The sequence below is a fragment of the Streptomyces sp. NPDC001231 genome (assembly GCF_042896885.1).
Taxonomy (GTDB): domain Bacteria; phylum Actinomycetota; class Actinomycetes; order Streptomycetales; family Streptomycetaceae; genus Streptomyces.
In genome coordinates this window covers 1-57,671 of the sequence record NZ_JBIAXS010000037.1, presented here as the reverse complement: position 1 = coordinate 57,671, position 57,671 = coordinate 1, and the positions used below count along the sequence as shown (strand labels likewise).

The window sequence follows — 57,671 nt, the reverse complement described above, 5'->3', positions numbered from 1 at the left end:
GCGCCGGGAGTTCCGGGGTCTCGGCTTCGACTCGCTCACGGCGATCGAGCTGCGCAACCGGCTCGGCAAGGCCACCGGCCTCACTCTGCCCGCCACGCTGGTCTTCGACTACCCGACCCCCGAGCAGCTCGCCGACCATCTCCTGGACGAACTGCTGGGCGCCGATGCCGTCGAGGTCTTCGCCGCCCCGGAGAGCGCCGCCAAGGTGACCGACGATCCTGTCGTCATCGTCGGGATGGGCTGCCGCTTCCCTGGCGGTGTCGGGACGCCCGAGGAACTGTGGGACCTCCTGGCGTCCGGCACCGACGCCATCACCGGCTTCCCCGCCGACCGTGAGTGGGAGTCGTCGAGGCTCGTCGGCGGTGAGGCCGGCGGTGTGTCCGGGCAGGGTGGATTCCTGACTGACATCGCCGGCTTCGACGCCGGGTTCTTCGGGATCTCGCCGCGCGAGGCGCTGGCCATGGACCCGCAGCAGCGCATCCTGCTCGAAGTCACCTGGGAGGCCATCGAGCGCGCCGGTGTCGACCCGGCCACCCTGCGGGGAAGCCGTACGGGTGTCTTCATGGGCGTCAACGGTCAGGACTACTCCAGTCTGGTCATGGGGTCCCGTGACGACGTCGCGGGCCACGCCACCGCCGGCCTGGCGGTCAGTGTGGTCTCAGGCCGCCTCTCCTACGCGCTCGGCCTCGAAGGGCCTGCCCTGTCCGTCGACACGGCCTGCTCCTCGTCACTGGTGTCCCTGCATCTGGCCGCGCAGGCGCTGCGGTCGGGGGAGTGCAGCATGGCGCTGGTCGGTGGTGTCACCGTGATGACCACGCCCGCCAACTTCGCCGGGTTCTCGCGGATGGGCGGTCTTGCCCAGGACGGTCGCTGCAAGGCGTTCTCGGACTCCGCCGACGGCACGGGCTGGTCCGAGGGCGCGGCGGTGTTCGTGGTGGAGCGCCTGTCCGACGCCCGCCGCGCCGGACACCGCGTGCTCGCCGTGGTGCGTGGCTCCGCGGTCAACCAGGACGGCGCCTCCAACGGCCTCACGGCCCCCAACGGCCCTTCCCAGCAGCGGGTGATCCGGCAGGCGCTGGCCAACGCGGGCCTGAACACGAGTGATGTCGACGCGGTCGAGGCCCATGGCACCGGCACCCCGCTCGGCGACCCGATCGAGGCGCAGGCCCTGCTCGCCACCTATGGCTCCGACCGTGACCCGCAGCAGCCGCTGCTGCTCGGTTCGGTGAAGTCCAACATCGGCCACACCCAGGCCGCGGCCGGTGCCGCCGGACTCGTCAAGATGGTCATGGCGCTGCGCAAGGGCATGCTCCCGCGCACGCTGCACGTCACCGAGCCGTCCTCGCACGTCGACTGGTCTCTGGGTGCGGTGCGGCTGCTCACCGAGGAGACCGACTGGCCGGAGACGGGCCGGGCCCGCCGGGCCGGTGTGTCGTCGTTCGGCATCAGCGGCACCAACGCCCACGTCATTCTCGAGGGCGCTCCCGACGAGCCGGTGCCCGTGCCGGCTGCCGACCGTCCGGTGCCCGGCGCGCTCGCCTGGCCCGTCTCGGCGAAGTCCGAGGCCGCGCTCGACGCCCAGGTGGAGCTGCTGCGGGAGTCCGCCGACGCGCTGCCCGCCCTTGATACCGCCTACACCCTGGCCACCGGCCGCTCCAGCTTCGAGCACCGGGCCGTGCTGCTCGCCGCCGACGGCAGCCTCACCGAGATCGCCCGGGGTGCCGCCGAACCACGCCGTACGGCCTTCCTGTTCTCCGGGCAGGGCGCCCAGCGCCTCGGCATGGGCCGTGAACTCCACGCCCGCTTCCCGGTGTTCGCCGAAGCCCTCGACTCCGTCGCCGCCCTCCTGGAGACCGGGAAGGGGGCATCCGTCCGCGACGTGATGTGGGGCACCGACGAAACCGCCCTGAACGCCACCGCGTTCACCCAGCCCGCGCTGTTCGCGGTCGAGGTCGCCCTCTACCGTCTGGTGGAGTCCTGGGGCCTCGCCCCGGACTTCGTCGCCGGTCACTCGGTCGGTGAGATCGCGGCCGCGCATGTCGCCGGGGTGTTCTCGTTGGAGGACGCCTGCCGGTTGGTCGCCGCGCGTGCCGGTCTGATGCAGGCGCTGCCGCGTGGCGGTGCCATGGTGGCTGTGGAGGCGCCCGAGGACGAGGTGCTGCCGCTGCTCGGCGAGGGTGTCGCCGTGGCGGCGGTCAACGGTCCGACCTCCGTCGTGGTCTCCGGTGAGGAGCGGGCCACTCTCGCGGTCGCGGAGCAGCTTGCCGAGCGGGGTCGCCGTACGAGCCGTCTGCGGGTGAGCCACGCCTTCCACTCGCCGCTGATGGACCCGATGCTGGAGGAGTTCCGGGCGGTCGCGGAGACGCTCTCGTACGACGAGCCGCGGATCCCGGTCGTGTCCAACCTGACGGGCGAGGTCGCCGCCGCGGGCACGCACACCCACGCCGACTACTGGGTGCGTCATGTCCGTGAGGCCGTCCGGTTCGCCGACGGCGTCCGCGCGCTCGCCGAACGGGGCGTCACCGCCTTCCTGGAGATCGGCCCCGACGGAGTGCTCTCCGCACTCGCCGCCGCCTCCCTGCCCGACACCGACGCGGTCGTCGTGCCGGCGCTGCGCAAGGACCGCGACGAGACCGTGTCCGTCCTCAGCGGCGTCGCCCGACTGCATGTCGCCGGTGTCGACGTCGACTGGTCGGCGCCCCTGTCCGGCACCGGCGCCCGCATCGCCGAACTGCCCACCTATGCCTTCCAGCACGAGCGTTACTGGCCCAAGGCGGCCCCTGCCGCCCTGGACGCCTCCGGTCTCGGTCTGGCCTCGGCTGACCATCCGCTGCTCGGCGCGGCCATGTCGGTGGCCGGTTCCGACGAACTCCTGCTGACCGGCTCCCTGTCGGCTGCCACCCATCCGTGGCTCGCCGACCACGTCGTCGGCGGCATGATCTTCTTCCCCGGTACCGGCTTCCTGGAGCTGGCCGTCCGCGCCGCCGACCAGGCCGGCTGCGACCGGGTCGAAGAGTTGATGATCGCCGCGCCGCTGGTGCTCCCCGCCACGGGTGCCGTGCAGGTGCAGATCTCCGTCGGCGCCGCCGACGAGGACGGCTCGCGCGAACTGCGGTTCTTCACCCGGCCCGGTGAGGACTTCGACGCCGAGTGGACCCAGCACGCCACCGGCCGCATAGGGTCAGGTGAGCAGGTCATCGGCTTCGACACCACCGTGTGGCCGCCGCGTGACGCCGAGGCCGTCGACATCGACGGCATGTTCGAGCGCTATGCCTCCGACGGCTTGGAGTACGGTCCGGTCTTTCGTGGGCTGCGGGCCGTGTGGCGCCAGGACGACACGGTCTACGCCGAGGTCGCACTGCCCGAATCGGTCGAGGACGCCGGTGCCTTCGGTCTGCACCCGGCGCTCTTCGACGCCGCCCTGCACAGCACGGTCTTCCTGTCCGCCGAGGGCGACGACCGCGGACTGTTGCCGTTCGCCTGGGAGGGCGTGTCCCTGCACGCGGACGGGGCGAGCACCTTGCGGGTGCGGATCGCCTCCTGCGGCGAGGACGCGGTGCAGATCGCCGCGGTCGACCCGGCAGGTCAGCCCGTCGTCTCCGTGGAGTCGCTGACGCTGCGTGCCGCGGGCCCGGAAGCCGGCGCCGAGCCGCGCCGTGACGACGCCAACTCCCTGCTCCGCGTCGACTGGACCCCTCGTACGGTCGCCGCCCCGGCTGCTCCTGCCACCTGGGCCGTGCTGGGTGACGACCCCTTCGGCCTGACCGCCGTGCTCGCCGGGGACTCCGAGGCGGTCGCGGGCGTGCATGCCCCGGCTGCCACGCTCGGGGAACTGGCCGCCCGGAGCGGGGCCGTTCCGGACATGGTCGCGGTGACGGTTCGTGGCGACGTCGGTCAACGTCCCGAAGAAGCACATGAGTTGGCCCGGGACGTGCTTGCACTGGTGCAGGAGTGGCTGGCCGAGTCCGCTTTCGCCTCCTCCCGGCTCGTCGTGGTCACCAGGAACGCCGTCGCCGACGGCGGGCGCGGTCCGCTCGATCTGGCCGCTGCCCCCGTGTGGGGTCTGGTGCGTTCCGCCCAGTCCGAGAACCCGGGCCGGCTGCTGCTGGCCGATGTCGATGACACGGCCGAGTCCATGGCCCGACTGCCGCTGCTGGCAGGGCTGTTCGACGCGGAGGAGCCGCAGGCGCAGGTCCGTGAGGGCACGGTCCGTGTCGGTCGGCTCGCCCGGCTGGAGTCCGGTTCCTCTCTCGTTCCGCCGGCCGGGACGCCGTGGCGGTTGGGCAGCCGCGTCAAGGGCAGCCTCGACGGTCTCGCCCTGCTGCCGCATCCGGAGGCCCTGGAGCCGCTTGTCGGCCGCCAGGTGCGCATCGGGATCCGTGCCGCGGGCCTCAACTTCCGCGACGTGCTGAACGCTCTCGGCATGTACCCCGGCGAGGCGGGCCTGTTCGGCTCCGAAGCCGCCGGTGTCGTGACCGAGGTTGGTCCGGACGCCACCGAACTGGTCCCCGGGGACCGGGTCATGGGCATGGTGTTCGGTGGGTTCGGTCCGTCGGGTGCCGCCGATGAGCGTCTGCTGACCCGCGTCCCCGACGACTGGTCCTGGGAGACCGCGTCGTCCGTGCCGCTGGTGTTCCTCACCGCCTACTACGCGCTGAAGGATCTCGCCGGGCTGAAGGCGGGGGAGAAGGTCCTGATCCACGCCGGTGCCGGTGGTGTCGGTATGGCGGCGATCCAGATCGCCCGTCACCTCGGTGCGGAGGTCTTCGCCACGGCCAGTGAGGGCAAGTGGGATGTGCTGCGTTCCCTCGGGGTCGCCGACGACCACATCGCCTCCTCGCGCACCCTCGACTTCGAGGCGGCGTTCGCCGAGGCCGCGGGGGACAAGGGCCTCGATGTCGTCCTGAACGCTCTGGCCGGCGAGTTCGTCGACGCGTCGATGCGGCTGCTCGGCACGGGCGGCCGGTTCCTGGAGATGGGCAAGACCGACATCCGGCACACCGGTTCCGCCCCGGACGGCATCAGCTACCAGTCCTTCGACCTGGGCATGGTCGATCCCGACCGCATCCAGCAGATGCTGCTCGACCTCGTCGACCTCTTCGAGCAGGACGTCCTGTCCCCGCTGCCGGTCCGTGCCTGGGACGTCCGTCGCTCTCGTGAGGCCTTCCGCTTCATGAGCATGGCCAAGCACATCGGCAAGATCGTGCTGTCCATACCCCGGCCCATGGATCCCGAGGGCACCGTCCTGGTCACCGGTGGCACCGGCGGTCTCGCCTCCGAACTGGCCCGCCACCTGGTCACCGAGCACGGCGTCAAGCACCTGCTGCTGACCAGCCGCCGCGGGCCCGACGCCCCCGGTGCCGCCGATCTCGTCCAGGCGCTGGCCGACCTCGGTGCCGAGGCCAGGGTCGCCGCGTGCGACGTCGCCGACCGTGACGCCCTCGCCGCGCTGCTCGCCTCCGTGCCGACCGAGCATCCGCTGACCGCTGTGGTGCACACGGCGGGTGTCCTCGACGACGGCATCGTCGCTTCCCTCACCCCCGACCGCCTCGACTCCGTGCTGCGGCCGAAGGTCGACGCCGCCTGGCACCTGCACGAGCTCACCCGTGACCTCGACCTGGCCGCCTTCGTCCTGTACTCCTCGACCTCCGGCGTCTTCGGCAGCCCCGGGCAGGCCAACTACGCCGCGGGCAACACCTTCCTGGACGCCCTCGCCGCCCACCGCCAGGCCCTCGGCCTGCCCGCCACCTCGCTCGCCTGGAACGCCTGGGAGCAGGGCAGCGGCATGACGAGCGGACTGAGCGACGAGGACATGCGCCGCATCAACGACAACAGCGGCATGCCGCTGCTGTCCGTCGAGCGGGGCCTGGCCCTGTACGACGCCGCCACGCTCGCCGACGAACCGCTCGTCGTGCCCCTGGGCCTGGGCGGTGGCGGCTCGCTGCCCCCCGGCATGAGCGTCCCCGCGATCCTGCGCGGACTGGTCCGCACCGGCGGACGCCGGGCGCGGGCCGGCACCGCCGCGGTCGCCCGTGCCGGACTCGCCGAGCGTCTGGCGGTGCTGCCGGAGGAGCAGCGCCTGCCGTTCGTGGTCGACCTGGTGCGTGCCGAGGCCGCCACCGTCCTCGGGCACGGTTCCGCCGACGCCGTGGACGCCCGCCGCGAGTTCCGCGGCCTCGGCTTCGACTCGCTCACCGCGATCGAGCTGCGCAACCGGCTCGGCAAGGCATCCGGCCTCACCCTGACCGCCACGCTCGTCTTCGACTACCCGACGCCCCAGCAGCTTGCCGAGTACCTCCTGGACGAACTGCTCGGCGCCGACGCCGCGGAGGCCTTCACCGCCCATCAGACCGCTGCCACCGCGTCCGACGACGACCCCGTGGTCATCGTCGGGATGGGCTGCCGCTTCCCGGGCGGTGTCGGATCGCCCGAGGAACTGTGGGACCTCGTGGTGTCCGGTACCGACGCCATCACCGGTTTCCCCGCCGACCGTCAGTGGGAGTCGTCGACGATCGGCGGCGAGCCGGGCGACCTGTCCGGACAGGGCGGATTCCTGAGCGACATCGCCGACTTCGACGCCGACTTCTTCGGCATCGCGCCGCGTGAGGCCCTGGCCATGGACCCGCAGCAGCGCATCCTGCTCGAAGTGACCTGGGAGGCCGTGGAGCGTGCCGGCCTGGACCCGACCGCCCTGCGCGGATCCCGTACCGGTGTCTTCATGGGTGTCAGCGGCCAGGACTACTCCGGTCTGGTCATGCGCTCCCGCGACGACATCGCGAGCCACGCCACCACCGGCCTCGCCGTCAGCGTCGTCTCCGGCCGCCTCGCCTACACGCTCGGCCTGGAGGGTCCCGCCCTCTCGGTCGACACCGCCTGCTCCTCCTCGCTGGTCTCCCTGCACCTCGCCGCGCAGGCGCTGCGGGCGGGGGAGTGCACCATGGCGCTGGCCGGCGGTGTCACCGTCATGACCACCCCCGCCAACTTCGCCGGATTCTCCAAGATGGGCGGTCTCGCCCAGGACGGTCGCTGCAAGGCGTTCTCCGACTCCGCCGACGGCACCGGCTGGTCCGAGGGCGCGGCGGTACTCGTCCTGGAGCGTCTCTCCGACGCCCGTCGTGCGGGGCACCGGGTGCTCGCCGTGGTGCGTGGCTCCGCGGTCAACCAGGACGGCGCCTCCAACGGCCTGACCGCCCCCAACGGCCCTTCCCAGCAGCGGGTGATCCGGCAGGCGCTGGCCAACGCGGGCCTGCGGCCCGGCGACGTCGACGCCGTCGAGGCGCACGGCACCGGCACCCCCCTCGGCGACCCGATCGAGGCGCAGGCCCTGCTCGCCACCTACGGCAGCGACCGCGACCCGCAGCAGCCGCTGCTGCTCGGTTCGGTGAAGTCCAACATCGGCCACACCCAGGCCGCGGCCGGTGCCGCCGGACTCGTCAAGATGGTCATGGCGATGAGCAACGGCACGCTCCCGCGCACCCTGCACGTCACAGAGCCGTCCTCGCACGTCGACTGGTCCCTCGGCGCCGTCCGGCTGCTCACCGAGGAGACCGCGTGGCCGGAGACGCGCCGGGTCCGCCGGGCCGGTGTGTCGTCGTTCGGCATCAGCGGCACCAACGCCCACGTCATCCTCGAAGACGCCCCCGGGTCCGCCGCGGACGAGCGCCCCGGCGAGGACACCGTGGCCCCCGCCGTCACCCCGTGGGTCGTCTCGGCCCGCTCCGATCAGGCGCTCGACGCCCAGCTGGAGCGGCTGCGCGCCCATGCCGCCGCACACCCGGAGGCGTCCCGCGCCGACATCGGCCTGTCCCTCGTGACCAGCCGGTCCTCCTTCGAGCACCGGGCCGTCCTGCTGGCGGGCCCCGACGGCGTCACCGAGGCCGCGCGCGCCGAGGCCGGCGCCCGTACACCGGCGTTCCTGTTCTCCGGCCAGGGCGCTCAGCGCCTCGGCATGGGCCGTGAACTCCACGCCCGCTTCCCGGTGTTCGCCGAGGCCCTGGACACCGTGCTGGACCTGCTCCACGCCGAACTCGGCTTCTCCCTGCGGGAGATCATGTGGGGCGACGACCCGGAACAGCTCAACCGCACCCGCTGCACCCAGCCCGCGCTGTTCGCCGTCGAGGTCGCCCTCCACCGCCTCGTGGAGTCCTGGGGCCTCGCCCCGGACTTCGTCGCCGGTCACTCGGTCGGTGAGATCGCGGCCGCGCATGTCGCCGGGGTGTTCTCGCTGGAGGACGCCTGCCGGCTGGTCGCCGCACGCGCCCGTCTCATGGACGCGCTGCCCGAGGGCGGCGCCATGGCCGCCGTCGAGGCGACCGAGGACGAGGTACTGCCGCTGCTCGCCGACGGCGTCGCCGTCGCCGCCGTCAACGGCCCCACCTCCGTCGTCGTCTCCGGCCCCGAGGACGGTGTCGGCCAGGTCGTCGCCCGTCTGGAGCCGGCCGGCCGCCGGGTCTCCCGGCTGCGGGTGAGCCACGCCTTCCACTCGGCCCTGATGGAGCCGATGCTGGACGAGTTCCGCACCGTCGCCGAGAGCATCACCTACCACGAGCCGCGGATCCCGGTCGTGTCCAACCTGACGGGCGAGGTCGCCGCCGCGGGCACGCACACCCACGCCGACTACTGGGTGCGTCATGTCCGTGAGGCCGTGCGCTTCGCCGACGGCGTCCGCGCGCTCGCCGAACGGGGCGTCACCGCCTTCCTGGAGATCGGCCCCGACGGAGTGCTCTCCGCGCTCGCCGCCGCCTCCCTGCCCGACACCGGCACGGTCGTCGTGCCGGCGCTGCGCAAGGACCGCGACGAGACCGTGTCCGTCCTCACCGCCCTGGCCCGGCTGCACACCGCCGGCCTCGACGCCGACTGGAGCGCCGTCTTCGACGGCACCGGCGCCCGCCGGGTGCCGCTGCCCACGTACGCCTTCCAGGGCACCCGCTTCTGGCCCGACACCACCGCCGCCCCCGGCGACGCGGGCGGACTGGGCCTGGACGCCGGAGGGCACCCGCTGCTCACCGTCGCCACCGCGGTCGCGGGCTCGGACGAGACGCTGCTCGGCGGACGCCTGTCCGCCGCCGCACAGCCCTGGCTCACCGGCCGCGTGAGCGACGGCACCACCACCCTGCCCACCGCGGTCCTCGCCGAACTCGCGCTGCACGCCGCCGAGGCCTGCGACCGCACCACCGTGGAGAACCTCACCGTCAGCGCGCCCCTGGTGCTCACCGGGAAGCGCCCCCAGCGCCTCCAGGTACTGGTGGGCGCCCCCGACGGGACCGGCCGGCGCACCCTCACCGTGCACACCCGCGCGGACGGCGACGGCGCCCCGTGGATCGAACGGGCCACCGCGGCGCTCACCGACGCGCCCGCCGCCCCCGCCGCGGCCGACAGCGCATGGCCGCCCGCGGACGCCAACCCGGTCGACGACCTGCCCGAACCCACCGACGCGGCCGTGCTGCGCGCCGCCTGGCGGCGCGGCGGGGACGTCTTCGCCGAGGTCGAGATCACCGAACAGAGCCCGGCCGAGCAGGCGTTCGCCCTGCACCCGGCGCTCCTGGACACCGCGGTCCGCGCCGCCGCCCTCCTCGATGGAGACGGAGACGGCGACGACACCCTCGACGCCGTCGCCTGGGACGGGCTCGTCCTGCACGCCGCGCACCCCGCCCTCCTGCGGGTACGGCTCACCGCCACCGGCGACGACACCTGGGCGGTGGAGGCGACCGACCCGCAGGGCGGCCCCGTGCTGTCGGTGGCCTCGCTCACCCTGGGGGCCACCACCGCCGAACACGGCACCCACGCCGCCGCCGCGGACGACGCCGCGCTGCTCACCCTGGACTGGGTCGCGCCCGCCCCGGCCCCGCGCTCCGGCGACAGCGGCCCCTGGACCGTGCTCGGCGACGGGCTGCCCGGCCTGGACACCGCGCTCGCCGCGGTGGACGGGGTACTCGCCACCCGCGCGCACTCGCTCACCGAACTGCTGGACGGCGGGGCACCCCTGCCGTCGCTGGCGCTCCTGCCGGTCGAGGGCGACCCCGCCGCCGGGGACGACCTGCCCGCCGCGGTCCGCGCCGCCACCGTGCCGGTGCTCGACCTGCTGCGCCGCTGGACCTCCGACCCCCGCACCGCGGACTCCCGCCTCGCGATCGTCACCCGTGGCGCCGTCGCGGCCGGCCGGGAGGACGTGACCGACCTGGCGGCGGCAGCCGTCTGGGGCCTGGTCCGCTCCGCCCAGTCCGAGAACCCGGGCAGCTTCCTGCTCCTGGACCTGGACCCGGCCGACAGCGCCGACGCCACCGACGCCGCCGTCCTGGCGCCGCTGCCCGCCCTGTTCGACGCGGGCGAGACCCAGGCCGCCGTCCGCGGCGGCGCGCTCACCGTCGCCCGCCTCACCCGCACCGAGTCCACGGCCGTCCCGGCCGCCGACCAGGTCCGCGCCTGGGACCGCGACGGCACCGTACTGATCACCGGCGGCACCGGCGGCCTCGGCGCCGTGCTCGCCCGCCACCTCGTCACCGGCCACGGCATCAAGCACCTGCTGCTGGCCGGCCGCCGCGGACCCGACGCACCCGGCGCCACCGCACTGAGCGAGGAACTCTCCGCGCTCGGCGCCGAGGTCACCGTACGGGCCTGCGACGTCTCCGACAGGGCCGCCGTCGACGCGCTGCTCGCCTCACTGCCGCCCGAGCACCCGCTGACCGCGGTCGTGCACACGGCGGGCGTCCTCGACGACGCCACGATCGGCTCGCTCACCGCCGACCGGCTCGACACCGTGCTGCGGCCCAAGGCCGACGCCGCCTGGCACCTGCACGAGGCGACCCGGGCCCTGCCGCTCACCGGATTCGTCCTGTACTCCTCCGTGGCCGGCGTCACCGGCGGCCCCGGACAGGGCAACTACGCCGCCGCCAACACGTTCCTCGACGCGCTCGCCGCGCACCGCGCGGCCCAGGGCCTGCCCGCCCTGTCGCTCGCCTGGGGACCCTGGGGCCAGGGCGCCGGCATGACCGGCACGCTCAGCGACGCCGACATCGAGCGCATGGAACGCTCCGGGACGCCGCCGCTCACCGAACGTCAGGGCCTCGCCCTGTTCGACGCGGCGAACGGCCACGACGAGGCACTCGCCGTGGCGATCCGGGTCTCCCGGTCCGCCGCCACCCCCGACGCCGGCGACGTCCCCGCGGTGCTGCGCTCCCTGGTCCGCGCCCGGCGCCGCGCGGCGGCCACGGCCGGTGCCGACGGGCTCGCCCGCCGGCTGGCCGGCCTCGGCGCCGAGCAGCGGCACGAGACCCTCGTCGGCCTGGTCCGCCAGGAGACCGCCGGGGTGCTCGGTCACTCCGGTGCCGACGCGGTCCCCGCCGACCGGGACTTCAGCCGGCTGGGCTTCGACTCGCTGATGGCGGTCGAACTGCGCACCCGGCTCTCCGCGGCCACCGGCGTGCGGCTGCCGTCCACCCTCGTCTTCGACCACCCGACGCCCACCGCCGTCGCCCGGCACCTGGCCGGCTCCCTGGCGGGCGGGGACCGGAGCGGCACCGCCGCCTCCCCGCTGGCGACGCTCGACCGGCTGGAGGCGGAACTGTCCGCCGACGGCATGGACGAGGCCGTCCGCCGCGGGGTCGCGGGCCGGCTCCAGCGGCTGCTGGCCGCCTGGGACGGCAGCGGCCCGGACGGGCACGGACCGGCCGTCGGCGAACGGATCGAGGCGGCGAGCGCCGAGGAGATCTTCGCCTTCATCGACAACGAACTCGGCCGGTCGTCGAACTCCTGACCTGGGCCCACCCCACTACGCGCGAAACATTTTGAGGAAGGTTCACGGACGATGCCGGACGAAAGAAAGCTCGTCGATTACCTGAAGTGGGTCACGGCGGATCTCCACCAGACCCGCAGACGCCTCCAGGAAGCCGAGTCGGGCCGCCACGAGCCCGTGGCGATCGTCGGCATGGCCTGCCGCTTCCCGGGCGGTGTGCGATCCCCGGAGGACCTCTGGGAGATGCTGGCCGACGGCCGTGACGCCATCGGCGGGTTCCCGGCCGACCGCGGCTGGGACCTGGAGACGCTGGCCGGTGACGGAGAGGGCCGCAGCAGCACGCAGAAGGGAGGATTCCTGCACGACGTGGCCGACTTCGACCCGGGCTTCTTCGACATCTCGCCCCGCGAGGCGCTGGCCATGGACCCGCAGCAGCGGTTGCTGCTTGAAACCGCCTGGGAGGCCGTGGAACGTGCCGGGATCGCCCCCGGCAGCCTGCGCGGCAGCCGCACCGGTGTGTTCGTCGGCACCAACTCGCAGGACTACGCCCACCTCGTCCTCGCCTCCGACGACGACATGGGCGGCTACGCGGGCAACGGCCTGGCCGCCAGCGTGATGTCCGGCCGGCTGTCCTTCGCGCTCGGCTTCGAGGGACCCGCCGTCACGCTCGACACCGCGTGCTCCTCGGCCCTGGTCGCCCTGCACCTGGCCGCCCAGTCCGTACGCTCCGGCGAGGCCGACCTCGCGCTGGCCGCCGGTGTCACCGTCATGACCACGTCGTCCAGCTTCGTGGGCTTCAGCCTCCAGGGCGGCCTCGCCGCGGACGGCCGCTGCAAGGCGTTCGCCGACTCCGCCGACGGCACCGGCTGGTCCGAGGGCGTCGGCATGATCCTCGTCGAGAGGCTCTCCGAGGCGCGGCGCAAGGGCCACCCGGTGCTCGCCGTGCTGCGCGGCTCCGCCGTGAACCAGGACGGCGCCTCCAACGGCCTCAGCGCCCCCAACGGGCCCGCCCAGCAGCGCGTCATCCGCGACGCGCTGGCCTCCGCCGGGCTCTCGCCCGCCGACGTCGACGCCGTCGAGGCGCACGGCACCGGCACCACCCTCGGCGACCCCATCGAGGCACAGGCCCTGCTCGCCACCTACGGCCAGGACCGCGACGCGAGCCGCCCGCTGCGCCTGGGCACGGTGAAGTCCAACATCGGCCACACCCAGGCCGCCGCCGGCGCCGCGGGCGTCATCAAGATGGTCCTGGCCCTGCGCCACGGGCTGCTGCCCCGCACCCTGCACGTCGACGCGCCCTCCACGCACGTCGACTGGGACACCGGCCACGTCAGCCTGCTCACCGAGGCCACTCCCTGGCCCGAGGGCGAGCAGGTGCGCCGGGCCGGTGTGTCGTCCTTCGGCATCAGCGGCACCAACGCCCACGTCATCCTCGAAGAGGCCCCCGCGGCCGAGGAGGACACCGACGAGCCGCAGCCCGCACCGGTCGTCCCGCGCGCCGTGCCCTGGCCCGTGTCGGCCCGTACCGCCGCCGCCCTCGACGCCCAGCTGGAGCGGGTCCGGCCGCTCGCCGCGTCCGGCGCCGACCCCGTCGCCGTCGGACACGCGCTGGCCGGCACCCGCACCCCCTTCGAACACCGGGCGCTGCTCGTCGCCGCGGACGGCGGGCTCACCGAGGCCGCACGCGGCACCGTACCCTCCGGCGACCGTCCCGGCCTCGCCGTCCTGTTCTCCGGCCAGGGCGCCCAGCGCCTCGGCATGGGCCGTGAACTCCACGCCCGCTTCCCGGTGTTCGCCGCGGCCCTGGACGAGACCCTCGCCCTCCTTGACGAGCGCCTCGGCCACTCGCTGCGCGACGTCATGTGGGGCGAGGACCCCGCGGCCCTCGACGACACCGGCCACACCCAGCCCGCGCTGTTCGCCGTGGAGGTCGCCCTCTACCGCCTGTTCGCCTCCTGGGGGCTGCGCCCCGACCACCTCGCCGGACACTCCGTCGGAGAGATCGCCGCCGTGCACGTGGCCGGCGCGCTGTCCCTGGAGGACGCCTGCACGCTGGTCGCCGCCCGCGCCGGCCTCATGCGGGACCTGCCGGCCGGCGGAGCCATGGTCGCGCTGCGCGCCACCGAGTCCGCGGTGCGGCCGCTGCTGGACGAGCGGGTCTCGCTCGCCGCGGTCAACGGCCCCGATTCCGTGGTGGTCTCCGGCGCCGAGGACGCCGTCCTCGCCGTCGCCGACCACTTCCGGGAGCAGGGCCGGCGCACCACGCGGCTCTCCGTGAGCCACGCCTTCCACTCGCCGCTCGTGGACCCGATGCTCGACGCGTTCCGGGACGTCGTCGCCGAGCTCACCTTCGGCGAGCCGTCGGTCCCCGTCGTCTCCACCCTCACCGGCGACGTCGTCACCGCCGAGGAACTGGCCACGCCGCACTACTGGGTGTGCCACGCCCGGCAGGCCGTCCGCTTCGCCGACGCCGTGCGCACCCTCGTCGACGAAGGGGCACGGACCTTCCTCGAACTCGGCCCCGACGGCGTGCTGTCCGCGCTCGTCGGCGAGAACACGCAGTCCACCGACGGCACCGTCGTCACCGCCGTGCCCGCGCTGCGCAAGGGCCAGCCGGAGGAGGCCGCCGCGCTCGGCGCGCTCGGCACCCTGTGGACCCGGGGCACAGGGGCCGACTGGGACGCCGTGTTCGAGGGCACCCTCCCCGGGCGTCCGGCCCCCGTGGACCTGCCGACGTACGCCTTCCAGCGCGGCCGGTACTGGCCGACCGTGCGTGCCCGCTCCGGCGACCCCGCCGGACTGGGCCTCGGCGCCGCCGCGCATCCGCTGCTCGGCGCCACCGTCGCCCTCGCCGACGCCGACGAGTCCGTCCTCACCGGACGCCTCTCGCCGCTGACCCACCCCTGGCTCGCCGAGCACCGCGTCGACGGCCGGATCACCGTCCCCGGCGCGGCCTTCGTGGAGATCGCGGTCCGCGCGGGCGACGAGAACGGCACCCCGCGCCTGGACCGGCTCGACCTGCTCGCCCCGCTCACCCTCGGCGACCGCGACGCGGTCCTGCTCCAGGTGCGCGTCGGCCCCGCGGACGCCTCCGGCCACCGGGCGCTCTCCGTGCACGCCCGCCCGGCCACCTCGGACGACGCCCCCTGGACGACGTACGCCCGTGGTGTCCTCGCCCCCGACGAGGGCGCCGAGGACACCGCCGCGGACCTCGTTCAGTGGCCGCCCGCCGACGCCCGCCAAGTCCCGCTCACGGAGCTGGAGTCCGACGGGCACGCCCTCGGTCCGCTCTTCAGCGGCCTGACCGGGGTCCGGCGGCACGAGGGCGAGGTGTTCGCCGAGGCCGAGCTGCCCGCGGGTCCCGACAGCGGCTTCGGACTGCACCCCGCTCTGCTGTCCACCGCCCTGCGCGCCGCCGCCCTCGACGGCACCACGGCCGGCGAGCCGACCGGCTTCGACGGGCTCACGCTGCACGCCACCGGCGCCACCGCGCTGCGCGTACGGCTGAGCACCACCGGGCCCGACACGGTCGCCCTCACCGCCGTCGACCCCGCGGGCAATCTCGTCCTGACCGCCGAGACCGTGCGCCTGGGCACCCCGGACGGCCCCGCCGTGAACCCGGCCGCCACCGGCCAGGGTGACCTGTTCGCGCTGAAGTGGGTGCCCGTCAAGGCCTCCGCCCGCGCCACCGGCACCCGCTGGGCCGTCGTCGGCTCCGACGAACTCGACCTCGGCTACGCCATGCACCGCGCCGACGAGACCGTCACCGCCTACGCGGAGTCGCTGGGCGGTGCCATCGGCGACAGCGGTGTCGCGCCCGACGTGTTCCTGATCCCGCTGGTGGGGGAGAAGGACTCCGGGGCGGACGGGGTACGCGCCCTCACCACCCAGGTCCTCGGCCATCTCCAGGAGTGGTTGTCGGAGCCGCGGCTCGCGGGCACCCGCCTCGTCTTCGTCACCCGCCGAGCCGTCGCCCTCGACGACGAGGACGTCCTCGACCCGGCCGGCGCGGCCGTCTGGGGCCTGGTCCGCTCCGCGCAGACCGAGAACCCCGGGAGCCTGCTGCTCGTCGACCTCGACGACACCTTCCTGTCCGCCGGCGTACTGCCCGACGTGCTGACGCTCGACGAGCAGCAGCTCGCGGTCCGCGACTACCAGGTGCGCGCCGCCCGGCTCGCCCGGCTGCCGCGCACGCCCGACGACGCCCCCGCCGCCCCCGGCTGGAACCCCGACGGCACCGTCCTGATCACCGGCGGCACCGGCGGCCTCGGAGCCGCGCTCGCCCGTCACCTGGTCACCGCCCGTGGCGCCCGGCACCTGCTGCTGGCGAGCCGCCGCGGTGCGCAGGCTCCCGGCGCGGCCGAACTGGTCGCCGAGCTGACCGGTCTGGGGGCCCAGGTGACCGTCTCCGCCTGCGACGTCGGCGACCGCGACGCGGTCGACGCGCTCGTCGCGTCGGTGCCGGCCGAGCACCCGCTGACCGCCGTCGTGCACACCGCGGGTGTCCTGGACGACGCCCTGATCGGTTCGCTCACCCCGGAACAACTGGCCGGTGTGCTGCGTCCCAAGGCCGACGCGGCCCTGCACCTGCACGAGGCGACCCTCGGCCAGGACCTCGCCGCGTTCGTGCTGTACTCCTCGATCTCCGGCGTCATCGGCGGCCCCGGCCAGGGCAACTACGCCGCCGCCAACGCCTGCCTCGACGCGCTCGCCCAGCAGCGCGTGGCGGCCGGCCTGCCCGCCGTGTCCCTCGCCTGGGGCCCCTGGGGCCGTGGCAGCGGCATGACCAGCCAGGTCAGCGACACCGACCTGGGGCGGATGGACCGCGGCGGCACCCCGCCGATGAGCATCGAGGACGGCCTCGCCCTGTTCGACGCCGCCCTCGCCCGCCCCGAGCCGGTGGTCGTGCCCACCCGGATCAACGTCGCCGGACTCCAGGTCCAGCAGTCGCTGCCCGCCCTCTGGCGCGACCTGGTGCCGCGCCCCCGGCGCGCCGCCGCCGCGGACCGCTCGCCCAAGACCGTGCTCGACGGGCTGCGCACGCTCGACACCGCCGGCCGGGAGAAGCTGCTCACCGAGCTGGTCGTCGGCTTCACCGCGGGCCTGCTCGGCCACGCCGACCCCGCCGCCGTCGACCCCGAGCGCGGCTTCCTGGAGCTGGGCTTCGACTCGCTGGTCTCGGTCAGTCTGCGCAACCAGCTCGGCGAACTCCTCGGGCTGCGCCTGCCGACGTCGGTGGTCTTCGACAGCAGGACGCCGGTGAAGCTGGCCCGCCATCTCAACGAGGAACTGGGCGACCTGTCCGCTTCCGGCCCGGCGTCCGGCACCGCCGTCGCCGGCACCACGGTGCACCCCGACGACACACTGGTCGGCCTGTTCCACAACGCGGTGCGCGGCGGCAAACTCGTCGAGGCGATGCGGATGCTGAAGGCCGTCGCCAACACCCGGCCCACCTTCGAGACGCCCGCGGACCTGGAGGAGCTGTCCGAGGCCGTCACCCTGGCCACCGGCCCCGGCACCCCGCGGCTGATCTTCGTCAGCGCGCCCGGCGCCACCGGCGGTGTCCACCAGTACGCCCGCATCGCCGCCCACTTCCGCGGCAGGCGCCATGTGTCGGCGCTGCCGCTGATGGGGTTCGCCCCCGGCGAGCTGCTGCCCGCCACCAGTGACGCGGCGGCCCGGATCGTCGCCGAGAGCGTCCTGATGGCGAGCGACGGCGAACCGTTCGTGATGGTCGGCCACTCCACCGGTGGTTCCCTCGCCTACCTCGCGGCCGGGGTCCTGGAGGACACCTGGGGCGTGAAGCCGGAGGCGGTCGTCCTGCTCGACACGGCGTCCATCCGGTACGACCCCTCGGAAGGAAACAACCTCGACCAGACGACCCGCTTCTACCTGGCCGACATCGACTCGCCGTCCGTGACGCTCAACAGCGCCCGGATGTCCGCGATGGCGCACTGGTTCATGCTGATGACGGACATCGAGGCACCCGCCACGACCGCCCCCACCCTGCTCCTGCGCGCCACGCAGGCCAACAACGGCTTCAGACTCGACACCTCCGCGGTGCCGGCCGACGCGGTACAGGACATCGAGGCCGACCATCTGTCCCTGGCCATGGAGCACTCGGCACTGACCGCCGAGGCCATCGAGAACTGGCTCGCCGAACTTCCGGCCGGCGAGGCCTGAGCCGGGTCCGGTCGGTGCACGCCAACCCGGCCGGTCCCTCCTGTCCCCCCACCGCATCCGGGGCGCCGCCCTCTCCCACGGCGTCGTTCCGGGTGCGACAGCGGCCCCCAGGGCCTCTCGTTCGGATCATGCCGGGCTCGCGGGGCCTGACACCACACCTCGCGGCGTTGTCGTCGGTTGTCAGGGCTCCGCCCTGCCGCCCTCCTCCGCCTTGCGGGGCACGGCGCCAGGCCCCGCTCCCTGATCCGGCCTGAGCCAAACGAAAGACCCCAGCCGGGGACCCGCGCACACCACCACTGCCCCAAGGAGTAGCAGTCTCATGCTCAACCCCACCCCGCCGCCCTCGCTCGAGGACGCCGCGCCCTCGGTGCTCCGCCTCAGCCCGCTGCTGCGCGAGCTCCAGATGCGCGCTCCCGTCACCAAGATCACCACCCCGGCCGGCGACGAGGGCTGGCTGGTGACCCGGCACGCGGAGCTGAAGCAGCTGCTGCACGACGAACGCCTGGCCCGCGCGCACGCCGACCCGGCCAACGCGCCCCGCTACGTCAAGAACCCCTTGATGGACCTGCTCATCATGGACGACGTCGAGGCGGCCCGCGCCGCGCACGCCGAGCTGCGCACCCTGCTCACCCCGCAGTTCTCCGCCCGCCGGGTGCTCAACATGATGCCCATGGTGGAGGGGATCGCGGAGCAGATCCTGAACGGCTTCGCCGCCCAGGAGCGTCCCGCCGACCTGCGGGGCAACTTCTCGCTGCCGTACTCGCTGACCGTGCTGTGCGCCCTGATCGGCATCCCGATGCAGGAGCAGGGCCAACTGCTGGCGGTGCTGGGCGAGATGGCCACGCTGAACGACGCGGAGAGTGTCGCCGAGAGCCAGGCGAAGCTGTTCGGGCTGCTGGTCGAACTGGTCGGCCGCAAGCGGGCCGAACCCGGGGACGACGTGATCTCCCGGCTGTGCCAGACGGTCCCGGAGGACGAGCGCATCGGCCCCATCGCGGCGAGCCTGCTCTTCGCCGGCCTTGACAGCGTCGCCACCCATGTCGACCTGGGCGTCGTGCTGTTCACGCAGTACCCGGACCAGCTGCAGGAGGCACTCGCCGACGAGAAGCTGATGAAGAGTGGCGTCGAGGAGATCCTGCGGGCCGCGAAGGCCGGCGGCTCGGGTGCCGCGCTGCCGCGCTACGCCACCGACGACATCACCATCGGCGACGTCACCATGCGCACCGGCGACCTGGTGCTGCTCGACTTCACGCTGGTCAACTTCGACGAGGCGGTCTTCGACGAGCCGGAGGTCTTCGACATCCGCCGCGCGCCCAACGAGCACCTGACGTTCGGGCACGGCATGTGGCACTGCATCGGGGCCCCGCTGGCCCGGATGATGCTGAAGACCGCCTACACGCAGCTGTTCACCCGGCTGCCCGGTCTGAGGCTGGCCCGCCCGGTGGAGGAGCTCCAGGTGACGTCGGGCCAGCTCAACGGCGGCCTCACCGAACTGCCCGTCACCTGGTGATACCCCGCCCCACCCAAGACCAGCGGCGGCTCCCACTGCCTGACGAGTGGGGGCCGCCGCCCTTTCCGTACTCAGGGCCGTACGAGAGGCCTAGTCCTCCACGACCGTGATCGCCATCGAGGGGCAGACCACCGCCGCCTCCCGGACCGCGTCCAGCGTGGCCGGGTCCGACGGCTGTCCGAGGACGGTCACCAGGCCGTCGTCGTCCTGGTCGAACACGTCCGACACGGTCAGCACGCACTGTCCGGCACCGACGCAGCGATCGATGTCCACGTTGACGCGCACCATCATTCCTCCAGGGTCGTTCCACCGGGCCGGCCGCCGCCGCGGGGGCCGGCCCGTCGCTCAGCTCCAGGTGACGGGCAGCTCGTGCAGACCGAACAGCACGCCGTCGTACTTCAGGGACAACTCCTCGACCGGCACGGCCAGTTCGAGAGTCGGAATGCGCTCGAACAGGGTCCGGTAGGCGATCTCCATCTCCACCCGCACCAGGTTCTGCCCGAGGCACTGGTGGACGCCGTACCCGAACGCCACGTGCGAGCGCGCGGAACGCTCCGGGTTGAACTCCTCGGGCTTGTCGAAGACCGAACCGTCGTGGTTGGCCGCCGCGATCAGCGGCACGATGCCCTCACCGGCCCGGATCAGCTGTCCGCCGATCTCCACGTCCTCCACCGCCACCCGGAAGGACACCAGGTCGGCGACCGAGTAGTAGCGCAGCATCTCCTCCACGATGCGGTCGTCGCCGATCCACTGCGGGTTCGTCAGCAACTGGACCACGCCCAGGCCGATGTTGTTCGCCGTGGTCTCGTGCCCCGCGATGAGCAGGAGCATCGACACCCCGGACAGCTCCTGCCGGGACATGGTGCCGGCCTGGATCAGTCGGCTGATCAGGTCCTCGCCGGGGCGGCGGTCCTTGATCTGGATGAGCCGGTTCAGATAGCGCAGCAGCGCCTTGGAGGCCGCGTCGCGTTCGTCGTCGGTGGAGCTGAGGGTCACCAGAACCCTCGTCTTCGTCTCGAAGAAGTCCCGGTCCGCCTTGGGCACCCCGAGCAGGTCGGAGATGACCAGCGACGGCACGGACAGCGCGAAGTCCGCGATCAGGTCGGCCGAGTCGCCCGCGGCGAGCATCGCGTCGATCCGCTCGTCCACGATCTGCTGGATCGCCGGACGCAGCTCCCGCACCTTGCGCACGGTGAACTCCGGGATCAGCGTCTTGCGGAACCGGTCGTGCTCCGGGGGATCCAGCGCCACGAACCAGCCCGGGACCTCCGACTGCGAGGGGGCGCCGCCGGTGCGCCGCGCCCTCGGGAAGCCGGGGCGGGAGGGGTCCGCGCTGATCCGGGAGTCCGTCAGCACGGCCCGCACGTCCTCGTGCCGCGTCACCAGCCACACCGGGCCGCTGGCGGGCAGTTCGGAGCGGACCAGGCCCTCGCCCGCCCGGTAGTCGGCGTACTCCGGCGGCGGGAACGGACGTCCCGGCCGCCGCAGCGGGAAGGCGACCGGGCAGCCCGGAGCGAAGGTCGTCGTCTCGGCGTCGGCGGTCATCACTTGGCTCCGTAGAAGTCGCGAATCCGGTCGGTGATGAACTCCTGCTCCCGCGCGGTCAGTCCGGTGTGCGTCGGCAGGTAGAACCCGTCCTCGCCGAGCCGGGAGGCGTTCAGCGACGGCCAGTCGGCGTCGTAGTAGCCCGGCTGGCGGCTCATCGGCTTGAAGAACACCCGGGTCTCGACGCCCTGGTCGGCCAGGTACGCGCGCAGCTCCTCGCTCCGCTCGGCCCGCAGGTCGTACATCCACAGCACGTCGCGGGCCGGCATCAGCGTGATGCCGGGTACGTCCCGCAGCGCCTCGTCGTAGCGCTTCTCGATGTCGCGGCGGGTCGCGAGGATGGTGTCCAGCTGCTCGGTCTGCGCGAGCGCCACCGCGGCCTGCATGTTCGTCATGCGGTAGTTGTAGGCCAGCTTCTTGTGCAGGAAGCTGTGGTCCCTGGTGAACGCCATCGCCCGCAAGTGCGCCATCTGCTCCGCCAGATGGGCGTCCCGGGTCAGGCACACCCCGCCCTCACCCGCCGTGATGATCTTGTTGGCGAACAGCGAGAAGCAGGCGATGTCGCCCACCGGCCGCACCCCGTGCGCCTCCGCCGAGTCCTCGACCACCCGCAGGTTGTACTCGTACGCCAGGTTCATGATGGCGTCCATGTCGCACTGCCGGCCGTAGATGTGCACCGGCATGATCACCTTGGTGCGCGGGGTGATCTTCTCCTCGATGCGGGAGACGTCGATGTTCAGGTCGTCGCCGCAGTCCACGAACACCGGGGTCGCCCCCGTGTAGGTGACCGCCCACGCGGAGGCGATCATCGTGAACTCCGGGACGATCACCTCGTCGCCGGGGCCGACGCCCAGCGCCCGCAGCGCCAGCGTCAGCGCGGTGGTGCCCGAGGAACAGGCGACACCGTGCGGCATGTCGTTGTAGGCGGCGAACGCCTCCTCGAACCGCCGGACGTAGGGCCCCTGCGACGAGATCCAGCCGCCGCCGACGGCCTCCGTCACATACTCCAGCTCGCGGCCCTTCAGCCACGGCATGGAGACCGGATACGTATAGGACATCCTTGACTTCCTCGAATTCCTCGGTCAGTCGTTTGCCAGGACGGGGAGGCCGAGCAGCAGGTCCGCGGCAGCGGTACGACCGCCCGCGGCCTTCAGCAACCCGGCGTAGTACTCGGCGCGTTCGGTGAAGGACGGCTCGTCGAGCACACGGGTGATCTTGTCGAGGACGTCGTCCGTGTCCACGGTCTCGGGGCGGTCGACGGTCAGGCTCACGCCGAAGTCCTGGCCGCGCACGGCCTGGTCGTCGCAGTCCACCCACAACGGCCGTACCACCAGCGGCTTTCCGAAGTACAGGCCCTCGTGGTAGCCGTTGCCGCCGGCGTGCGTGAAGAACACCTTGACGTTCGGGTGGGCCAGTACGTCCAGCTGCGAGGGAACCCAGCTCTCGATCCGCAGGTTCGCGGGCAGTTCCTCGGCCGGGGGCAGCAGGTGCTGCTGCTCGCGCGGCAGCTTCCACAGCACCTGGTGGCCCTCGCCCTCCAGCCGGCGGGCCACCTCGACCAGTGAGGCGACCTGCTCCCGGGTGAGACGGGTGATGGTGCCGAAGCCCATGAAGACCACGGACTTCTGCTCCGTCAGCCAGTCCGACAGCCCGTCGTCGTCCGGCGCCTGCGGCAGCGGCGGCACCAGCGTACCCACCAGCCGCACCTTCTCGTGCATCGGGAACGGGTAGTCCAGTTCGGGCACCGAGTAGCACAGCACCTGCTCGGCGTGGTCGATGCGCGCCATCATCTGCCGCGCCTCGGGGGAGATGCCCAGCTCGCCGCGGATGCGGTTGTCCTCCTCGACGACCTCGCGCATCTCCTTCGACATGAACATCCCGAGCGTGCGCACCCGGAACAGCTCGTTCTCCACGCGCTGGGCGATCGTCATCCTCCCGGGCAGGCCCGAGTGCGGCACCGGGAACCCGGACGGCGTGTACGACTTGGCGAACGGCACGTGCGAGGTGAGCACGTTGCTCGGCAGGAACGGCACCCCGAGCACGAACGGGATCTTCTTGGTGATCGCCAGCTCGTACCCGAACTGGCACATGCTCTCGATCACCATCAGGGCGGGCTGGACCTCCTCGACGACCTTCTCCAGCGCCCGGTACTTCTCCACCCGGGTCCCTGGCGCGAAGGAGTGCCGGATCACCGCGCGGTGTGCCTTGAAACGGGACCGCTGCGTCACCTCGGCATAGGTGTCGTCGTCCCAGGTGACCGCCGACATCTGCGACACGGTGTCGCCGAGCGAGGCGAACCGCAGGGAACTGCCCACCGACGACGACTCGATCTGGTCCCGCGCCTTCTCGTCCGTGGCGAACCACAGATCCTCCACACCGCGCCGGGACAATTCCTCGGCCAGTACGAGCAGCGGATTGAGAAGACCGCTTTCGGCATAACTGACGAACAGGATCGGCCGCCTGTGCGCGCCCATGGACAACACCCTTCGGAAAGTGGCGGACCGCGCGGCCCGCACGCCTCGCGTCCACCCACCGAATGTCGCCGGATGACCGCATTCGCCGACGCCGCCGTCTGTCGCGCGCGCCGTCACAGGACACCGCCGACCCCGCCGCGCGGCGCACCGTGCCGCTCGGGAGAAGCGTGCCGCTGACTTCGTCTCACGCCAGGGTCCGGGGAATCCCTAGTCTTCGCCCGAGAGCGGGGGTTTTTGGTGCCGTTCGGACGCGGCCCGGCGCCGAACGGAGAGATTCCTTAGGGAAAAGTACAGCCTTCGCGCCCCTACGATCCGGCAGGCAGAGGTGGCCACAGGACCGACTTTTCCGCAGGGGTGAGCGAGGCATGACGATCGGAGCCGACGAGGACCCGGTGGTGGTCGTCGGAATGGCCTGCCGCTTTCCGGGAGGCGTCGAGGGACCCGAGGACCTGTGGGAACTGGTCCGCGCCGGCCGCGACGCCACCGGGCCGTTCCCCGGCGACCGCGGCTGGGACCTGGCCGCCCTGACCGGTGACGGGCCCGGCCACAGCGTGACCCACCGAGGCGGATTCCTCGCCTCGGCCGCCGACTTCGACGCCGGCTTCTTCGGGATGTCGCCCCGCGAGGCCGTGTCCACCGACCCTCAGCAGCGGCTCGTCCTGGAGACCTCCTGGGAGGCCCTGGAACACGCCGGCATCGACCCGCACACCCTGCGGGGCACCCGCACCGGCGTCTTCGTCGGCACCAACGGCCAGGACTACGCGGCCGTCACGAACGCCTCCTCCGAGGACCTCACCGGACACGCCCTCACCGGCCTGTCGCCGAGCATCGCCTCCGGGCGGCTCGCCTACTTCCTCGGCCTCGAAGGACCCGCCGTCACCCTCGACACGGCGTCCTCCTCGTCCCTGGTCGCCCTTCACTACGCGCTGCGCTCGCTGCGGTCGGGGGAGTGCGCCACCGCCCTGGCCGGCGGCGTCACCGTGATGTCCACGCCGGTCGGGTTCATCGCCTACACCCGGCAGGGCGCTCTCGCCGCCGACGGCCGCTGCAAGGTCTTCTCCGACGACGCCGACGGCACCACCTGGGCGGAGGGCGCCGGCATGGTCGTGCTGGAGCGCCTGTCAGCCGCCCGCGCCGCCGGGCACCCCGTGCTCGCCGTGCTGCGTGGCTCCGCCGTCAACCAGGACGGCGCCTCCGGCGGACTCACCGCCCCCAGCGGACCGGCCCAGGAACGTGTCGTCCGCGAGGCCCTCGCCGACGCCGGACTCGGTCCCGCCGACATCGACCTCGTCGAGGCCCACGGCACCGGCACCCGGCTCGGCGACCCCGTCGAGGCCCGGGCGCTGATCGCCACCTACGGCCAGGACCGCGACGGCGGACAGCCGCTGCGCCTCGGCTCCCTGAAGTCGAACATCGGGCACGCGCAGGCCGCCGCCGGCATCGGCGGACTCATCAAGGCCGTCCAGGCGATGCGCCACGGCCTGATGCCGCGGACCCTGAACGTCTCCGCCCCCACCCGGCACGTCGACTGGTCGGCCGGCGCCGTCGAACTCCTCACCGAGGCCCTGCCCTGGCCCGGCACCGGCCGCCCGCGCCGGGCCGCGGTCTCCTCCTTCGGCATCAGCGGCACGAACGCACACGTCATCCTGGAGGAAGCACCGGCGACCGAGCCCGCCACCGCTGTCGCCGCCGCGTCCGCGGGCGGATCCGCTGCCTCCGCCGAGCCCGCCCACCGACGCGGGGCCCGCACCGAGTCCGTCGAGCGGCCTGCCGTCCCAGCCGTCGGGTCAGCCGACCGAACCGTCGCCCCCTCCGTCGGGTCAGCCGACCGAACCGTCGCCCCCTCCGCCGGGTCCGTTGGCCGATCGTCCGCTCCTGCCGTCGGGTCCGTTGGCCGATCGTCCGCTCCTGCCGTCGGGTCCGTCGGCCGATCCCCCGTTTCCGCCGCCGAGCCCGCCGCTCAACTGCCCGCCCCCGCAGGCCTCGTGCCCGCGCCGGACGCCGTGGCCTGGCCCGTGTCCGCAGCCTCCGCGCAGGCCCTCGACGCCCAGATCGACCGCCTCACCTCCTTCGTCCGCGCCCACCCCGGCCTCGACCCCCTGGACGTCGGCCACTCCCTGGCCACCGGCCGGGCCGCGCTGCGCCACCGCGCGGTCCTGACGCCGTCCGGCGACGGCGCCGTGGAGCGCGCCCGCGGCGAGGCCGCCCCCCGGACCACCGCCGTCCTCTTCTCCGGACAGGGCTCCCAACGGCTCGGCATGGGCCGTGAACTCGCCGCCCGCTTCCCGGTGTTCGCCGAGGCTCTGGAGACCGTCCTGGCCGCCCTCGACCCCGAACTGGAGCGTTCGGTGCGGTCCGTGATGTGGGGCGAGGATCCCGCCGAACTCGACCGCACCGGGTGGACCCAGCCCGCGCTGTTCGCCTTCGAGGTCGCCCTCTACCGGCTCGCCGAGTCCTTCGGACTGCGCCCCGGCGCCGTCGGCGGCCACTCCGTCGGCGAGATCGCCGCCGCGCACGTCGCCGGGGCGCTGCCGCTGGCGGACGCCTGCCGGCTGGTCGCCGCCCGCGCCACCCTGATGCAGGCACTGCCCGCCGGCGGCGCCATGTCCGCCGTCGAGGCGTCCGAGGACGAGGTCCTCCCGCTGCTCGGCGACGACGTCGCCCTCGCCGCCGTCAACGGTCCCACCGCGGTCGTCGTCTCCGGCGCCGAGGACGCCGTGGAGCGGGTCGCCGCCCACTTCGCCGCCCAGGGCCGCCGCACCAGCCGCCTCGCGGTCTCGCACGCCTTCCACTCGCCGCTGATGGAGCCGATGCTCGACACCTTCCGGGACGTCGTCGCCCAGCTCACCTTCCACGAGCCGACGCTGCCGGTCATGTCCAACCTCACCGGTGAACTGGCCGGTGCCGAGATCGCCACCCCCGAGTACTGGGTACGGCACGTACGCGGCACCGTCCGCTTCGCCGACGGCGTGACGGCCCTGCGTGAGCACGGCACCGACCTGCTGATCGAGCTGGGACCCGGCAGCGTCCTCACCGCCCTCGCACGCACCGTCCTCGGCCCGGACACCCCGGTCGAGGCCGTCCCCACCCTCCGCAAGGACCAGCCCGAGGAGACGGCCCTCACCGCCGCGCTCGGCCGGCTCCACGTCCTCGGCGTGCCCGTCGACTGGTCCGCCCTCTACACCGGCACCGGAGCCCGCCGCACCGACCTGCCGACGTACGCCTTCCAGCGCACCCGGCACTGGCCCGCCCCGGCCCGGCCCGGCGGCACCGCCCCCGCGGGCGGCAGCCACCCGCTGCTCGGCCCGACCGTCGAACTCGCCGACGGCGGCACGGTGTCCGTCGCGACGCTCTCCGCCGCCACCCACCCCTGGTTCGCCGACCACGCCGTCGCCGGACGCGTCCTGCTGCCCGCCGCGGTGCTCGTGGAACTCGCCGTCCGCGCGGGCGACGACACCGGATGCGACGTCCTGCACGAACTCGCCCTGGTCGAGGCGCCCGTCCTGCACAGCGGTGACACCCTGAACCTCCAGGTCCGGGTCGGCTCCGCCGACGAGGCCGGCCGGCGCACCGTCACCGTCCACTCCCGGCCGGGCAGCACCCCCACCGAGCCCTGGACCCAGCGGGCCGGCGGCCTCCTCGGCACCGCGCCCGGCACCGCCGCGGCCCCCGACACCTCCTTCGCGACCGCCTGGCCCCCGCCGGGCGCCGAACCCCTCGACCTCGACGACCACTACGAGCGGCTCGTCGACGACGGCCTCGACCTCGGACCCGCCTTCCGCGGCCTGCGCGCCGCCTGGCACCACGACGGGGCGGTCCTCGCCGAGGTCGAACTCCCGGCCGGCACCACCGACGACCCCGGCGCCTACGGGGTGCACCCCGCGCTCCTCGACGCCGCCCGGCACGCCGCCCTCACCACGACCGGCACGCTCCCCGTCGCCTGGCGCGGGGTCCGGCTGCACGCCGTCGGCGCCACCGCCCTGCGGGTGCGGATCGGCTCCGCCGACGACGGCGCCCTGACCCTGACCGCCGCCGACGTCACCGGCGCCCCGGTGCTCACCGCCGACGCCGTCGTCGTACGGCAGCTCACCGAGCAGGAGCGCACCGCACCCCGGCCGCCCACGCGCACCCGGATCCAGAACACCGCGGCGCCGCGCCGCACCCGGCCCGTCGCCGCCGTACCCGGCGCCGCCCCCGCCGAGCCGTCCGCCGCCCCGGCGCCCGACACCTTCGCGGCCGAGATGGCGGCCCTGGCGCCGGCCGAGCGCGAGCGCCGGCTCATCGGCCTGGTGCGGACCCAGGCGGCGGCGGTCCTCGGCCACCAGGGCCCGGACGCGGTCGGACCCCGGGCGGTCTTCAAGGAACTGGGCTTCGACTCGCTGGCCGGCGTGGAACTCGGCGACCGCCTCACCGCGCTGACCGGACTGCGGCTGCCGGCCACCCTCGTCTTCAACTTCCCCACCCCCGAACTCGCCGCCCGGCGCATCGGGGAACTCCTCGTCGCGTCCGGCTCCCCGCCGCTGGGATCGTGCGACGACGAACTCACCAGGTTCGAGGCCATCGTGCGGACCCTGCCGGACGACGACCCCGAACGCCGGGCAGTCGCCGACCGCCTGGACGCACTCGTCGCCTCGCTCCGCCGGAACTCCGCCCCTCGGGAGGACTTCTCCGACGAGGACATCGGCTCGGTGTCGGTCGACAGGCTGCTCGACATCATCGATGAAGAGTTCGAAACCACATAGCGGATTCCCAGCTTTCGTTCGCGACCCGATGACGAGGACGGACCCGATGCCGGAACCCCAGCAGAACCAGCAGGAAAAAGTTGTCGACTACCTTCGCCGGGTCACCAACGATCTGCGACGCGCCCGCCGCCGTATAGGCGAGTTGGAATCCCGCGACAACGAGCCCGTCGCGATCGTCGGAATGAGCTGCCGGCTGCCCGGCGGAGTGAGCTCGCCGGAATCCCTGTGGGAACTCGTGGAATCCGGCGGGGACGCCATTTCCGGATTTCCCGCCGACCGCGGCTGGGACATCGAGGCGCTCACCGGAAACGGCGAGGGAAGCAGCTCCACACACGAAGGCGGATTCCTCTACGAGGCCACCGACTTCGACGCCGGGTTCTTCGGCATATCGCCGCGCGAGGCCACCGCCATGGACCCGCAGCAGCGCCTGCTGCTCGAAGTCTCCTGGGAGGCCCTGGAGCGGGCCGGTATCGCCCCCACCTCCCTGCGCGGCAGCTCGACCGGCGTGTTCGTGGGCTCCTACCACTGGGGCGCCCCCTCCGCGGACACCGCCGCCGAACTCCACGGCCACGCCCTGACCGGCACCGCCGCCAGCGTGCTGTCCGGCCGTCTCTCCTACGTCTACGGTCTCGAGGGCCCGGCGGTCACCGTCGACACCGCGTGCTCCTCCTCCCTCGTCGCCCTGCACATGGCGGCCCGGTCGCTGCGCAGCGGGGAGTCCTCGCTCGCCGTCGTCGGCGGCGTCACCATCCTCGCCGAGCCGTCCGTCTTCGTGGAGTTCAGCGCCCAGGGCGGCCTGGCCCCCGACGGCCGCTGCAAGGCGTTCTCCGACGAGGCCGACGGCACCGGCTGGGGCGAGGGCGTCGGTGTCCTCGTCGTCGAGCGTCTCTCCGACGCCGTCCGCAACGGCCACCCCGTGCTCGCCGTGCTGCGCGGCTCCGCCGTCAACCAGGACGGCGCCTCCAACGGACTGACCGCCCCCAACGGCCGCGCCCAGGAACAGGTCATCCGCCAGGCCCTGGGCAACTGCGGCCTCACCGGCGCCGACGTCGACGCGGTCGAGGCGCACGGCACCGGCACCCGCCTCGGCGACCCCATCGAGGCGCAGGCGCTGCTCGCCACCTACGGTCAGGAGCACGGCCCCGAACAGCCCCTGTGGCTGGGCTCCCTGAAGTCCAACATCGGCCACACCCAGGCCGCCGCGGGTGTCGCGGGCGTCATCAAGATGGTCATGGCGCTGCGGCACGGCGTGCTGCCCCGGACCCTGCACGCCGCGTCGCCCTCCACCCACGTCGACTGGGAGTCGGGGCACGTCCGCCTCCTGAGCGAGGCCACCGCCTGGCCGGAGACCGGCCGCCCGCGCCGGGCCGCCGTGTCCTCGTTCGGCATCAGCGGCACCAACGCCCACGCCGTACTGGAGCAGGCCCCCGTGCCCGCCGAGGACGACGGGGCCGAGGACGCCCCACAGCGGCCGCACGTCGTGCCGGGCGCCCTGCCGTGGCTGCTCTCGGCCCACTCCGATCAGGCGCTCCGCGACCAGGCCGCCGCCCTCGTCGCCCGCCTCGACGCCGACACCGAGCCGCGCCCCCAGGACGTCGGCCACAGTCTGCTCTCCTCCCGGGCCCTGCTGGAGCGCCGGGCCGTCGTCGTCGCGGCCGGCCGCGACGGCCTGCTCACCGGCAGCCGCGCGCTGGCCGAGGGCCAGTCCTGGAGCGGACTCGTCGAGGGCGCCGCAGACGTGGACGGCCGCACCGTCTTCGTGTTCCCCGGTCAGGGCTCGCAGTGGGTGGGCATGGGTGCCCAACTCCTGGACGAGTCGCCGGTGTTCGCGGAGCGGATCGCCGAGTGCGCGAAAGCGCTCGCCGAGTTCACGGACTGGAACCTGATCGACGTGCTGCGGGGCGTGGAGGGTGCGCCGACGCTGGAGCGTGTCGACGTGGTCCAGCCCGCGTCGTTCGCCGTGATGGTGTCCCTGGCCGCGGTGTGGCGTGCGCAGGGTGTGGAGCCGGACGCGGTGGTGGGTCACTCGCAGGGTGAGATCGCCGCCGCCGTGGTCTCGGGTGCGTTGTCGCTGCGTGATGGTGCGCGTGTGGTGGCGTTGCGCAGTCAGGCCATCGGGCGCAGTCTCGCGGGGCGGGGCGGCATGATGTCGGTGGCGCTGCCGGTCGCCGAGGTGGAGGCCCGTCTGGAGGCGTTCGGCGGGCGGGTGTCCGTCGCCGCCGAGAACGGCCCCCGCTCCTGCGTGGTCTCCGGCGAACCCGGAGCCCTGGACGAGCTGCACGACCTGCTCACCGCCGAGGACGTGCGCGTGCGCCGCGTCCCCGTGGACTACGCCTCGCACTCCCGCCACGTCGAGGACCTGCACGACGAGATCCTGGAGTTGCTGGCGGAGGTCGCGCCGACCGCGTCGCGGATCCCGCTGTTCTCCACGGTCACGGGCGACTGGCTCGACACCACCGCCATGGACGCCGGCCACTGGTACCGCAGCCTGCGCGGGCGGGTCCTGTTCGCCGACGCAGTGCGCGGTCTGCTCGCCGCCGAGCACCGCGCCTTCATCGAGGTCAGCTCCCACCCCGTCCTCGCCATGTCCGTCCAGGACATGATCGACGACGCCGGAGTGGTGGGCGTGGCCTCCGGCACCCTGCGCCGCGACAACGGCGGCCTGGACCGCTTCCTGCTCTCCGCCGCCCAGATGTTCGTCCGCGGCGTCCACGTCGACTGGGCCCCGCTGTTCGAGGGCACCGGCGCGACCCGCGTCGACCTGCCCACGTACGCCTTCCAGCACGAGCGCTACTGGATCAGCCGTGCCGTCGTGGACCGTTCGGCCACCGCACCGATGGACGCCGAGTTCTGGGCGGCCGTCGAGCAGGCCGACGTCTCCGCCCTCACCGAAGCGCTCGGCACGGACGAGGAGTCCGTCGCCGCGATCCTCTCCGGCCTCGCCTCCTGGCGCCGCACACGCGGCGAGCGCTCCACCCTCGACTCCTGGCGCTACCGGGTCACCTGGGAGCCGCTGGCCCGGGTTCCCCGCGCCACCCTCGACGGCACCTGGCTGCTGGTCTGCGCCGACGGCGTCGACGACACCGACGTCGCCGGGGCGCTGGAGACGGGCGGCGCCCAGGTGCGCCGCCTCGTCCTCGACGAGACCTGCACCGACCCCGCCGTCCTGCGCGAGCGTCTGCCCGACACCGACGGCCTCACCGGCATCGTCTCCGTCCTCGCCGACGCCGAACAGGACTCCGCCCACCACCCCGGACTGACCCTCGGACTCGCGCTGTCCGTGTCGCTGGCGCGGGCCCTCGGCGAGGCCGGCGCCCCCGCCCCGCTGTGGTTCCTGACCCGAGGCGCCTTCTCCACCGGCCCGTCCGACCCCGTCACCCGGCCGCTGCAGAGCCAGATCGCCGGTCTCGGCTGGACCGTCGCCGTCGAGCACCCCCACCGCTGGGGCGGCGTCGTCGACCTGCCCGACATCCTCGACACCCGCACCGCCCAGCGGCTCGCCGCCGCCCTCGCCGGCGCGCTCGGCGACGACGACCAGCTCGCCATCCGGCCCGCCGGCGTCCTCGCCCGCCGCGTCATCCGCGCGAGCGGCGACACCCGCCGCAGGACCCGCTCCTGGACTCCGCGCGGCACCACCCTCGTCACCGGCGGCTCCGGCACCCTCGCCCCCGGACTCGCCCGCCACCTGTCCGCCCACGGCGCCGAGCACCTCGTACTGCTCAGCCGCCGCGGCGCCGACGCCCCCGGCGCGGCCGAACTCGCCGCCGAACTCGAAGCGGCGGGCACCGAGACACAGTTCGCGGCCTGCGACATCACCGACCGCGACGCGGTCGCCGCCCTCCTCGACGGACTCAAGGCCGAGGGCCGCACCGTCCGCACGGTCGTGCACACCGCCGCCGTCATCGAACTGTCCGCCCTCGCCGACACCACCGTCGACGCGTTCGCCGAGGTCGTGCACGCCAAGGTCACCGGCGCCCGGATCCTCGACGAACTCCTCGACGACGAGGAGCTGGACGACTTCGTCCTGTACTCCTCCACCGCCGGCATGTGGGGCAGCGGCGTGCACGCCGCGTACGTCGCGGGCAACGCCTACCTGTCCGCGCTCGCCGAACAGCGCCGCGCCCGCGGCGCCCGCGCCACCTCCATCCACTGGGGCAAGTGGCCCGACGACCGCGAACGCGAGCTGGCCGACCCGCACCAGATCCGCCGCAGCGGACTGGAGTACCTCGACCCGGAGCTGGCGCTGACCGCCCTCCAGCGCGTCATGGAGGACGACGAGACCGTCATCGGCCTCATGGACATCGACTGGGGCACGTACCACGACGTCTTCACCGCGGGACGCCCCTCGCATCTGTTCGACCGGATCCCCGAGGTCGCGCGGCTGCTGGCCGACCGGGCCGCGCCCGCCGCGACGGCCACCGCCACCAGCGGCCTGGCCGCCCGCCTCCAGGGTGTGTCCACCGCCGAGCAGGACCGGATCGCGCTCGCCCTGGTCCGCGAGGAGACCGCCGCCGTCCTCGGCCACGCCTCCGCCGACACCGTCCCGGAGCGCCGCGCCTTCCGCGACATCGGCTTCGACTCGGTGACCGCCGTCGACCTGCGCAACCGCCTCGTCGCCGCGACCGGGCTCACCCTGCCGTCCACCATGGTCTTCGACCACCCGAACGCGGTCGCGCTCGCCATGTTCCTCAAGGCCACCGCGCTCGGCACCACCGGCACGGCCGGCGACCGGCCCGCCGCCGCGGTCGCCGGCGCCGACGACGACCCGATCGTCATCGTCGGCATGAGCTGCCGCTTCCCCGGCGGCGCGAGCACCCCGGAGGAGCTGCTGCGGCTCGCCCTCGACGGCGCCGACGCCATCTCCGAGTTCCCCGCCGAACGCGGCTGGGACGCCCACGGCCTCTACGACCCGGACCCCGACCGGCAGGGCCGCACCTACTCCGTGCACGGCGGGTTCCTGCACGAGGCGGCCGGCTTCGACCCCGGGTTCTTCGGCATCTCGCCCCGCGAGGCCCTGTCGATGGACCCGCAGCAGCGGCTGCTCCTCGAAACCTCCTGGGAGGTCCTGGAGCGGGCCGGCATCGACCCCGAGTCGCTGCGCTCCAGCGCCACCGGCACCTTCTTCGGCGCCAGTTACCAGGACTACTCCAGCAGCGTCCAGAACGGCACCGAGGGCACCGAGGTGCACATGATGACCGGCACCGCGGCCAGCGTGCTGTCCGGCCGTGTCTCCTACCTGCTCGGACTCGAAGGCCCGGCGGTCACCGTCGACACCGCCTGCTCCTCCTCCCTGGTCGCGATGCACCTGGCCTGCCAGTCCCTGCGCAGCGGCGAGAGCACCCTCGCCCTGGCCGGCGGCGCCGCCGTCATGGCCACCCCGCACGCGTTCGTCGGCTTCAGCCGGCAGCGGGCCCTGGCGAAGAACGGCCGCTGCAAGCCGTTCGCCGAGGCCGCCGACGGCATGACCCTCGCCGAGGGCGTCGGCGTCGTCCTGCTGGAGAAGCTCTCCGACGCCCGCCGCCACGGCCACCGCGTCCTCGCCGTCGTCCGCGGCTCCGCCATCAACCAGGACGGCGCCTCCAACGGCCTCACCGCCCCCAACGGCGTATCCCAGCAGCGCGTCATCCGCCAGGCCCTCGCCAACGCCGGACTCGGCACCGCCGACATCGACGTGGTCGAGGCGCACGGCACCGGCACCAGGCTCGGCGACCCCATCGAGGCGGGCGCCCTGCTCGCCACCTACGGCCAGGGCCGCGACGAGGACAAGCCGCTGCTGCTGGGCTCGGTGAAGTCCAACATCGGCCACACCCAGGCCGCCGCGGGCGTCGCCGGCGTCATCAAGATGGTGATGGCCATGCAGGCCGGCGAACTGCCCGGCACCCTGCACGTCGACGAGCCCTCCAGTCACGTCGACTGGACCTCCGGCGCCGTCACCCTGCTGCGCGAGCGCACCGCCTGGCCCACCGCCGAGGACCGCCCCCGCCGGGCCGGTGTCTCCTCCTTCGGCATCAGCGGCACCAACGCCCACCTCCTCCTGGAGCAGGCCCCGCCCGCCGAAGAGCCCGTCGAGGAGCCGACCGAGGACCCCGAGGACGCCCCGCTCGTCCCCTGGCCGCTGTCCGCCAAGTCCGCGCCGGCGCTGCGCGAGCAGGCGTCCCGGCTGCTGACCGCGACGGCCGGCGCCACCGCCACGCCCGCCCGCGTCGGACACGCCCTGGCCACCACCCGGACCGCCTTCGACCACCGCGCCGTCGTCCTCGGCAGCCGGCCCGAGGACTTCGCCCGCGGCCTGGAAGCCGTCGTGTCCTCCGCGTCCGCCGGCGGCGTCGTCACCGGCACCGCCGGACCGGACTCCGCGGGACCCGTCTTCGTCTACCCGGGCCAGGGCTCCCAGTGGTGGGGGATGGGCCGCGAACTCCTCGCCACCTCCGAGGTGTTCCGCACCGCCGTCGACGACTGCGCCGCCGCGCTCGCCCCGTACACCGACTGGTCCCTGCACGAGGTACTGGCCGGCGAGGGCGACCCGGAGCTCCTGGAGCGCGTGGACGTCGTCCAGCCCGCCCTGTTCTCGATGATGGTCGCGCTCACCGCGCTGTGGCGGGCGCACGGCGTCGAACCGGCCGCCGTCGTCGGCCACTCGCAGGGCGAGATCGCCGCCGCCTGCGTCGCCGGGGCGCTCAGCCTGGAGGACGCCGCCCTCGTCGTGGCGCTGCGCAGCCAGGCCCTGCCCCAGCTGTCCGGACTCGGCGGCATGATGTCCGTCTCCGCGCCCGCCGAACGCGTCACCGAACTCCTCGGGCCCTGGGACGAGGCGCTGTCCATCGCCGCCGTCAACGGCCCCTCCTCGGTGATCGTCTCCGGCGACGCCGACGCCCTCGACGAACTCCTCGAAACCTGCCGCGAGCAGAACGTACGGGCCCGCAGGGTGTCCGTGGACTACGCCTCGCACGGCCGGCACGTCGAGGCCGTGCGCGACGAACTCGCCCGCGTCCTCGCCCCCGTCAGCCCCCGCACCCCCGAGGTGCCGTTCTACTCGACCGTCACCGGCGCCCGGCTCGACGAGGCGGCCTTCGACGGCTCCTACTGGTACACCAACCTGCGGCAGACGGTGCTGATGGAGGACGCCACCCGCGCCCTCATCGCCACCGGACACCGTGTGTTCGTGGAGATCAGCCCACACCCGGTGCTGGCCGCCCCGATCCAGGAGACGCAGGAGAGCCTCGCCGAGGAGGCGGAGACGGCGGCCGAAACCGGCGCCGTCCTCGGCACGCTGCGTCGCAACGAGGGCGACCGCCGCCGGTTCCTCACCTCGCTCGCCGAGGCGCACACCCACGGCATCGCCGTCGACTGGACCACCGTCTTCGACCGCCCCGTGTACGCGCCGGTCGACCTGCCGACCTACCCCTTCCAGCGGCAGGACTTCTGGCCCGAGCCCAAGGCCGCCGCCTCGGGCACCGCCGACGCCTCCGACGCCGCGTTCTGGGAACTGGTCGAGAACCAGGACCTCGCCGCGCTCGCCGGCGAGCTCGGCATCCCCGCCGACGACGGCGCCGGCCGGCTCGGCGACGTACTGCCCGCGCTGTCCGCCTGGCGCGCCCGCTCCCTCACCCGCTCCCGGGTCGACGCGCTGCGCTACCACGTCGAGTGGAACCGCGCCGCCGACCCCGGCACGGCCCGGCCCGCCGGGCGGCTGCTGGCGGTGATCTCACCGGACCACGCCGGTGCCCCCTGGGTCGCCGCCGTCCTCGACGCGCTCGGCCCGGACACCGTCCGCTTCGAGGCCAAGGGCACCGACCGGGCGTCCTGGGCCGCGCAACTCGCCCAGATCCGCGAGGACGAGGGTGAGTTCCACGCCGTGGTCTCGCTGCTCGCCGCCGCCGAGGCACTCCACACCGACTTCGGGTCCGTGCCCCTCGGCCTCGCCCAGACCCTCGCCCTCGTCCAGGCCCTCGGCGACGCGGAACTCACCGCGCCCCTGTGGTGCCTGACCCGGGGCGGTGTCGCCGCCGGCCGCGGCGACGTCCTCAGCAGCCCCGCCCAGGGCGCGCTGTGGGGCCTGGGCCGTGTCATCGGCCTCGAACACCCCGACCGGTGGGGCGGTCTCGTCGACCTGCCGGAGACGCTCGACACCCGGGCCGCCGCCCGGCTCACCGGACTGCTCGCCGACGCGGGCGGCGAGGACCAGCTCGCGATCCGCGGCTCGGGCGTCCTCGCCCGCCGCCTCGTCCACGCCGCCCCGGCCGTACCCGGCTCCGGGAAGCGCCCGCCGGTCCGCGGCTCCGTCCTCGTCACCGGCGGCACCGGCGGCATCGGCGGCCGGGTCGCCCGCCGCCTCGCCGAACAGGGCGCCGCACACCTGGTGCTGACCAGCCGGCGCGGCGCCGACGCCCCGGGAGCAACCGAACTCCGTAGCGAACTGGAGCAGTTGGGCGTCCGGGTGACGATCGCCGCGTGCGACGCCGCCGACCGGGACGCGCTCGCCGCGCTCCTGGCCGGCCTGCCCGAGGACGCGCCGCTCACCGCCGTCTTCCACTCCGCCGGTGTCGCCCACGGCGACGCCCCGGTCGCCGACCTGACGCTCGACCGGCTCGACGCGCTGATGCGCGCCAAGCTGACCGCCGCCCGGCACCTGCACGAACTGACCGCCCACCTCGACCTGGACGCGTTCGTGCTGTTCTCGTCCGGCGCCGCGGTCTGGGGCAGCGGCGGCCAGCCCGGCTACGCCGCCGCCAACGCCTACCTCGACGCCCTCGCCGAGCACCGCAGGTCCCTCGGCCTGACCGGCTCGTCGGTGGCCTGGGGCACCTGGGGCGAGGTCGGCATGGCGACCGACCCCGAGGTCCACGACCGGCTCGTCCGCCAGGGCGTCCTGGCCATGGAACCGGCACACGCGCTGGGCGCCCTCGACCAGATGCTTCAGGACGACGACACCACGCTCGCCGTCACCCTGATGGACTGGGAGCTGTTCGCGCCGGCCTTCACCGCGAACCGCCCCAGCGCCCTGCTGAGCACCGTTCCGGAAGCGGTCTCGGCCCTCAGCGACGAGGGCCCGGCCGCCGCCGACGGCTCCGGCGCGGCCGTGCCGCCGCTGCGCGCCCGCCTGGACGGGCTGCCCACCGCCGAACGCGGCCGGGCCCTCGTCGAGGCCGTCCGCGCCGAGGCGTCCGCGACCCTCGGCCACGACAGCCCCGACGCGGTGCCCGCCTCGCGCGCCTTCCGCGACGTCGGCTTCGACTCCGTCACCGCCGTCGAACTGCGCAACCGGCTCCGCTCCGCCCTCGGGCTGCCCCTGCCGGCCGCCCTGGTCTTCGACTACCCGACTCCCGCGGCGCTCGCCCAGCACATCGGTTCGCTGCTCTACGGCACCGCACCCGATGACGCGGACACCGGCCGCGCCGGCGACCCCGACGCCCGCATCCGCGAGGCCCTGGCCACCGTCCCGATCGGACGGCTGCGCAAGGCGGGCCTCCTCGACATGGTGCTGAAACTCGCCGAGTCCGACGACGTTGAGGACAGCGCCCCCGCCACGGACGACACGGCGGACTCCCTCGACGACATGGACGCCGAAGCGCTGCTGCGGCTGGCCGCCCAGAACTCGGCGAACTGAAAGAGAGCTGGAACACGATGAGCACGTCCCCCAACAAGTACGTCGAGGCGCTGCGGTCGTCCCTGAAGGAGATCGAGCGGCTGCGCAAGCAGAACGAGCAGCTGGTCGCCTCGGCAGCGGAGCCGATCGCCGTCGTCGGCATCGGCTGCCGCTTCCCCGGCGGCGTCGCCTCCCCCGAGGACCTGTGGGAGCTCGTCGCCCAGGGCCGCGACGTCATCGGCCCGTTCCCGACCGACCGCGGCTGGGACCTGGACCGGCTGGCGGGCGGCGGCGAGGGCAGCAGCCTCGCCCAGGTCGGCGGCTTCCTGCGGGACGCCGCCTGCTTCGACCCCGGGTTCTTCGGCATCTCGCCCCGCGAGGCCGTCGCCATGGACCCGCAGCAGCGCATCCTCCTGGAGATCGCCTGGGAGGCCCTGGAGCGGGCCGGCATCGACCCCTCCACGCTGCGCGGCAGCCGCACGGGCGTGTTCATGGGCACCACGGGCCAGGACTACGCGGAGGTCATCAAGGCGTCCGACGAGGACGCCGAGGTGTACTCCACCACCGGTCACGCCGCCAGCGTGATCTCCGGCCGGCTCTCCTACTTCCTGGGCGCCGAGGGCCCGGCGGTCACCGTCGACACCGGCTGCTCCTCGTCGCTGGTCTCCCTGCACCTGGCCGTGCAGGCACTGCGGGGCGGCGAATGCTCCCTGGCCCTGGCGGGCGGCGCGTCCGTCATGGCGACGCCCCACCCGTTCGTCGCGTTCACCTCGCAGAGCGGACTGGCCGCCGACGGCCGCTGCAAGCCGTTCTCCGACGACGCCGACGGCACCGGCTGGGCCGAGGGCGCCGGCCTGTTCGTCCTGATGCGGCTGTCCGACGCCCAGCGCGAGGGCCGCACGGTCCTCGCCGTGCTGCGCGGCTCCGCCATCAACCAGGACGGCGCCTCCAACGGCCTGACCGCCCCCAACGGCCCGTCCCAGCAGCGCGTCATCCGCGCCGCCCTGGACAGCGCGCACCTGACCGCCGCGGACGTCGACGCGGTCGAGGCGCACGGCACCGGCACCACCCTCGGCGACCCGATCGAGGCACAGGCGCTGCTCGCCACCTACGGCCAGGACCGCGAACGGCCGCTGCGGCTCGGCTCCGTCAAGTCGAACATCGGCCACGCCCAGGCCGCCTCCGGCGCCGCCGGCGTGATCAAGATGATCATGGCGATCCAGCACGGAGTCCTGCCCCGAAGCCTCCACGCCGACCGGCCGACCAGCAACGTCGACTGGACCGCCGGCGCGGTCGAACTCCTCGACCGCGCCGTCGACTGGCCCGAGACCGGCCGCGCCCGCCGGGCCGGCGTCTCCTCCTTCGGCATCAGCGGCACCAACGCCCACCTCATCCTCGAACAGGCCCCCGCCGCACCCGAGCGCCCCGCCCCGGACCCCGCCGTCCGCCCCGCGCTCGTCCCGTGGACCCTGTCCGGCCGTACCGCCGCCGCGCTCGCCGCCCAGCGCGAGCGCCTCGCCGCCCACCTCGCCGGCCACCCGGGCGCCGACCCGCTCGACATCGGCTTCGCTCTCGCCGACGGACGCGCCACCTTCGAGCACCGCGCCGTCCTGCTCTGCGACGGCACCGACGCCTCGGGCGCCACCGAGATCGCCCACGGCTCGGTCGACGACGGCGCCTCGGCCGTCCTGTTCTCCGGCCAGGGCTCCCAGCGCCTCGGCATGGGCCGCGAACTGCACGCCCGCTTCCCGGTGTTCGCCGAGGCCTTCGACGAGATCGCCGCCCTCCTCGACCGCCACACCGACCGCCCGCTGCGCGAGGTCGTCTGGGGCTCCGACGCCGGCCTCCTGAGCGAGACCGGCTGGACCCAGCCCGCGCTGTTCGCCGTCGAGGTCGCCCTCTACCGCCTCGTCTCCTCCCTGGGCGTCACCCCCGACTACGTCGGCGGCCACTCCATCGGTGAGATCGCCGCGGCGCATGTCGCCGGGGTGCTGTCGCTTCAGGACGCGTGCACGCTGGTCGCCGCCCGTGCCCGCCTGATGCAGGCGCTGCCGCGGGGCGGTGCGATGCTCGCGGTGCGCGCCACCGAGGAGGAGGTCGTCCCGCATCTGACGGAGCGGGTCTCCATCGCCGCGGTCAACGGTCCTTCGTCGGTGGTCGTCGCCGGTGACGAGGACGAAGTCGCCGTGATCGCCGCCCACTTCGAGGCGCAGGACCGCAAGACCACCCGGCTGCGGGTCAGCCACGCCTTCCACTCGCCGCTCATGGACCCGATGCTGGAGGAGTTCCGCGGCGTCGCCCAGGGCCTCACCTACCACGAGCCGCGCATCCCGGTCGTCTCCAACCTGACCGGCGCCGTCGCCGACCCCGCCGACCTGTGCACCGCCGACTACTGGGTCCGCCACGTCCGCGAGGCCGTCCGCTTCGCCGACGGCGTCACCACCCTCGCCCGCCGCGGCGTCACCACCATCCTCGAAGTCGGCCCCGACGGCGTGCTGTCCGCGATGGCGCAGGAGTCGCTGCCCGAGGGCACCACCGCCGTCCCGCTGCTGCGCAAGGACCGCCCCGAGGAGGAGTCCGCCCTCACCGGACTCGCCCGGGTGCACGTCCGCGGCGTCACCGTCCGCTGGGCGCGCCTCTTCGACGCCACCGGCGCCCTGCGCGCCGACCTGCCCACCTACCCCTTCCAGAACCAGCGGTTCTGGCCGGCCGCGGGCCGCGCCACCCAGGACGTCACCGCCGCCGGACTCGGCTCCGCCGACCACCCGCTGCTCGGCGCCGCCGTCGAACTCGCCGACGACGAGGGGTTCCTGTTCACCAGCAGGCTCTCCGTCCACTCCCACCCCTGGCTCGCCGACCACGGCGTCCAGGGCCGCGCCCTGCTGCCCGGCACCGCCTTCGTCGAACTCGCCATCCGCGCGGGCGACGAGGCCGGCTGCGACCGCGTCGAGGAACTCACCCTCGCCGCCCCGCTGGTGCTCCCCGAACGCGGCGCCGTCCAGCTCCAGGTCCGGGTGGGTGCCCCCGACCCCGCGGGCCGCCGCGCGCTCGGCATCTTCTCCCGGGTCGAGGACGGCTTCGACCTGCCCTGGTCGCAGCACGCCACCGGTGTCCTCACCACCGGCGCCGGCGCCCCGGACGCCGCTTTCGACGCCACCGTCTGGCCCCCCGCCGGCGCCGAGCGGGTCGACCTCGACGGCTGCTACGAGCGCCTCGCCGGCCTCGGCTTCGACTACGGGCCCGCCTTCCGTGGCCTGCGCGCCGCCTGGCGCCGCGGCACCGACGTGTTCGCCGAGGTCGCCGTCCCCGAGAACGCCGGCACCGACCCCGCGGACTTCGGCCTGCACCCCGCGCTCCTGGACGCCGCCCAGCACTCCGCCGCCTACACCGACCTCGGCGCCATCAGCCAGGGCGGGCTGCCCTTCGCCTGGCAGGGCGTGCACCTCGCCGCGTCCGGCGCCACCAACGTCCGCGCCCGGATCACCTCCGTGGGCGAGGACACCGTCTCCATCGCCGTGTACGACACCGCGGGCGGCACCGTCCTGTCCGTGGACTCCCTGGTCTCCCGCGCCGTCCCCAAGGACGCCCCCGGCACCGCGGGGGCCGTCCACCGAGACTCCCTCTTCCAGGTCGAGTGGACCCCGCTGCGGAGCCCGTCCGGACAGCTCCCGGAGACCGTCGCCCTCGTCGGCGCCGACCCCGCCGGCCTCGCCGACACGCTGCGCGCCACCGGCGTCCACGTCACCGCCCACCCCGACCTGGCCGCGCTGGCCGCGGACACCGCCCCGGTGCCCGAGACCGTGCTCACCACCCTGCCCGGCGAGCAGGACACCCCGGCCGCCGACGCCGCCCACACCACCGCCGCCGCCGTACTCGGCCTGGCCCAGCACTGGCTGACGGAGGACCGGTTCGCCGACGCCCGGCTCGTCCTCGTCACCCGCGACGCCACCGCGGGCGGTGACCTCGCGGCCGCCGCGGCCGCCGGTCTGATCCGCACCGCCCGCACCGAGAACCCCGGCCGCTTCGCCCTCCTCGACCTCGCCACCGACACCCCCGCCGCCCCCACGGCCCTGGTGGCGGCCCTGGCCGCCGCGTACGACGAACCCGACCTCGCCGTACGCGGCTCCGACGTCCTCACCGCCCGGCTGGCCCGGGTGCCCGCGCCCGACGCCCCCGCCGACTGGAACCCGGACGGCACGGTCCTGATCACCGGCGGCACCGGCGGACTCGGTGGCGTCCTCGCCCGCCACCTCGTCACCGAACGCGGCGTCCGCCACCTGCTGCTCGCCAGCCGTCGCGGCCCGGCCGCCGACGGCGCCCGCGCCCTCGTCGACGAACTCACCGGACACGGCGCCTCGGTCGAGATCGCCGCGTGCGACGTCACCGACCGGGAGGCGCTCGCCACCCTCCTCGCCAGAGTGCGCGCCGAGCACCCGCTGAGCGCCGTCGTTCACACCGCCGGTGTGGTCGACGACGGCGTCATCGGCTCCCTCACCCCCGAGCGCCTCGACACCGTGCTGCGGCCCAAGGCCGACGCCGCCTGGCACCTGCACGAGCTCACCCGGGACCTGGACCTCGACGCGTTCGTGCTCTTCTCGTCCGTCGCCGCCACCCTCGGCAGCCCCGGACAGGGCAACTACGCGGCCGGCAACGCCTTCCTGGACGCCCTCGCCGCCCACCGCCAGGCCCTCGGCCTGCCCGCCACCTCCCTCGCCTGGGGCCCCTGGACCCAGAGCGTCGGCATGACCGGCACCCTGTCCGACATCGACGTCGAGCGCATCGCACGCTCCGGCATGCCGCCGCTCACCGTCGAACAGGGCGTCGCCCTCTTCGACGCGGCCCTCGCCACCGGCGGCCCCGCCCTCCTGCCGGTCCGCCTCGACCTGGCCGTGCTGCGCACCCAGGGCGAGATCGCGCCGCTGCTGCGCGGACTGATCCGCACCACCGTGCGCCGCGCCGCCGCCCAGGTGTCCGTGACCGACAGCCTCACCCAGCGACTGGCCGGCCTCGACGCCGCCGCCCGCCGCGAGACCCTCCTCGGCCTGGTCCGCACCCAGATCGCCCAGGTCCTCGGTCACGCCGACGCCGACCAGGTTGAGGCGGCCCGCCAGTTCCAGGACCTCGGCTTCGACTCGCTGACCGCGGTCGAACTGCGCAACGGCCTCAACGCCGCCACCGGTCTGCGGCTGCCCGCGACCATGGTGTTCGACTACCCGACCCCGAACGCGCTCGCCGACCACCTGAGCGACGAACTCCTCGGAGCCGGCGACGAGACACCCCTGCCCACCCCCGTCGGCGCCCTCCCGGCCACCGCCGACGACCCGATCGTCATCGTCGGCATGGCCTGCCGCTACCCGGGCGGCGTCACCTCGCCCGAGGACCTGTGGCGCCTGGTCGGCGAAGGCGCCGACGCCACCGGCCCGTTCCCCGTCAACCGCGGCTGGGACGTCGACAACCTCTACGACCCGGACCCCGACCGCCCCGGACACACCTATGTGCGCGCCGGCGGATTCCTGCACGACGCCGGCTCCTTCGACGCCGACTTCTTCGGCATGAGCCCGCGCGAGGCACTCTCCACCGACTCCCAGCAGCGCCTGCTGCTCGAACTGTCCTGGGAGGCCGTCGAGCGGGCCGGCATCGACCCGCTCAGCCTGCGCGGCAGCCGCACCGGCGTCTTCGCCGGCGTCATGTACAACGACTACGGCACCATCCTCACCGGCGAGGAGTACGAGGCCTTCCGCGGCAACGGCAGCGCCCCCAGCGTCGCCTCCGGCCGCGTGTCGTACACCCTGGGCCTGGAGGGCCCCGCCGTCACCGTCGACACCGCCTGCTCCTCCTCCCTCGTCGGCATGCACCTCGCCGCCCAGGCGCTGCGCACGGGGGAGTGCACGCTCGCCCTGGCCGGCGGCGTCACCGTCATGTCGACGCCCAGCACCTTCGTCGACTTCTCCCGCCAGCGGGGCCTCGCCGCGGACGGCCGCTCCAAGGCGTTCGCCGAGGCCGCCGACGGCGTCGCCTGGTCCGAAGGCGTCGGCATGCTCGTCCTGGAGCGCCGGTCCGACGCGATCCGCAACGGCCACGAGATCCTCGCCGTGCTGCGCGGCTCCGCCGTCAACCAGGACGGCGCCTCCAACGGCCTCACCGCCCCCAACGGCCCGTCCCAGCAGCGTGTCATCCGCCAGGCCCTCGCCAGCGGCGGACTGTCCCCCGAGGACGTCGACGTCGTCGAGGCGCACGGCACCGGCACCACCCTCGGCGACCCCATCGAGGCCCAGGCGCTCATCGCCACCTACGGCCGCGACCGCGACCCCGAGCGGCCCCTGTGGCTCGGCTCCGTGAAGTCCAACATCGGCCACACCCAGGCCGCCGCGGGCGTCGCCGGTGTCATCAAGATGATCATGGCGATGCGGCACGGTGTGCTCCCGCGCACCCTGCACGTGGACGCCCCGTCCTCACACGTCGACTGGAGCGCCGGCGCCGTCGAACTGCTCACCGAGCAGACGGAGTGGCCCGAGACGGACCGGGTGCGCCGCGCCGGTGTCTCCTCCTTCGGCATCAGCGGCACCAACGCCCACGTCATCATCGAGCAGCCGGCCGCCACCCCGGCCCCGGCCGCCCCGCGCGGCCCCGCCGAGGAACTCCCGGCCGCCCCCTGGCCGCTGTCCGCGAAGACACCCGAGGCCCTGCGCGACCAGGCCGCCCGGCTGCTCGCCCATGTCGAGGCCCACTCCGAGGCCCGCCCGGCCGACATCGCGTACTCGCTGCTCACCAGCCGCTCCGTCTTCGACCACCGTGCCGTCGTCCTCGGCGCCGACCGCACCGAGGCGCTGCGCGCCCTCGCGGCCCTCGCCGCCGGGACCGACGACAGCGCGGTGCTGACCGGCACCGCCCGCGGCGGCCGCACCGCGTTCCTGTTCTCCGGCCAGGGTTCGCAGCGGTTGGGGATGGGGCGTGGGTTGTATGGCCGGTTCCCGGTGTTCGCCGAGGCCCTGGATGACGTTCTCGCAGTCATGGATGGTGAGTTGGGTGGTTCGCTGCGGGAGGTGATGTGGGGTGAGGACGCCGGTCTGCTGAACGAGACCGGGTGGACCCAGCCCGCGCTGTTCGCCGTCGAGGTGGCGCTGTACCGGCTGGTGGAGTCGTGGGGTGTGAGGCCGGACTTCGTGGCCGGTCACTCCATCGGTGAGATCGCCGCCGCGCACGTCGCCGGTGTCCTCTCCCTGGAGGACGCCTGCCGTCTCGTCGCCGCCCGCGCGGCCCTCATGCAGGCGCTGCCCGAGGGCGGCGCCATGATCGCCGTCGAGGCCACCGAGGACGAGGTCCTCCCGTACCTCACCGACGACGTCTCCATCGCCGCCGGCAACGGACCGTCGTCCGTGGTCGTCTCCGGCACGGAGGACGCCGCCCTCGCGGTCGCCGAGCACTTCACCGAGCAGGGACGGCGCACCAGTCGGCTGCGGGTCAGCCACGCCTTCCACTCGCCGCTGATGACCCCGATGCTCGACGAGTTCCGGGCCGTGGTCGAGGAGTTGGCGTTCGCGGCGCCGGTGATTCCGGTGGTGTCGAACCTGACCGGTGCTCTCGCCACGGCCGACGAGCTGTGCTCCGCCGACTACTGGGTGCGTCACGTCCGCGAGGCCGTACGGTTCGCCGACTGCGTCGGCACCCTCGGCGAGCACGGCGTCACCACCTTCGTCGAACTCGGCCCCGACGGTGTGCTGTCCGCCATGGCACAGCAGTCCGCCGCCGAGGACGCCGTCACCGTGCCGCTGCTGCGCAAGGACCGGGACGAGGAGCAGGCCCTCGTCACCGCCCTGTGCCGACTGCACGTCCTCGGCATCGACGCCGACTGGACGTCCGCGTTCACCGGCGGCGGGGCCGCCCGCGTCGACCTGCCGACCTACGCCTTCCAGCACCGCTGGTTCTGGCCCACGGCCCGAGCGGCGCACCCGCACGACATGCGCGCCGCCGGGCTCGGCTCCGCCTCCCACCCGCTGCTCGGCGCCGCCGTGGAACTCCCCGGCGGGGAGGGCGTGTTGCTCACGGGGCGTCTGTCGCATCAGTCCCACCCGTGGCTGGCCGGCCACGCCGTGACGGGCACTGTCCTGCTGCCCGGCACCGCCTTTGTCGACCTCGCGATCCGTGCGGGTGACGAGGTCGGCTGCGATCGGGTCGATGAACTCACCCTCGCTGCGCCGCTGGTGCTGCCGCAGGACAGCGCCGTTCTGATCCAGGTTCGTGTGGGCAGCGCTGATGATGGTGGGCGGCGCGCCATTACGGTGCACGCCCGTCCCGAGGACGCCACCGACGGCGTCTGGACGCTGCACGCCACGGGCACCCTGTCCGACACCGCCCCCGCAGGCAACGACTTCGACACCAGTGTGTGGCCGCCCGTCGGTGCGGAGGCCGTCGACGCCGATGGCTGCTACGAGCGTTTCGCCGCTCGTGGCTTCGCCTACGGTCCGCTCTTCCAGGGCCTTACGGCGGCCTGGAGGGCTGGTGAGGTGATGTATGCCGAGGTCTCGCTGCCCGAGGAGGGCAACGAGGACGCGGCCGGTTTCGCCGTGCATCCCGCGCTGCTCGACGCTGCCCTGCACCCGGCGTTGCTCACCGACGATGACGGTGGTCTTCCGTTCTCGTGGGAGGGCGTCAGCCTGGATGCTTCGGGTGCGACGACGCTGCGCGTGCGTCTTGCTCCGGCGGGTGCGAACGCGCTGTCCGTGACCGCGGTGGACCCGGCCGGCCGGCCCGTGGTCTCCGTCGCCCGGCTGCTTGCCCGCCCGGTCGACGCGGACCAGCTGACGCGCGACGCCGGACAGCTGCGCGACGCGCTCTTCCGGCTGGAGTGGACTCCGGTTCCGCTGCCGGAGGGCACGGGCTCTGTGAACCTCGCCCTGCTCGGCCCAGACACCGAGGACCTGGCCGAAGCCCTCGGCGACGGCGCTGTCCGGAATGCGACTCTCGCCGATCTGCTCGCGGCCGACGCGCCGGTTCCCGGTGCCGTACTGGTTCCGCTGACGGCCGGTTCCGACGTCGATGACACGCCGGGCTCCGTGCACACGCGGACAGCGGCGGCTCTGGCTCTTCTTCAGGAGTGGCTGGCGGAGGACCGGTTCAGCGGTTCTCGTCTGGTCCTCGTCAGTCGCGGTGCCGTCGCCACTGACGACGCCCCGGTGACCGACCTTGCTGCCGCTGCGGTGCTGGGTCTGGTCCGTTCGGCACAGACCGAGAACCCGGGTGCCTTCGGGTTTGTCGACCTGGATGCCGACGGTGTCTCCGACTCCGTTCTCACCCGTGCCCTAGCCCTGGACGAGCCGCAGCTCGCGCTGCGTGGCGGTCGTGCTCTTGCCGCCCGCCTGGCCCGTGCCACCGCCGATCCCGCTGCCGAGGCCGTGTGGTCGTCGGAGGGGACGGTGTTGGTGACGGGTGGTACGGGTGGTCTGGGTGGTCTGGTGGCCCGGCATCTCGTTACGGAGCGGGGGGTGCGGCGTCTGCTGCTGACCAGCCGTTCCGGTCCGGGTGCCGCGGGTGCCGGGGAGTTGGTGGCGGAGCTGGAGGGGTTGGGTGCCGAGGTTTCGGTGGCGGCGTGTGATGTCGCCGACCGGGACGCGGTGGCCGCGCTCGTCGCGGAGCACCCGCTCACCGCGGTCGTACACACGGCCGGTGTTCTCGACGACGGTGTGCTCGGCTCGCTGACCGGCGAGCGGCTTGCCACCGTGCTGCAGCCCAAGGTGGACGGCGCCTGGAACCTCCATGAGGCAACGCGTCACCTCGACCTGGACGCGTTCGTGGTCTTCTCGTCCGTCGCGGGTGTCTTCGGCGGCGCGGGCCAGGCCAACTACGCGGCCGCCAACGCCTTCCTGGACGCCCTGACCGCTCACCGCCAGTCCCTCGGCCTGCCCGCCACCTCCCTCGCCTGGGGCCCCTGGCAGCAGGGTGCGGGCATGACGGCCGGACTCGACGAGCGTGACATTCGCCGGGCCGCCGAGTCCGGGATGCCGCTCATCACCATCAAGCAGGGTCTTGCCCTCTTCGACGCGGCCCTCACCACCGATGAGGCCGCTCTCGTCACCAGCCGCCTGGACCTCGCCGCCTTCCGGGGCCGGCCGGAGATCCCGGCCCTTCTGCGCGGGCTGATCCGTACCCCCGTGCGCCGCACCGCCGCGACCAGGGCGGCCGAGGGCGCCGACGCCGGACTGGTCCAGCGGCTCGCCCGGCTCGACCGCGAGCAGCGCCACGAGGTCCTGCTCGACCTGGTCCGGGCGAGCGCTGCCCTGGTCCTCGGCCACGCCGCCGGATCGGACATCGACGCCGACCGCGCCTTCCGTGACCTCGGCTTCGACTCCCTCACCGCGGTCGAACTCCGCAACCGCCTGCGCACCGCGACCGGTCTGCGTCTGTCGGCCACCATGGTCTTCGACCATCCCACGCTGTCCGCGCTGGCCGACCACTTGCTCACCGAGTTGTTCGGCGCCGAGGCCGAGACGCTCACCCCCGTCACGTTGCTGCCGTCGACGGAGGACGATCCGATCGTGATCGTCGGCATGGCCTGCCGCTTCCCGGGCGGGGTCGTCTCGCCCGAGGACTTGTGGCGCCTGGTCAGCGAGGGCACCGACGCCATCTCCGACTTCCCGGCCAACCGCGGCTGGAACGTGGAGAACCTGTACCACCCGGACCCCGAGCACACCGGCACCTCGTACACCCGCTCCGGCGGATTCCTGCACGACGCGGGCGACTTCGACCCCGGCTTCTTCGGCATGAGCCCCCGGGAGGCGCTCGCGACGGACTCCCAGCAGCGTCTGCTCCTTGAGACCTCCTGGGAGGCGATCGAGCGGGCCGGTATCGACCCGCACAGCCTCCGTGACAGCCGCACCGGCGTCTTCGCCGGCGTCATGTACCACGACTACGGCAGCCTGCTGGGCGGCAAGGAGTTCGAGGGCTTCCAGGGCCAGGGCAGCGCGGGCAGCGTGGCCTCCGGCCGGGTCTCGTACACCTTCGGCTTCGAGGGTCCGGCCGTCACGGTCGACACCGCCTGCTCGTCCTCCCTGGTCGCCCTGCACTGGGCCGCCCAGGCCCTGCGGTCAGGTGAGTGCTCGCTCGCCCTGGCCGGCGGTGTGACCGTGATGTCGACGCCCAGCACCTTCATCGAGTTCTCCCGCCAGCGAGGTCTCGCTGCCGACGGCCGCTCCAAGGCGTTCGCCGAGTCGGCCGACGGTGTCGGCTGGGCGGAGGGTGTCGGCATGCTCCTGCTGGAGCGGCAGTCCGACGCGATCCGCAACGGCCACCAGATCCTCGCGGTTGTCCGTGGCTCCGCCGTCAACCAAGACGGTGCCTCGAATGGTCTGACGGCTCCCAACGGGCCCTCGCAGCAGCGGGTGGTCCGCCAGGCGCTCGCCAGCGGCGGGCTCTCGACCGGCGACGTGGACGCCGTCGAGGCGCACGGCACGGGGACGACGCTCGGTGACCCGATCGAGGCCCAGGCCCTGATCGCCACCTACGGCCAGAACCGCACCGACGAGCAGCCCCTGTGGCTCGGCTCGTTGAAGTCGAACATCGGCCACACCCAGGCCGCGGCCGGTGTCGCCGGTGTCATCAAGATGATCATGGCGATGCGGCACGGTGTGCTCCCGCGCACCCTGCACGTGGACGCCCCGTCCTCACACGTCGACTGGAGCGCCGGCGCCGTCGAACTGCTCACCGAGCAGACGGAGTGGCCCGAGACGGACCGGGTGCGCCGCGCCGGTGTCTCCTCCTTCGGCATCAGCGGCACCAACGCCCACGTCATCCTGGAGCAGCCGGTCGCCGCACCGGCACCGGAGACGGCCGGAGCGGACGGTGCCGAACCCGCCGTCGTCCCGCTGGTCCTCTCCGGCAAGTCGCCCGAGGCGCTGCGCGACCAGGCCGCGCGCCTGCTCGACACGGTCCGCGAGCGTACGGGGCTGCGCCCGCTCGACCTCGGCTATTCGCTGGCGACCAGCCGTTCCGCGTTCGACCACCGCGCGGTCGTCCTGGCCACCGGCCGGGAGGACGCCCTCCGCGCCCTGACCGCCCTCGCCGACGACGGGGTGGACTCGGACTCCGTCACCGTTAACGGTCGCGCCCGCCCCGGACGCCGTGCGGTGTTGTTCTCGGGTCAGGGTTCGCAGCGGTTGGGGATGGGGCGTGAGCTGTACGGCCGGTTCCCGGTGTTCGCTGAGGCTCTGGATGCCGTTCTCGCTGTCCTGGACGTTGAGTTGGGTGGTTCGCTGCGGAAGGTGATGTGGGGTGAGGCTGCCGGTCTGCTGAACGAGACCGGGTGGACTCAGCCCGCGCTGTTCGCCGTCGAGGTGGCGCTGTACCGGCTGGTGGAGTCGTGGGGTGTGAGGCCGGACTTCGTGGCCGGTCACTCCATCGGTGAGATCGCGGCCGCGCATGTGGCCGGGGTGTTCACCCTGGAGGACGCCGCTCGCCTGGTGGCGGCTCGTGGACGTCTGATGCAGGCGTTGCCGGCCGGTGGCGCGATGGTGGCGGTGCAGGCGACCGAGGACGAGGTCATCCCGTACCTCACCGACGAGGTGTCGATCGCCGCACTCAACGGACCCACGTCGGTGGTCGTCTCGGGTGAGGAAGGCGCCGTGCTGGAGGTCGCGGCACGGCTTGAGGCGGAGGGTCGCAAGGCGACGATGCTGCGGGTGTCGCATGCGTTCCACTCGCCGCTGATGGACCCGATGCTGGACGAGTTCCGGGTGGTGGCGGAGGGCCTGTCGTTCGCGGCCCCGGTGATCCCGGTGGTGTCGAACCTGACCGGTTCCTTGGCCACGGCTGAGGAGTTGTGCTCGGCCGAGTACTGGGTGCGTCATGTCCGTGAGGTGGTGCGTTTCGCCGATGGGGTGGCCACGCTCGAGGAGCAGGGTGTGACCACGTTCCTGGAACTGGGCCCGGACGGGGTCCTGTCCGCGATGGCGCAGGAGTCGCTGACCGGCGACGAGACCATGACGATCCCGGTCCTGCGCAAGGACCGCGACGAGGAGACCGCTGCCCTGACCGCCCTCGCCGCCCTGCACACGGCGGGCCTGCGGCTCGACTGGGACGCATTCTTCGCCGGCACCGGCGCCACCCGCGTCGACCTGCCGACCTACGCGTTCCAGCACACCACCTACTGGCCCAGCGGCACGCACTCCGCCGCCGCGGTCGTCGGCCTCACCGCCGCCGGACACCCGCTGCTCAACGGCTCGGTGGAGCTCGCTGAGGGCGAAGGCGTGCTCTTCACCGGTCGCCTCTCTCTTCAATCGCACCCCTGGCTCGCCGACCACGCCGTCATGGGCACCGTCCTGCTGCCGGGCACCGCTTTCCTGGATCTCGCGATCCGTGCGGGTGACGAGGTCGGCTGCGACCAGGTCGAGGAACTCACCCTTGCCGCGCCGCTGGTGCTGCCGCAGGACGGCGGAGTCCTGCTCCAGGTCCGTGTGGGTGGCGCCGACGATGGTGGTCGGTGTTCTGTCACCGTGCACTCGCGCCCCGAGGGCGCTACGGACGGTGCCTGGACGCTGCACGTCACTGGCACGTTGGCGACAGGCGGCAGCGCTGCCGAAGCCGCCTTCGACACCAGCGTGTGGCCGCCTGTCGGTGCTGAGGCCGTTGACGCCGATGACTGCTACGAGCGTTTCGCCGCTCGTGGCTTCGCCTACGGTCCGCTCTTCCAGGGCCTCACTGCCGCTTGGAGCGCGGGTGAGGTGCTGTACGCGGAGGTCATGTTGCCCGAGGAGGGCAGCGAGGACGCGGCTGGTTTCGCCGTGCATCCCGCTCTTCTCGACGCCGCTCTGCATCCCGCGTTGCTCACCGATGATGACGGTGGTCTTCCGTTCTCGTGGGAGGGCGTCAGCCTGCACGCCTCCGGCGCCACCGCGCTGCGCGTCCGCCTCGCCCCGGCGGGTGCGAACGGGATGTCCGTGACCGCTGTCGACCCCGCAGGCCGGCCCGTGGTCTCCATCGCCCGGTTGCTCGCGCGCCCGGTCGACGCCGACCAGCTGTCCAGCGACGCCGGACACCTGCGTGATGCGTTGTTCCGGCTGGAGTGGACGCCGGTCCCGCTGCCGGAGGGCACCGGTTCCGAGGGTGTTGCCCTGCTGGGTCCGGACACGGACGACCTGGCCGAAGCCCTCGGCGACGGCGCTGTCCGGTATGCGACTCTCGCCGATCTGCTCGCGGCCGACGCGCCGGTACCCGGTGCCGTACTGGTTCCGCTGACGGCCGGTTCCGACGTCGATGACACACCGGGCTCCGTGCACAGCCGGGCCGCGGCGGCTCTGGCTCTTCTTCAGGAGTGGTTGGCGGAGGACCGGTTCAGCGGTTCTCGTCTGGTCCTCGTCACCCGTGGTGCCGTCGCCACTGACGACGCCTCGGTGACCGACCTTGCTGCCGCTGCGGTGCTGGGTCTGGTCCGTTCCGCGCAGACCGAGAACCCGGGTGCCTTCGGGTTTGTCGACCTCGACGGTGCCTCTGACTCCGTCCTCGCGCGCGCGCTCGCCCTGGACGAGCCGCAGCTCGCGCTGCGTGGCGGTCGTGCTCTTGCCGCCCGTCTGACCCGTGCCACCGCCGATCCCGCTGCCGAGGCCGTGTGGTCGTCGGAGGGGACGGTTCTGGTGACGGGTGGTACCGGTGGTCTGGGTGGTCTGGTGGCCCGTCACCTGGTGGCCGAGCGGGGGGTGCGGCGCCTGCTGCTGACCAGCCGTTCCGGTCTGACTGCCGCAGGCGCTGGCGAGTTGGTGGCGGATCTGGAGGGGCTGGGTGCCGAGGTCTCGGTGGCGGCGTGTGACGTCGCCGACCGGGATGCGGTGGCCGCGCTGGTCGCGGAGATCCCGGCGGAGCACCCGCTCACCGCGGTCGTACACACGGCCGGTGTTCTCGACGACGGCATCTTCGCCTCTCTCACCCCCGACCGTCTCGACTTCGTGCTGCGGCCCAAGGTGGACGGCGCCTGGAACCTGCATGAGGCAACGCGTCACCTGGACCTGGACGCGTTCGTGGTCTTCTCGTCGGTTGCTGGTGTGTTCGGTGGTGCGGGCCAGGCCAACTACGCGGCCGGTAACGCCTTCTTGGATGCTTTCGCCGCTCACCGTCAGTCCCTGGGTCTGCCCGCCATCTCGCTGGCTTGGGGTCCCTGGCGGCAGGGTGCGGGCATGACGGCCGGGCTCGGCGAGCGTGATGTCCGGCGGGCTGCCGAGTCCGGGATGCCGCTCATCACGGTCGAGCAGGGCTTGGCCCTCTTCGACGCGGCCCTCACCACCGGTGAGGCCGCTCTCGTCACCAGCCGCCTGGACCTTGCCGCCTTCCGGGGCCGGCCGGAGATCCCGGCCCTTCTGCGCGGGCTGATCCGTACCCCCGTGCGCCGTGCCGCCGCGACCAGGGCGGCCGAGGGCGCCGACGCCGGACTGGTCCAGCGACTTGCCGGACTTGACCGCGAGCAGCGCCACGAGGTCCTGCTCGACCTGGTCCGGGCGAGCGCTGCCCTGGTCCTCGGCCACGCTGCCGGATCGGACATCGACGCCGACCGCGCCTTCCGTGACCTCGGCTTCGACTCGCTCACCGCGGTCGAACTCCGCAACCGCCTGCGCACCGCGACCGGTCTGCGTCTGTCGGCGACGGCGATCTTCGACCATCCCACGCTGTCCGCGCTGGCCGACCACTTGCTCACCGAGTTGTTCGGCGCCGAGGCCGAGACGCTCACCCCCGTCACGCTGTTGCCGTCGACGGAGGACGATCCGATCGTGATCGTGGGCATGGCCTGCCGCTTCCCGGGCGGGGTCGCCTCGCCCGAGGATCTGTGGCGCCTGGTCAGCGACGGCACCGACGCCATCTCCGACTTCCCGGCCAACCGCGGCTGGGACGTCGACTCCCTGTACGACCCGGACCCGGCCCACAGCGGCACCTCGTACACCCGCTCCGGCGGATTCCTGCACGACGCCGCGGAGTTCGACGCCGACTTCTTCGGCATGAGCCCGCGTGAGGCGATGGCCACCGACTCGCAGCAGCGTCTGCTGCTGGAGACCTCCTGGGAAGCCATTGAGCGGGCCGGTATCGACCCGCAGAGCCTGCGCGGCAGCACGACCGGTGTGTTCGCCGGTGTCATGTACCACGACTACGGCAGCCTGCTGGGCGGCAAGGAGTTCGAGGGCTTCCAGGGCAGCAGTGCGGGCAGCGTGGCCTCCGGCCGGGTCTCGTACACCTTCGGCTTCGAGGGTCCGGCCGTCACGGTCGACACCGCCTGCTCGTCCTCCCTGGTCGCCCTGCACTGGGCCGCCCAGGCACTGCGGTCGGGCGAGTGCTCGCTCGCCCTCGCGGGCGGTGTGACCGTGATGTCGACGCCCACCGCCTTCGTCGAGTTCTCCCGCCAGCGAGGTTTGTCGCCCGACGGTCGGTGCAAGGCGTTCTCGGACTCGGCGGACGGTGTCGGCTGGGCGGAGGGCGTCGGCATGCTCCTGCTGGAGCGGCAGTCCGACGCGATCCGCAACGGCCACCGTGTTCTCGCCGTGGTCCGCGGTTCCGCCGTCAACCAGGACGGTGCCTCCAACGGCCTCACCGCCCCCAACGGCCCGTCCCAGCAGCGGGTGATCCGCCAGGCGCTCGCCAGCGGTGGACTCTCGACCGGCGACGTGGACGCCGTCGAGGCGCACGGCACGGGGACGACCCTGGGTGACCCGATCGAGGCCCAGGCCCTGATCGCCACCTACGGCCAGAACCGCCCGGAGGACCGCCCCCTGCTGCTCGGCTCCGTGAAGTCCAACCTGGGCCACACGCAGGCCGCGGCCGGCGCCGCTGGTGTCATCAAGATGATCATGGCGATGCGCCACGGCGTGCTGCCCCGCACCCTCAACATCACCGAGCCGTCCTCGCACGTCGACTGGAGTGCCGGTGCCGTCGAACTGCTCACCGAGCAGACGGAGTGGCCCGAGACGGACCGGGTGCGCCGCGCCGGTGTCTCCTCCTTCGGCATCAGCGGTACGAACGCCCACGTCATCCTGGAGCAGCCGGCAAGGGTGGTTCAGGGCACGGTGGTCGCCGCTTCGGTGCCGGAGGCGGACGCGGTGGAGCCCGCCGTCGTGCCGTGGGTGCTGTCCGGCAAGTCGCCGGAGGCGCTGCGCGACCAGGCCGCCCGCCTGCTCACGCACGTCCGGCTGACGCCCGGACTGCGCCCCGCAGATGTGGCACTTTCCCTCGCGACCCAGCGTTCCCTGTTCGCCCACCGAGGCGTGGTGCTCGCCGCCGAGCACGAGGAGACGGTGCACGCCCTGGCCGCCCTCGCGTCCGGCGAGCCCCACCCCTCCGTCGCCACCGGCCCCCAGACGTCGGGCCGTCGTGCCGCGCTGTTCTCGGGTCAGGGTTCGCAGCGGTTGGGGATGGGGCGTGAGCTGTATGGCCGGTTCCCGGTGTTCGCGGAGGCCCTGGATGCCGTACTGGCAGTGCTGGATGGTGAGTTGGGTGGTTCGCTGCGGGATGTCATGTGGGGTGAGGACGCCGACCTGCTGAACGAGACCGGGTGGACTCAGCCCGCGCTGTTCGCCGTCGAAGTCGCCCTCTACCGCCTCGTCGAATCCTTCGGAGTCACGCCGGACTTCGTGGCCGGCCACTCCATCGGTGAGATAGCCGCCGCGCACGTCGCCGGGGTGTTCACCCTGGAGGACGCCGCCCGCCTGGTGGCCGCTCGTGGCCGTCTGATGCAGGCGTTGCCGGCCGGTGGCGCGATGGTGGCGGTGCAGGCCACGGAGGACGAGGTCATCCCGTACCTCACCGACGAGGTGTCGATCGCCGCACTCAACGGACCCACGTCCGTGGTCGTCTCGGGCGTCGAAGGTGCCGTACTGGAGCTGGCTGCGCGGTTCGAGGCGGACGGCCGCAAGACCACCCGGCTGCGGGTGTCGCACGCGTTCCACTCGCCGCTGATGGATCCGATGCTGGACGAGTTCCGGGCGGTGGCCGAGGAGTTGTCCTACGCCGCCCCGGTGATCCCGGTGGTGTCGAACCTGACCGGTGCTCTCGCCACGGCCGAGGAGCTGTGCTCACCCGAGTACTGGGTGCGCCACGTCCGTGAGGCGGTCCGCTTCGCCGATGGGGTGGCCACGCTCGAGGAGCAGGATGTGACCACGTTCCTGGAGCTGGGTCCGGACGGGGTCCTGTCCGCGATGGCCCAGGAGTCGCTGACCGGCGACGAGACCGTCACCATCCCGCTGCTGCGCAAGATCGTGGCCGAGGAGCGCACGGCCCTGGCCGCCCTCGGACGGCTGCACGCCACCGGCAGCCGCGTCGACTGGGCCGGGTTCCTGGCCCTCACCGGAGCCCGCCCCCTCGAACTTCCGACCTACGCCTTCCAGCACCGGCCCTTCTGGCCCGCCGGCAAGCGCGACGCCACGGACGTCAACTCCGTCGGCATCAGCTCGGCAGCCCACCCGCTGCTCAACGCGGTCGTCGAACTCGCCGAGGGCGAGGACCTGGTCTTCACCGGGCGCCTGTCACTGCACTCGCACCCGTGGCTGGCCGACCACGCCGTCATGGGCACCGTCCTGCTGCCGGGCACGGCCCTCCTGGAGATGGCGGTCCGCGCGGGCGACGAGGTCGGCTGCGACCACGTCGAGGAACTGACCCTCGCCGCGCCGCTGGTCCTCTCCGCGCAGGGCGCCGTCCGCACTCAGGTGCGGGTGGGCGTCGCGGACGCCGCCGGACGCCGTACCGTCACGGTCCACTCGCGCCCGGAGCAGTCCACCGACGCCCCCTGGACCCAGCACGCCACCGGCGTCCTCGCCACCGGACTCCCGACGGCCGCCGTGCCGTTCGACGCCACGGTGTGGCCGCCGGTGAACACCGAACCCGTCGACCTGACCGGCTTCTACGAGGCACGCGAGGCCGAGGGCTTCGCCTACGGTCCCTCCTTCCAGGGCCTGCGGGCCGCCTGGCGCCGCGGCGACGAGGTGTTCGCGGAGATCGCGCTGCCGGACGGCACACAGAAGGAAGCCGAGAGCTTCGGCCTCCACCCGGCACTGCTCGACGCCGGCCTGCACGCCGCCTGGCTCACGGCCCCGGCCGGTGACGGCACGACCGGCAGCGTCCCGTTCTCCTGGAACGGCGTCTCGCTGCTCGCCTCCGGCGCCTCGTCCGTCCGTGTCCGGCTCGGCCGCGACACCGACGGCACGCTCACGCTGGCCGTCGCCGACACCACCGGCGCCCCCGTCGCCGCCGTCCGGGCGCTCACCATGCGCGCCGTGTCCGAGGAGGCGCTCAGCTCCGCCGCGGCACTCGTCCGCGACTCCCTGTTCCGCCTCGACTGGACCCCGGTCACGGGGACCGCGGCCACCCCGGCCGCGACCGCGGAGCCGACGGCGGAGATCGTCGGCGAGGATTCCTTCGGGCTCGTCGAGAGCCTGCGGGCGACCGGCACCGAGATCGGCCGACGCGCTTCCCTGACGGACGACGCCGAGTTGCCCGAACTGGTGCTGCTGCCCGTCGCCGCCCAAGAACACGAGGAGGGGACCGACACCCCGACCGACACCCCGGCCGTCACCCACGCCCTCACCCGGCACGTGCTGGAGCTGGTGCGGACCCGTCTGGAGGACGAGCGTCACTCCGCCACGAGGTTCGTCTTCGTGACCCGGGGCGCGACCACCGGCCACGACCCGGCCGCCGCCGCGGTCTGGGGCCTGGTGCGCTCCGCCCAGTCCGAGAACCCGGGCTGCTTCGGCCTGATCGACCTCGACCCCGCGACCACCCGTCCGCTCCCGCTCGCCGCCCTCCTGGGCGACGAACCCCAGCTCCGCCTCCAGGACGACGAACTCCGCGCCGCCCGTCTGGTCCGTCGTCCCGCTCCCACCGCCGAGGCCGTTCCGGCGTTCGGTGGGGAGGGTGTGGTGCTGGTGACGGGTGGTACCGGTGG

General features: G+C 73.6%; 9 protein-coding genes and 1 pseudogene (1 of these 10 running past the window's edge). 6 read left to right on the top strand and 4 right to left on the bottom strand.

What is annotated here, in order from left to right; genetic code table 11:
• The 3 genes from ACFY3J_RS33390 to ACFY3J_RS33380 form a co-directional block, all read left to right on the top strand.
• Positions 1-11,752, top strand: the 3' portion of a protein-coding gene (locus ACFY3J_RS33390; protein ID WP_390842406.1) for an SDR family NAD(P)-dependent oxidoreductase. Its footprint begins 5,147 nt before the window's first position; only the last 11,752 of its 16,899 coding nucleotides appear in the window; its start codon lies beyond the left edge, outside the window; its stop codon occupies positions 11,750-11,752.
• Positions 11,753-11,803: 51 nt separating this feature from the next.
• Positions 11,804-17,914, top strand: coding sequence for a type I polyketide synthase (locus tag ACFY3J_RS33385; RefSeq protein ID WP_390842405.1), 6,111 nt, complete (start codon positions 11,804-11,806; stop codon positions 17,912-17,914).
• A gap of 319 nt (positions 17,915-18,233) precedes the next feature.
• Complete coding sequence (locus ACFY3J_RS33380) at positions 18,234-19,424, top strand: cytochrome P450 (RefSeq protein ID WP_390842404.1); 1,191 nt, start codon at positions 18,234-18,236, stop codon at positions 19,422-19,424.
• 90 nt (positions 19,425-19,514) lie between these two features.
• Here ACFY3J_RS33380 and ACFY3J_RS33375 read toward each other — a convergent pair whose 3' ends face one another.
• Genes ACFY3J_RS33375 through ACFY3J_RS33360 form a run of 4 tightly spaced genes read right to left on the bottom strand, consistent with a single transcriptional unit; the run spans position 19,515 to position 23,443 of the window.
• Entirely contained in the window at positions 19,515-19,715 is a 201-nt protein-coding gene (locus ACFY3J_RS33375; RefSeq protein WP_376551975.1) for a ferredoxin, read from the bottom strand.
• A gap of 54 nt (positions 19,716-19,769) precedes the next feature.
• Complete coding sequence (locus ACFY3J_RS33370; RefSeq protein ID WP_384186248.1) at positions 19,770-20,969, bottom strand: cytochrome P450; 1,200 nt, start codon at positions 20,967-20,969, stop codon at positions 19,770-19,772.
• A complete protein-coding gene (locus ACFY3J_RS33365; RefSeq protein ID WP_384186244.1) occupies positions 20,969-22,027 on the bottom strand; it encodes a DegT/DnrJ/EryC1/StrS family aminotransferase in 1,059 nt (352 codons plus the stop codon). The genes ACFY3J_RS33370 and ACFY3J_RS33365 overlap by 1 nt, the downstream gene beginning before the upstream one ends.
• Positions 22,028-22,051: 24 nt before the next feature.
• Entirely contained in the window at positions 22,052-23,443 is a 1,392-nt protein-coding gene (locus ACFY3J_RS33360; RefSeq protein ID WP_384186241.1) for a glycosyltransferase, read from the bottom strand.
• A 380-nt stretch (positions 23,444-23,823) separates the two neighbouring features.
• Between ACFY3J_RS33360 and ACFY3J_RS33355 the strand changes: the two are divergent.
• The 3 genes and pseudogenes from ACFY3J_RS33355 to ACFY3J_RS33345 form a co-directional block, all read left to right on the top strand.
• A pseudogene (locus ACFY3J_RS33355) lies at positions 23,824-28,185 on the top strand (beta-ketoacyl synthase N-terminal-like domain-containing protein); the annotation flags it as partial.
• A 46-nt stretch (positions 28,186-28,231) separates the two neighbouring features.
• A complete protein-coding gene (locus ACFY3J_RS33350) occupies positions 28,232-37,792 on the top strand; it encodes a type I polyketide synthase (RefSeq protein WP_390842403.1) in 9,561 nt (3,186 codons plus the stop codon).
• A 17-nt stretch (positions 37,793-37,809) separates the two neighbouring features.
• The coding region (locus ACFY3J_RS33345; protein ID WP_390842402.1) for an SDR family NAD(P)-dependent oxidoreductase at positions 37,810-57,671 on the top strand (19,862 nt) is incomplete at its 3' end.

What these genes read in the sequence shown, in the direction of transcription:
- ACFY3J_RS33350 (WP_390842403.1), top strand. Translation starts at nt 28,232, where the DNA reads ATGCCGGAACCCCAGCAGAACCAGCAGGAAAAAGTTGTCGACTACCTT.
- ACFY3J_RS33365 (WP_384186244.1), bottom strand. Translation starts at nt 22,027, where the DNA reads ATGTCCTATACGTATCCGGTCTCCATGCCGTGGCTGAAGGGCCGCGAG.
- ACFY3J_RS33385 (WP_390842405.1), top strand. Translation starts at nt 11,804, where the DNA reads ATGCCGGACGAAAGAAAGCTCGTCGATTACCTGAAGTGGGTCACGGCG.
- ACFY3J_RS33380 (WP_390842404.1), top strand. Translation starts at nt 18,234, where the DNA reads ATGCTCAACCCCACCCCGCCGCCCTCGCTCGAGGACGCCGCGCCCTCG.
- ACFY3J_RS33375 (WP_376551975.1), bottom strand. Translation starts at nt 19,715, where the DNA reads ATGATGGTGCGCGTCAACGTGGACATCGATCGCTGCGTCGGTGCCGGA.
- ACFY3J_RS33370 (WP_384186248.1), bottom strand. Translation starts at nt 20,969, where the DNA reads ATGACCGCCGACGCCGAGACGACGACCTTCGCTCCGGGCTGCCCGGTC.
- ACFY3J_RS33360 (WP_384186241.1), bottom strand. Translation starts at nt 23,443, where the DNA reads ATGGGCGCGCACAGGCGGCCGATCCTGTTCGTCAGTTATGCCGAAAGC.